The organism is Streptomyces sp. LN549 (assembly GCF_043203805.1).
GTDB lineage: Bacteria > Actinomycetota > Actinomycetes > Streptomycetales > Streptomycetaceae > Streptomyces.
Genome location: NZ_JAZHRI010000002.1, coordinates 1149288 through 1205690 on the forward strand (window position 1 = coordinate 1149288; position 56403 = coordinate 1205690).

Here is a 56403-nt window from a genome sequence, read left to right on the forward strand (position 1 = left end):
AGGCGAGTCCCTGCTGTTCCCGGCCGCGGTCCGTCAGCTCGCCGCCGAGTACGGCACGAGCGCGGCGCGGGAGGCCATGGAGCGGGCCTCGCTCACAGAGCGTGAAGCCGCCGTGCTGCGCCTGATGGCCGGTGGCCTGTCCAATGCCGAGATCGCCGCCCGGCTCGTAGTGGGCGTCGAAACGGTGAAGACCCATGTCAGTGCAGTGCTGGCGAAGTTGGGGGCGCGAGACCGCACCCAGGCGGTCATCGCCGCCTACGAGTCCGGATTCGTCGCTCCGAGCTGATATCGGGTGTTCCCGGGCGGCCTTGCCACCCAAGGTCCGGCGACTTGGCGCCCACGCTCGCCCAGTCCCTGAGCAGCGAGTACGATCCGCCTGACATGCGCACGAGCTGGGAGGACACACCGTGGGCCGGCTGACCGGTGGGGACCCGTCGTTGCTGCGTCGGATCAATTCTGCGGTGGTTCTGCATGCCCTCCGGGGCGCAGAATCCCCGACCCTCACGGACCTGACCCGGATCACGGGTCTGTCCCGGCCCACGGTCGAAGGCGTAGTGGAGGGACTGTTCGAGGCCGGGCTGGTCGTCGAGTCGGCGCCTGACGGTGCCGAGGCGCGACGTCAGGGACGTCCGGCCCGCCGGTTCCGGTTCCGGGCCGAGGCGGGGCACCTGCTGGGCATCGAGATCGGCCCGCACCGGGTCTCGGCGTTGCTGTCGGGGCTGGACGGCCGGATCATCGGCGCCGGCTCCCGTGAGGTTTCGGAGGCCGCCTGCGCGGACGACCGCCTCGACAAGGTGCGGGCCGTGGTCGCCGACGTCCTTCGGCGCACCGGTGTGGCCCGCAGCAGTCTGCGCGCGGTCGGCGTGGGCAGCCCCGGCATCGTGGAGGCCGACGGCACCGTCCGGCTGGGCACCGCTCTTCCGGACTGGACGGGGCTGGCGCTCGGTGAGCGCCTGAGGCGCTCGTTCCGCTGCCCCGTTCTCGTGGAGAACGATGCGAATGCGGCGGCCGTCGCAGAGCACTGGAAGGGCGCGGCCACGGAGTCCGACGACATCGTGTTCGTGCTGGCGGGTCTGAGCCCCGGGGCGGGCTCCCTGATCGGCGGCCGGCTGCACCGCGGTTTCGGCGGGGCGGCCGGCGAGATCGGTGCGCTGCATCTCCTGGGCCGTGACGTCACACCGGAGAGACTGCTGTCGACGACGGACACTCCCCTGGACCCGCTGGACGAGCATGCGGTCGCCGCGGTGTTCGCCAAGGCCCGGCACGGCGACGAGCAGGCGCAGGCCGCCGTCGAGCGGTTCATTCAGCGGCTGGTCCATGACGTGGCGGCGCTGGTCCTGGCGCTCGATCCGGAGCTGGTGGTCATCGGCGGCTGGGCGGCCGGGCTGGACGGGGTGCTGGATCCGCTCCGCAGTGAGCTGGCTCGGTACTGCCTGCGGCCCCCTCGGGTGACGCTTTCGCTGCTCGGCGAGGCCGCCGTGGCCACGGGCGCGCTGCGTCTGGCGCTCGACCATGTCGAGGAGCAGCTCTTCGCTGTGGAGGGAACGGTGACGGCCCGCCGCTGAGTGCGACGGGCCGTACGGTGCACGCCCGGGCGGGCGGCCATTCGGTCAGGATGCCTGGCGGGTCTGATCGTGGTGGCTGATCTCCAGGTCGCCCGAGTCGCCGAAGGTGAGCCGGCAGGTGTCGGCCCGGTACGTGGCGACGGAAACGGCTGCTGTCCCGCCGACCGCGAGGTAGCGGGTCGTCACGACGAGGACGGGAGCGCCGGGGAGCCGGTCGAGTTCCTTGGCGTCGTCCGCACGCGCCGAGCCGAGCTCTACGGAACGGTCCTGTCCGTCAAGGCCGAGCCGGTGCAGTTCACGTACGACACTGCGGGCCCTGGCGGGACCGGACGCGCTGTCTATCGCGGAGAGATCCGGAACGGAGGCCGCCGGTACGTACAGCAGCTCCGCCGCGACCGCCTGGCCGTGGGTGAGCCGGATCCTGCGCACGATGTGGACGGCCTCGTCACCCGCCACGTCGAGCATGCCGGCCACGGCGGCCGGTGCGGCGGCTGTCCGGCAGTCGACCGACTGCCACGCCTCGCCCGCACCGCCTCCGGTCCAGTCGTGCTGAGCGGTGGAGACGGCGACGCCCACGCGCGGCGGGGCGACCGTGGTGCCCACTCCGCGGCGGCGCTGCAGCCTGCCTTCGAGTTCGAGTTGCTCCAGGGCCTGCCGGAGCGTGGCCCGGGCGACGCCGAACCGGGCGGCGAGCTCGCGCTCATTGGGGAGGATCTCCCCCACCGCAAAGTCCGAGTCGAGTGCCTCACTGAGCACGGTCTTGAGGTGCCAGTACTTCGGCTCCTGTACCGATTCCAGCTGCGTGGTCCCCACCCTGTCCTCCGCAATCGCCCAGCGGCTTTTCCGCGACGTTATTTATTAAAGGTTCCTGTCTTAACGTTGAGACCATAGGACGGCGCACCCCCTTGGTCAAGACCAATCCTCGGGCCGGAGGCGTGTGAACCGGCGATCCGCCGTGCAGCGTTCACAGGACGTTCGCGCAAGGACGGCCGTACCCAGCACAAAGCCCCACGTCCGAGCAGGTCCGTGGGGCTTCGGCAGGCGGCCGGGCGGCTTCGCGGTACGAGCAGTCGAGAGGCGCTTCCGAGGAAATGGCCAAACGGCTCCGGTCGCCTACTCTCCGGCGAAAGTGGTGAGTTTGTCAGGATTGCGGATGATATATACGCACTGAATGACTCCGTCCCGCACCTCCACCTGGACCACGGAATCCGGCTTGCCGCCGGAGAGCACCAGGACCGCCGGACCGCCGTTCAGTTCCAGGAAGCGAATCGACAGGTCGGGGATCTGCCCGTGAGCGACGGCGAAGAGGAACCGGCCGACCTTGTCCGCGCTCCGCAGGATCCGCAGGGGCGCCTTCGACTTTCCTCCACTGTCGCCGACGAGCCGCGCGTCCGGTGCGAGCAGTGTGAGCAGCGCGGCGATGTCACCGCCGGCGGCCGCGGCCAGAAAGCGTTCCGTGAGGTCACGGCGTTGAGCGGGATCGACCTCGTAGCGCGGCTTGCGCTCCTCCACGTGCTGACGGGCGCGCCCGGCGAGCTGACGCACGGCCGCTTCGGTCCTGTCGAGCGTCGCGGCGATCTCCGCATAGGGAAAGCCGAAGGCCTCGCGCAGGACGAAGACGGCGCGCTCCAGCGGGGACAGTGACTCGAGGACGACAAGGACGGCGACGGACACGGAGTCGGCGAGCACGGCCTGCTCCGCCGTGTCGGGCACGGTTGGCCCGAAGTCGGTGACCAGGGGTTCCGGCAGCCACGGTCCGACGTACGCCTCGCGACGCGTACCGAGCTGACGCAAGCGGTCGATGGCGAGGCGGGTGACGATCCTGACGAGGAAGGCGCGTGGTTCGCGCACGTCCTCCCGCGAAGCGGCCGACCATCGAAGCCAGGCCTCCTGGACCACGTCCTCGGCGTCGGCGATCCGGGCGAGCATGCGGTAGGCGACCCCGATGAGTACGGGCCGGTGCTCTTCGAAGACGTCGGTCACGGTTTCGGTTGTCACCTGCTCATACCAGCCGACCCGCAGCACCGTGTCCAGTTCCCCGGCCTCGCCCCCTTGAACTACAAGCTACCTGGCGGTAATTGTTGTTGACGGAATGTCTAAGCCGCTTGCGGGCACGGTCTCTCCGTGTCGCCTCACCCGGGAGCACCTTCATGGCCACCACGGTCTCGTTCACCGTCGAGTCACCCCGCGGACGACCACGGACCGTCTCCGTCGCCTACGAACGGTCGGGTTCCGGGGAGCCGCTGCTGTTGCTCCACGGCATCGGCCACCACCGTCAGGCCTGGGACCCGGTGATCCCGGTGCTGGCCGTGGAACGGGATGTCATCGCGATAGACCTGCCGGGTTTCGGTGCCTCCCCCGGGCTGCCCGACGACCTCCCGTACGACCTGACCACCGTGGCACCGCTGCTCGGGACATTCTGCGAGGCGATCGACGTGGACCGCCCCCACGTGGCGGGGAACTCACTCGGCGGCCTGCTGGCGCTGGAGCTCGGGCGCGAGAAGCTCGCACGCTCGGTGACCGCGCTCTCGCCCGCCGGGTTCTGGACGGACCGCGAGCGCCGGTACGCGTTCGGAACGCTCCGCGCCATGCGGCTGGCCGCGGAGTCGATGCCCCTGCCCCTCATCGAGCGGCTGTCCCGCTCCGCGGCCGGCCGCACCGTCCTGACCAGCACCATCTACGCCCGGCCCGGTCGGCGTTCACCGGAGGCCGCCGTGTCCGAGACCCTGGCCCTGCGCCAGGCGACCGGCTTCCACCGGACGCTGGCCGCCGGACGCGACGTCCTGTTCACCGACGACGTGCCGGGCCTGCCGGTGACCATCGCCTGGGGCGGCCACGACCGGCTGCTCCTGCGGCGCCAGGGCATCCGGGCCAAGCGCACCGTCCCCGGCGCCCGCCTGGTCCGGCTGCCCGGCTGCGGCCACGTCCCGATGAACGACGACCCCGCTCTGGTGGCGCGGGTGATTCTCGACACCAGCCGCTGAGTCCACCGCCCACTCACGGCCACGCCGGTGCAGGACGCCTGAGCCGATTGCCACGCCGAGCCCGACCAGGCAGCTGCCCGCGGCCTGGGCGGGACCGTACGAGCCCGCACCGACCAGCGGAGCGGTGAGCGCGGCAGAGACGGGGATCAGACCGGAGAAGAGAGTGGCACGCTCGGCTCCGATGCGCTGCATCCCCCTGTACCAGCAGACGAAGCCGACCACGGTGACCACAGCGGCCTGCCAGAGCAGCGCAGCCGTCTCGCCGGGCGTGGGCAGACGCACGAATCCGGCACCTTCGACCAGCAGACCCAGTACGGCCGACTCCACGGCTGCGATCGCGCACACCGTGGCGGACAACAGCTTGGGACCCAGCGGACGCAGAACCGGTACGGCGAGCAGGGCAAAGCCCACCTCCCCTGCCAGCGCACCGACGGAGCAGATGACGCCGGCCGTGTCCGTACGCCCCCAGCCCTGGACGGTAAAGGCTCCCGCGGCGACCAGCACCGCGGCGCAGAGCACGGCCCGGGCCGGCCGGCGCCCCTCCAGGAGGGGTGCGAGGACGGCCACGAGGATCGGCGCGCACCCGACGAACACCCCCGGAACGGCCGGTTCCGCGGACCGCTCCGCAGCAAGCACTGCCAGGTTGAAGCCGACCATGCCCACAGCGGCGAGCAGGGCGAGCCGCCCCCACTGCCTGCCGGTGAGCCCGCGCAGGGTGACGACCGGCCGAGGCCCTCCGGCTCGCGACAGAAGGGGTACGAGCAGCAGGCCTGCCAGGCCGTAGCGCAGTGCCTGACCACCCGCGTAGGGATAGTCGCCGAGGACGCTGTTGGCGGTGAAGGACGCACCCACGAGGATGCAGGCGAATGCGGCGAGGAGCGCGCCGCGCAGGTAGGTCACGTTCATGGCACCGACGCTAGGCAGCCCGGCGGCCCGGCTTAAGGTCCACATTCATGACGACTTCGGGGACCAGTTCAGTATCCGGCAGTGGCAGTGGTACGCAGGAATCCGTGTCGGCCGCCTGGGAGTTGTTGCTCCCGGCCGCTTCGGCCCCTGCCCGTGGGCGCGGCCGTGCCCTGCAGTCGGCGCTGCGTGAAGCGGTCCGCTCCGGCCGTCTGGTGCCGGGCACCCGACTGCCGTCCAGCCGCGCGCTCGCCGCCGACCTGGGCGTCTCACGCGGCCTGGTCACGGAGGCTTACGAACAGCTCACCGCCGAGAGTTACCTGCGCAGCGGGCGCGGAGCCGGTACGTGGGTGAGCGGATCGGTGCGGGCGGCGGCCGGCGATGCCCGCGATCTCTCGCCCCGCGCCCGGGGGACGCGTGTCGACTTCCGCCCCGGTACCCCGGACCTCTCGCTCTTCCCCCGCAGTGCCTGGGCCGCCGTCTACCGTTCGGTTCTCGGCCGGCTGCCGCACAGCGCCCTGGGATATCCGGATCCCCGCGGGCTTCCCCAACTGCGCGACGCACTGGCCGCTCTGCTCACGAGGCGCCGCGGAGTGGTGGCCGACCCGGAGCGCCTGCTGGTCTGTTCGGGCGTCGCCCAGGCGACGACGCTGCTCGGATCCGTTCTGCGCGGCCGTGGCCTGCGCACCGTCGGTGTCGAGGATCCCGGGAGCCCCGAGCACGCCTCCCTGTTCGCCTCGGCCGGCCTGGCCACGGCGCGATTGCCGCTCGATGAGGAAGGGCTGGAGGTCGACCCGCTCGTGCGCTCCGGCGTACGTGCCGTCGTGACGACGCCGGCCCATCAGTTCCCTACCGGAATCGCGTACTCCGCCGCTCGCCGCAGCCGGCTGCTCGACTGGGCGAGGGAGAGCGACGGGCTGATCGTGGAGGACGACTACGACGGTGATTTCCGCTACGACCGCGCACCCGTCGGCGCCCTGCAGGGGCTCGACCCCGAGCGCGTCGCGTACACCGGCTCGGTGAGCAAGTCGCTGGCGCCCGGACTTCGGCTGGGCTGGCTGCTGGCGCCGGCGTCGATGACGGACGAGTTGACCGACCGCAAGCGGACCATGGACCTCGGCAACCCCGCCGTCGACCAGGCTGTGCTCGCCGACTTCATCGCCGGGGGCGGATACGACCGCCAGCTGCGCCGCTGCCAACGCGCATACCGGGAACGCCGTGACGTCCTGACTGCGGGACTTGCCGAGCACTTCCCCGGCACCGAGGTCAGCGGAATCGCGGCTGGGCTGCACATCATCGCCCGGCTGCCCGAACGGTACGGTCCCGAGGCGGAGTTCGTGGCCCGCGCGGAGGAGGCCCGGATCGCCCTGCGCCCGCTGAGCGACTGCGGCACCACGCGGACCGACGACGGATCCGTCGGCCTGGTGCTCGGTTACGCGCATCTGTCGCCGGCGGACATCGTTCACGGTGTGCAGCGGCTGGCCGCGGCCCGGCAGGGACACGGCTGAACGGACAGCCGAGCCGGCGGGGCCAGCTATTCACCTCACGTTGGTGCGCCCGACTCCGGCGGACGGGAGGGTGGCCCGGTCGCTCATCAGTCCGTGTGTCCGACCCGCTGCCCCGGAGGCTCTTCGATGCCGTCCACTCCGCGCCTTCCGTCCCCCGACCGACGTACAGTGCTGCGCGGTTCACTTGCTGCCTCGGCCGCTCTCGCGCTCCCCGTGGTGGGCGCGGCGGCCCCGGCCTTCGCTCGGTCCGGCCGCCCGGACGCGGCCTGGGGTGTGCAGGTGGGAGACGTCACGTCCTCCTCCGCACTGGTCTGGGTGCGCTCCGACCGGCCGGCCCGGATGGTGGTGGAGACGTCGGCGACCGAGTCGTTCCGGCGCGCCCGCACCTGGCACGGCCCGCTGCTGGGTCCCGGCACGGACTTCACCGGGACGACGCCTCTGTACGGGCTGCCGCCGGGCGAGCAGGTGCACTACCGGGTGACGCTCGCCGCCCCGGACGACCCCCGCCGCACCGGCGAACCGGTGTACGGAACCTTCCGGACCGCGCCCGCACGCCGGCGGGACGGTGTGCGTTTCCTGTGGTCCGGCGACATCGCGGGCCAGGGGTGGGGCATCAACCCGGACATCGGGGGTTACCGGGTGTACGACGAGATGCGCCGCCTCGACCCCGACTTCTTCCTCTGCAGCGGGGACAACATCTACGCGGACGGGGTCATCGAGCCCAGTGTGTCGCTGCCCGACGGGCGTGTCTGGCGCAACGTCACCACCGAGGAGAAGGCGAAGGTCGCCGAGACGCTAGCCGAGTACCGGGGGAACTTCCGCTACAACCTGCTGGACGACAACCTCCGGCAGTTCAACGCTCAGGTGCCCTCGGTGATTCAGTGGGACGACCACGAGGTGCGCAACAACTGGTATCCCGGGCAGATCCTCGACGACCTCCGGTACACCGAGAAGAACGTGGACGTGCTGGCGACGCGCTCGATGCAGGCCTTCCGTGAGTACTTCCCCGTGTCGACGCTGCACGGCGCCACTGGCGGGGACAGGGTCCACCGAGTGGTGCGGCACGGTCCGCTGCTCGATCTGTTCGTCCTGGACATGCGGACCTTCCGCAACGCCAACTCCCCCGGCCGGCAGGCCGATGACACCACCGGAATCCTCGGTACGGAGCAGTTGGCCTGGCTCAAGCGGGAACTGTCGAAGTCCCGGGCGGTGTGGAAGGTGATCGCCGCGGACATGCCGCTCGGGCTGGTCGTCGCCGACGGTGCCACGAACTTCGAAGCAGTGTCCCAAGGTGATCCCGGGGCTCCGCTCGGCCGCGAACTGCAGATCGCCGAACTGCTGCGGTTCATCAAGCACCAACGGATCACCGGCACGGTATGGCTGACGGCAGACGTGCACTACACCTCGGCCCAGCATTACGCCCCCGAGCGGGCGGCATTCAAGGATTTCTCCCCCTTCTGGGAGTTCGTCACGGGGCCGCTGGCGGCCGGCCAGTTCCCTTCCAACGCACTCGACGACACATTCGGACCCGATCGGGTGTTCGTTCAGGCACCCGGTCGGGCGAACGTTTCACCGATGGAGACGCCTCCGCTCTTCGGCGAAGTGGACATCGACGGTGACAGCGGGGAGTTGACCGTGCGCCTACGCGCGCAGGGCGGATCCGTCCTGTTCAGCAAGGTTCTCCAGCCCGGACGAGTGGGGCAGTGAGCCGGCCGGACTGACCGTCCGGCAACGGGCAGGGGTGAGGAGCTCGGGCTCCGCATCCCGGCCGGGCACCACTCGGCCCAGGTCGATTGTCAGTGGTGGGTTCTACGGTTTTTTCATGACCCGATCCGTTCAGGCCCTGGCCTACTCACGTCCGTCCGCTCTGGAGTCCTCGCAGGCAGGGCAGTTGCTCGGCCTGGAGACCGCGGGCGGGCTCACTCCGCGCGGCGCCGAGCCCCACCCCCGTTTCTTCGAGGGGTTCCTGGCCTCGCCGTCCATCGCCGCACGCGGGCTGCTGGCCGTGGCGGACGTGGCGGCCGCGCGCTACTACCAGCGGACTCTGCAGGCCTCGCTGGACCCGGTGGTGACGGGAAACGGCGACCGGCTGCGCTTTGAGTCCTTCTCCGGATGTTGCGGGGTTTACGCACGTCTCGACGTTCTCAGCGAGGGCCTGGAGGGTGCGGAGACGGGTCACGGAACAACCAACGTGGATGTGAACAATCCGCTGCGGGACGCTCTTTCGCGGATGACGGGCGATGATCCGCTCCATCTGCGGGTGGGCCCGCAGGAGATGGCGGTCACCACGCTGCACGGCCCCGTCGTGGAGAAGAAGGTCCCGCTGCCGGACCGGTGGCTTCGGGGCTTCGCCGAGGCTCAGGTGGCATCCGCCGCCTTCGATCTGCGGGCCGACCTCCCGGCGGTGGAGGCGGTCCGGTTCCTGCGGTCGATACCCCGCTCGGCAGGCCGCGCCTCACTCGGCGCGCAATGGGTGGTCCCAGCCGGCCGGACGCTTCGGCCGACGACACGGCCGGCGGCGGGAGCCGTCTGCCTGCCGGGGCCCCAGCGGCTGGGCGCCCTGCAGCGCGTCCTTCGGTACGCCACGGCGCTGCGGGTGTACGGGCCGTTGGCCGACGGCGTCGCCACCGCGAGTGCCTGGGAGGTGGTGCTGCCCGGAATGCGGCTCACCCTGACACTGTCCCCCGACGCCTCGCGCGGCTTCTCCGGGGAGGGCGGCGTCCTGGAGGCACTCGCCACGGACGACGCCGCGGCCGATGCCGAACTGGTGTCCGTGCTGCTGGCCTGGGAGCCCCGGATCGAGCCTGCCGCCCTGGCGGAGCAGTCGGGCCTGCCGGTGGAGCGTGTCCGAGCAGCACTCACCCGGCTGGGTACGGCGGGCCGGGTGGGGTACGACCTCGCGGACGCGGCCTATTTCCACCGTGAACTGCCGTATGACGCGGACCGGGCGGAGCGGCACAACCCGCGACTGGTAGCGGCACGACAGCTGGCTCGGACCGGGGCGGTCGTCCTCGACGGCGACCTCGCCACCGTGAACTCCGGTGACCGGCGCTACCAGGTCCGCGACAAGGCCGGCGCAATGAGCTGTACGTGTCAGTGGTGGGCGGACTACCGCGGCCGGCGAGGCCCGTGCAAGCACGCGCTGGCCGTCCGTATGGTCCGCCGGGGCGCGACCGTCGCAGGAGGTGCTCGATGAAGGAGCTGATCACGGCGGTGCGCGAAGGCCGCCTGGACGACATCCCCGCGCTGCTCACCCCCCTGGACAGGGCCGAACGCCGACTGGCACTGGTCGAGTTGAAGGCCATACGCAAGGAGATGCGGAGCCGGCCCTGGGGCGAGCGCACACGCGTCCGGAAGGCGGTGCTGGTGGCCGGAGCGGGCTGCCACACGGGGGCAGCGGGTTGCGCGACCTGGATCGGCGCACGGGAGCAGCGCGAGTGGGTGCGTTCGCCGTACCCGTGGGTGCTGGAGGTTCTGGCCGGCCGCGATCCGTCCTGGCTCGCCGATCTCGCTCGCCGTCTGACCGCCCGCACCGTCGAGTCCGAGGCGGAGTACCGGCTCGTTCTCGAACTGGTGCGGATGGCGGACTGTCCGCTCCCCGTCTCCGACGGTCTCGTGCGGGGATGGGCCGAGCGCGTCGCCGGAGCGCGGTGGCAGCAGAGGCCGCCGCGGCCGCTCATCGACATCCTGCGCGCCGAGCCGCACCTCGATGCGCTGGCACCTCACCTTCTGGACATGCCCGAGCTGCCCCCGCCGGTCACCTGGGCCGCCACTGAGGACCCCGGCGAGCACTGGCCGACCGCGCTGACCGTCCTGTCCGCGGAGGGTCTGCTGGACCGGGGCGCCCTGCTGGACCACTGCGTCACCCGCCTGGTGCGTGGCGGGAAGACCACGGACATGCGGTTCTGTCTGCAGGTTCTGCGGGGGCTCGAACTCACCGACCGGGAGGAGGCTGCACGGGTCACCGACTGGGCCGCCATGGCCGGGGACGGCCCGTCGCCCGTGGCCGGCCACGCCCAGGAGGCGCTCGCCCGGCTCGACGGACACGGTGAGCTGTCCATCGAGCGGCTGGCCGATGTCTCCGGCTCGGTCCTCTTCCGTACCGAGAAGAAGTTGGTGCGTTCCCAGCTGGTGCTGCTGGGCAGGGTGCTGCGGCGAGTTCCTTCAAGTGCCGGGAAACTGCTGCCGGTGGTCGCCGAGGCCTTCGAGCACCCGGACATCGGTATCCAGGAGCGGGCACTCAAACTCGTAGCCCGCCATCTTCCCGCCACGACGCCGGAAGTCCGCGAGGATCTCGCGAGCATGGCTTCGCAACTGGGCGCCGTGCACCGGTCGACGGCACGCGCAGTGTTCGGCGACTTGCTGGTCGACGGGCCGACCGTCGACTCCTACGAGGAGATGCTGCCGCCGGTTCCGGTTCCCCGACGCCTCGACCCGGCACCCGCCGATACCGCCGAGCTCACCGAGGAGGTAGTTGCCCTGGTGCGCTCCAGGTCGCGGGAAGTCACCGACTTCGAGCGGGCGCTGGACGGACTGATCCGGTGCGCCCACCACGCACGTGCGGACCTGGCCGACGCCTTGCGCACGGCGCTGGCCGGGCAGTGGTGGACCGAGCCGGGCCCGCAGGTCGAGATCGACCGGCGGTTCTCGAGGAACCACGACGGCTTGCAGGTCGTTGCGGCATCACTGCTCGGACGGGTGTCGGAGGAGGCCGTCGGAGACGGCCGTGCCCGCTGGACGGCGACGGGGACCTGCTGCCACGCGGCCCTCGACGGCGTGCTGTACGCAAGGCTGTGGGAGGCCGCCGCCGCGATACGGACAGGTGAACTGCCCTTCCTGCTGGCCACGCCCACCTGGCACACCGGTGCCCTCGACCCGATGGCTCTGGTCGAGCGATTGCTCACCTACCAAAGGCTCGGAGTCACGCCGGGGCCCGCCGACTTCGGCCAGGCTCTGCTGCGGGTTCGGCGCACGGGCGGGGAGGAGGCGGCAGCGCGGGCCGCGTCGATGGGCACAGCGGAGGGCGGCCGGCTGGCCGCCTGGATCCGGGCGGACGAACCGGTCGCGCCGGTACTACGCCGCCGTGTGGAGACCGAAGCGCCCGCACCCCAGGGCTGGTTGCAACGGTCCGCTGTGAAGGCGCGGCAAGTCCTGCCGGCCACCAGGGAGCGTCTGGTCATTCAGAAGGAGTTCCCCCGTTCCTTCCACTGGCTCGGACGCCCGCACTCCCCACGACAGCAACGGTGCTACCACTGGGGCGACACGTCTCCACAATGGATCGCCACGCTGCCCGAGGACGGTGAGACCCTGGCGGCCTGGCTCCTGCCGTCCCTCACGTGCGTCGAGGACCAGCGAGGTGTCGCATGGCCGCTGCCCGCCCTCGTCGAGACGGACGGCCCCGCCGAGGGCGCCATCCATCTCGCGCTGGCGCACGGGCTCGGGGCCCGCTACCCGGAGGACCGGTTGTCGGCGGTGGATGCCCTGCTGATCCTTGCCGCCCGGGGCCGGCTGGACGCGAATCTCCTCGGTGGGGAGCTGAGCGTGCTCATCGACCGGGAGCTGATGAAACCCAGCCGGCTGGCGGCCGCCGCCCGTACCGCTGCCGCCACGGGCGCGTACCGGACGGTGCTGTCCGTGCTGGTCCCGGTGCTGACGGCGCTGCTCGCGCGCGAGCAGGCGCCACGGGGGCTGAGCGATCTGCTCGCGGTGGCTGCGGAGTGCGCGGAGCAGTGCGGGCCGCCGAAGACCGGCCGGATAGCCGGACTCGCCGCAACGGCCGCGCGCGGCGGATCGACCCAGCTGGTCCAGCAGGCAGCTCGGCTGGAAGCCGCTTGCCAGGAGGTGGCCGGGTGACGAGACACCGGTGACGAGACGAGTCCCGCCGGGCGCGGGGGCCGCATCACACGCAACGGCGCTTCGGACCCGACCCCGCCCACGCGGCCGGGCTCGCGGGCCCGGCTCGCGGGCCCGGCTCGCGGGGCCGGCTCCCGGGGCCGACTGCACCGCCCGCCCGGCCGACGCGGGACGGAAACGCCGCACCGCCCGCCCGGCCGACGCGGGACGGAAACGCCGCACCGCCCGCCCGGCCGACGCGGGACGGAAACGCCGCACCGCCTCCCACCCCGGGACGAGAATCGGGCCGCCCTGACCTCGCTCAAAAACGACTTGCCAACTGGCCAAAATTGGACGATAGGCGACTAGATCCATACTTAACCCATCGGTCACAAGGCGTTCGTGATCAGGCAACACCGCTCGGTCACAGTGAGGTCATGACTGATGTGACCTCCGCGAAGAGTGCCCGCCGCCCCCACCACTGGCGGCGGGACCTCATTGAACTCGCCGCCCTGTTCACAGCGGTCGCCGTCGCCGACGCGATCGCCAACCTGATCGGACACCAGCCGGACGGTCCGTATCTGCTCATCGCCTCGGCCGTGGCGCTGACCGCCACCGCCGCTTTCCACACCTGGTGGGCACACCGGCACAGTCACGCACCACCGCCGGATCCCGAGGGCCCGGGAGTCTCGCACGACCCGGCCATTCAGCCGGTCGCGGCGTCCGACGCCCCGTCGCCCGACGCCGCAGCGGCCGAGACGGTGCTGTGGCGGATGCGTACGACGGTCCGGGACGCCCCCGGCAGCCTGGCCGCGCTCTGCATCGTGCTGGCCCGACACCGGATCGACATCCTGACCCTTCAGACCCATCCGTTGGCCGAGGGCACGGTCGACGAGTTCCTGCTGCGTGCGCCCGCCGCGCTTCCGGCCGCGCAACTGACCCGGGCCATCTCCGAAGCCGGCGGAAGCTCCACCTGGATCGAGCGCGCCGACGCCCACGACCTGGTGGACGCACCGACGCGGGTGCTCGGCCTCGCCACCCGCACGGCTCTCGACGCCGCGGAACTCCCCCTGGCCCTGCGCCAGCTGCTCGGCCGGTGCACCATCCACTCGCTCCCCGCCGTGTCGATCACCGGACGCGCCACCGGTGAATCCGCACCAGTCGAGGGGGTGCTGGAGGAGACGGTGATGCGGCTGCGCGATCCGTCGGGCGGCGTCATCACCGTCGAGCGTCCCTATCTCCCCTTCACGCCGACGGAGTTCGCCCGGGCACGCGCCCTGGTCGAGCTCGACGCCCGGCTCGGCCCCCGCGTCCCGCGCAGCGAGCACGTACTCACCTTGCCCGAGGGCAACGCGATCACCGTGCGCCGGGCGGACCGCAGCGACCTCGAGGCGGCCAGGGCCATGCACGACCGCTGCTCGGAACAGACCCTGCGACTGCGCTACCACGGACCGGTCCGGGACGCCGACCGCTACCTCGACCACCTGCTGAGCCCCCGCTTCGGCCGCACCCTCGCCGTGCAGACGGCCTCCGGCCGGACGGTGGCCCTCGGCCATCTCCTCTGGGACGGTGACGAGACCGAGGTCGCCCTGCTCGTCGAGGACGACTGGCAGCGCCGCGGCATCGGCTCCGAGCTGCTGGGCCGCCTGGTGGCGCTCGCCGTCGAGGCGGGCTGCGAGAGCATCTACGCCGTCACCCAGGCATCGAACACCGGGATGGTCGCGGCCATGCGCGCGCTCTCGCTGCCGCTCGACTACCAGATCGAGGAGGGGACGCTCGTGATCACCGCCCGACTGGGTGCGACGCCGGTACGGCCCCTGCCGCCGTACGAGCAGGCGGAGCGCTGACCGCCTGACGTACGGGCTCCTCGCCGCTCAGCGCCTGGCAGAGATCGGCCCAAAGGTCTTCCACGTCCTCCAGCCCGACCGACATGCGCAGCAGCCGGTCGCCGACCCCCGAGGACTGCCGGTCTCCTTCATCCACAATGCGGTGGCTGATGGAGGCCGGGTGCTGGATCAGGGTGTCCACGCTGCCGAGACTGACCGCGGGCGTGATCAGCCGTACCGCGGCGATCACCCCGTGCGGGTTCCCGTACACCTCGAAGGAGACCATCGCGCCGCCCAGTTCCGGGTAGTGCACGCGGGCGATCCTCGGGTCGGCGGAGAGCCGGCGGGCGAGTTCCGCGGCGTTCGCGGACGCGGCCCTGACGCGCACCGGCAGTGTGGCGAGACCACGCAGCAGCAGGTATCCCGCCATCGGGTGCAGCACCCCGCCGGTGGCGAAGCGAACTTGGCGCAGCCGGGCCGCGAACTCCTCGTCGCAGGCGACGACTCCGCCCATCACATCACCGTGGCCCCCCAGGTACTTCGTCGCGCTGTGCAGCACGATCCGTGCCCCGTGTTCGACGGGCCGCTGGAGAACCGGTGTGGCGAAGGTGTTGTCGACCAACAGCGGCACCGAGCCGCAGGAGTGCGCGACCGCCCGGATGTCCACTTCCGCAAGGGTCGGGTTCGCGGGCGTCTCGACGATCACCAGGCCCGTGTCGGGGCGGATCGCCTCGGCGATGCCCGCAGGATCCGTCCAGGTCACCTCCGTGCCGAGGAGCCCGGCACCCAGGAGATGGTCGCTGCAGCCGTAAAGCGGGCGGACGGCCACCACATGGCGCAGCCCCATGCTCGCGCGGGCCAGCAGGACTGCGGTGAGTGCGGCCATCCCGCTGGCGAACGCCACGGCGCTCGCGGTCCCTTCGAGGCGGGCCAGGGCCGTCTCGAAACGGGCAGTGGTCGGATTGTCGAGCCGGGCGTAGACGGGCGGCCCGTCGAGCCGGGCGCCGGTGGCGGCGAAGGAGTCGATCCGTTCCGCCTCGCCCCTGGAGTCGTACGAGGGGTAGGTGGTGGACAGGTCGATCGGCGGGGCGTGCAGGCCGAGTGCTGCGAGGTCTTCGCGTCCGGCGTGCACGGCTTCGGTGGCCGGCGCCCGGTACGGGGGTGTCGTCGAGGGCGCCATCGAGGATTGGGTGTCCATGCACCCACTCTGAACAGTCACCGGGACAGACGCGTATTAGCCCGTGCTACGTTCGGTGAATGACTGATTCCGTCGCTCTCGACACGGTGGATCTGCACATTCTGCGGCTGCTTCAGAACGATGCCCGGACCACGTACCGCGAGCTCGCGGCCGAGGTCGGGGTCGCTCCCTCGACCTGTCTGGACCGGGTCACCAGGCTGCGCCGCACGGGCGTCATCCTCGGCCATCAGCTGCGACTGGACCCGGCCAGGATGGGCCGCGGTCTTGAGGCACTTCTCTCCGTGCAGGTCCGGCCGCACCGCCGGGAGCTCATCGGCCCGTTCGTCGACCGGATCAGGACGCTGCCCGAGTCCCGTGCGCTGTTCCATCTGACCGGCCCCGACGACTATCTGGTCCATGTGGCGGTGACCGACACCGCCGATCTTCAGCGTCTGGTCCTGGACGAGTTCACCTCACGGCGCGAAGTGGCCCGCGTGGAGACGCGGTTGATATTCCAGCAGTGGGAATGCGGTCCGCTGCTGCCGCCCGCCGCCCGGACGGCCGAGGCGGGTCCGGGTCAGGCCCACGGTGCCGATCGGTAGTGACGCGGAGGCCCTCCCCGTACGAGGATGTCCATATGCCAGACACTCCGAACAGCGCGCTGCCCCGCCAGGTCGCCGACGCCTACGTCGACGCGTTTATCGAACTCGATCCGATCTCCGGCACCTATCTGGGTGTCGCGGAAAGCTCGCGCCGCCTTCCCGACTTCTCCCCCGCCGGCCAGGAAGCACTCGCCGAGCTGGCCCGCACCACGCTCGCGCGGCTGGACCGCGCGGAGCAGCTCCCCGGCGCCGCCGATGACGCCGAGCGCCGTTGCGGCCGCCTCCTCCGCGAGCGCCTGACGGCCGAACTCGCCGTCCACGAGGCCGACGAGGCACTGCGGGCCGTTTCCAATCTGCATTCTCCGGCCCACTCGATCCGTGAGGTGTTCACGGTGACGCCCACCGAGACGGACGAGGACTGGGCGGCCGTCGTCGAGCGGCTCAAGGCGGTTCCGGCCGCGCTCTCCGGCTACCGCGAGTCCCTCGCGCTCGGCCTGGAGCGGAAGCTGTACGGCGGTCCGCGCGCCACCACCACCTTCATCGGCCAGCTCGACGAATGGATCGGCGACGGCACGACGGGGTTCTTCCAGGACTTCGCCGCCGCCGGCCCGGACACGCTGCGCACCGGACTGGTCACCGCCGCGGCGCAGGCGACCCGGTCGCTGGAGGAGCTGCGGGACTGGATGCGCGAGGTGTACGCCCCCTCGATCGAGGGCGCGCCGGACACGGTGGGCCGCGAGCGGTACGCCCGCTGGTCGCGCTACTTCAACGGCACCGACCTGGATCTCGACGAGGCCTACGCGTACGGCTGGTCGGAATACCACCGGCTGCTCGCCGAGATGCGGACCGAGGCCGAGAAGGTGCTGCCGGGCGCTGGTCCCTGGGAGGCACTGGCCCATCTCGATGTGCACGGCAAGCACATCGAGGGGGTCGACGAGGTCCAGGCGTGGCTGCAGGGCCTGATGGACGAGGCGATCGAGGCCCTGGACGGTACGCACTTCGAACTCGCCGAACGAGTCCGCAAGGTGGAGTCCCGCATCGCTCCCCCCGGCGGCGCCGCGGCGCCGTACTACACGGGCCCGTCCGAGGACTTCTCGCGCCCCGGACGCACCTGGCTGCCGACGATGGGCGAGACCCGGTTCCCGGTGTACGACCTGGTCTCCACCTGGTACCACGAGGGCGTCCCCGGCCATCACCTCCAACTCGCCCAGTGGGCCCATGTCGCCGAGAGCCTCTCGCGCTACCAGGCGTCCATCGGCATCGTCAGCGCGAACGCCGAGGGCTGGGCGCTGTACGCGGAGCGCCTGATGGACGAGCTGGGCTTCCTGCCCGACGCCGAGCGCCGGCTGGGCTACCTGGACGCCCAGATGATGCGGGCCTGCCGGGTGATCGTGGACATCGGCATGCACGCGGAGCTGGAGATCCCTGCCGACTCGCCGTTCCACCCCGGTGAGCGGTGGACGCCGGAGCTGGCCCAGGAGTTCTTCGGCAACCACAGCGGCCGGCCCGCCGATTTCGTGGAGAGCGAGCTGACCCGCTATCTCTCCATGCCGGGTCAGGCCATCGGCTACAAGCTGGGCGAGCGCGCCTGGCTGCTCGGCCGGGAGAACGCCCGCGCGGCGCACGGTGACGACTTCGACCTCAAGTCCTGGCACATGGCTGCCCTGTCCCAGGGGCCGCTGGGTCTGGACGATCTGGTCGACGAGCTGTCGAAGCTCTGACAGGAGTGCCGGCCGGTTCCCGGACATGCCGTCCGGGAACCGGCCGGACGGTGTCAGCACCCGCAGTCGTCGGATTCGTCCGGTGCCGTGAGCGGGTCCGCTGTGCGCCGCTCAAGCCCCTGCCAGGTCTCGAACTCGAAGCCCTCCCGCGCCCAGTACTCGAAACCGCCGAGCATCTCCTTGACCTGGTAACCGAGTTCGGCGAGGGCGAGCGCGGCACGGGTGGCGCCGTTGCATCCGGGTCCCCAGCAGTAGGTGACCACGGGCACGGCGGGGTCGAGAAGTTGCCGTGCCTGCTCGGCGATGAGCGCCGTCGGCAGATGCAGCGCCCCGGGGACGTGCCCCTGGTCCCAGGACGCGGTGGAGCGGGAGTCGAGGAGTACGAAGCCGGGGTCGCCGTCGGCCGCCAGTGCCGCGGCGACGTCCGAGACATCGGCGTGGAAGGCGAGCGAGGCGCCGAAGTAGGCGGCGGCCACGGCCGGAGCCGCGGGCGGGACGCGAAGCACCGGGTTCGTTGCAGTGCCGGTGGCGGTGGCGGTGAGCTGCGAAGTCATGGTGCGAATCTATGACCGGTGATCGTTCGCCGGAAGAGGAGATCCCCGGCACACCACTTGTTCCGCCGGGGAATTCCCTGTTTCCTTCTCGCATGACCGACTATTCCCCGGACGCCACCGACTGGCGCATTCTCGACGTCCTGCAGCGCGAGGGACGCGCGACGTTCGCCGAGCTCGCGCGGGCGGTCGCCATGTCGTCGAGCGCCGTGACGGAGCGAGTACGCCGGCTGGAAGAGGCCGGGATCATCAGCGGCTACGCGGCGGTGGTCGACCCGGAGCGCCTCGGTCTGCCGATTCTCGCCCTCGTACGGCTGCGGTATCCGCACGGCAACTACAAGCCCTTCCACGACCTCCTCGACACGACACCGGAGGTCGTGGAGGCCCACCACGTCACCGGCGACGACTGCTTCGTGCTGAAGGTGACGGCTCGCTCCATGAAGCACCTGGAGGCGGTCTCGGGGAAGATCGGCGCCCTCGGATCCGTGACCACCAGTGTCGTCTACTCCTCGCCGCTGCCGAGGCGGGCGGTCAGTCGCTGACTCCGTCCGCGGCCCGGTGCCGAACGGCCGATCCGTGCCGTTCCTTCACCACTTCGAGCTGGGCGGGGACACGCCGGCGCAGATCGCCGACATGGCTGACGATGCCGACGCTGCGGTCCCGTTCGCGCAGGGAGTCCAGCACGTCGAGCACCTCGTCGAGGGTCTGCTCGTCGAGGCTGCCGAAGCCCTCGTCGATGAACAGGGTGTCCAGCCGTACGCCGCCCGCCTCGTCGGTGACCACGTCCGCGAGGCCGAGCGCCAGGGCGAGCGAGGCGAAGAACGTCTCGCCGCCGGAGAGGGTGGCCGTGTCACGTTCGCGCCCCGTCCAGGCGTCGATGACGTGCAGACCGAGACCGGCCCGACGGCCTCCCGTCCGGGCGTCGGAGTGGACCAGCTGGTAGCGGCCCGACGACATCCGCCGGAGCCGGGCGGTGGCGGCCGCCGCCACCTGTTCGAGACGGGCGGCGAGCACGTACGACTCCAGCCGCATCTTGCGTTCGTTGTCCGCGGACGTGCCTGCGGTGAGCCCGGCGAGCCGTGCGACCCGTTCGTACTCCTCTCGGACCGGTCCCAGGCCACGCACCTCGTCGGCCGCGCGGCGGGAGAGCCGGCCGAGCTCGGTGCAGCGTTCCCGTGCCGACGCGAGGGCTGCCGACGCGTCCCGCAGCAGGTGTTCGGCCGCGTCGTACGCCGTACGCGCGGCCTCCGGAGCGGCCGGGGCACAGTCGGCGGCCGCCCGGGCGCCGGTTTCGGCAAGCCGGTCGGCCACCGCCGCCGCCTCGGCCTGCCAGGCGTCGATACGGTGCTGCAGCGCGCGTTGTCCGGAGTCGGCGAGCAGGGTGTCGGCCGCGGCCTGCGGCGTCTCGAAGCCGGCCCGGAACGCGGCGTCCGCGAGCCGGTCGTCGGCCTCCTTCAGCCGCGCTGCCGCGCTCTCTTCCTCGCGCACCGTCGTGGCCGCCTCGACGAGCAGAGTGACCCGGTTCTGCAGGAGGGCGGCGTGTTCGGTGACGCTGCCCGACTCGCCGCGTGCCTGCGTCAGCATCTCTTCCAGGGCGGCCTGTTCACCGTCGAGGCCCTCGCGCCGGGAGGTGCGGGCCGAGGCCCGGCGTTCGGCCTGCTGCCGGTCCTCGGCCCGCTGCGCCTGCTCTCGTTCGGCGGCCGCGAGCGCCTCGCGTGCGGCGTGCATCCCGGCGGCGGTCCGGTACGCCCGCGCGTGCTCACGGGTCAGCGTGTCCACGAGCTCGGCAAGTGCGCCGACCGTCGGGTCTGCCGCCGTGCCGGCGTCCGACGCGTTGCCGGCGCCGGCCGCTTCCACGCCCTCCACGGCCTCGGCACGCGCTGCCGCATACCGTTCGCGTACGGCTCCGAGCGCGTGCTCCGCCTCGGTGCGCGCCTGCTCGGCACGCCGGTGGGCAGCCTCCGCGGCCTCCTCCGTCGCCTGGTCGACATGCCCGTCCCCGGCGCGGGCCGGCTTCGGATGGTCGGCGGAGCCGCAGACGGTGCAGGCCTCGCCCTCGACGAGTTCACGGGCGAGTTCGGCCGCGATGTCGCGCAGCCGTCGCTCGCGCAGGTCGAGCCAGTCCTCACGGGTACCGAGGGCGCGCTCGCGGGCCCCGGCGAGCTGGTTCTCGGCGGCGGACGACTCGGCCGCCAGCGCGTCCCGGCGGCGGGCCGCGTCCAGACGTCGCCGGGCCGGATCCAGCCGGCCGGCCAGCAGTTCGGCACGGGTCGCGGCCTCCTGCGCGGCTTCGATACGGGCGTGCAGCCCGCTGCGGGTGGCCTCCCAGCCGGCCAGCCAGCCCTCGGCGTCACGGATCAGTTCGTCATCGGCCCGCGCCTGCCGCTCCAGCGCGGTGCGTTCGCTGTCGATCTCCGCGCTGCGCCGCTCGGCGCGGCGCGCGGCGTCCAGTCCGCCGAGTTCCTCGCGCAGTCTGCGTTCCAGGGCCGCCAGTTGCTCGGCGCCGGCGTCGGCCAGGCTGGCCGGCAGCCGGGACCGCGAGTGGTCGCGGGCCGCGCTCGCGCGTCGGTACGCCCGCTCGGCTTCGTCGCGCAGTTCCAGTGCCGGGGCGACGCGGTCCGCCTTGCGGGCACGGCTCAGCTGTTCCTGGGCGTCGTCGTGTCCGGACCGGCCCGCCTCCGATGCGGCGGCGCGACGCCTGGTCTCGGCGTACCGCTGCTGAAGTGCGGCCAGTTCCCGTTCGGCGTCGAGAGCGGACCCGGCGGCCGCATGGCGGCTGTCGGCCGCGGACAGCACCTCGGCGGCGATGTCCAGCCGCTCCCGGGCGCTGCTGCGGGCCGTCGCGGCCCAGGCCAGTACGGCGTCCGCGAGTCCCGGTTCGCCCGGCTGGACGTCCGGCATCGGGCATTCGCGCCCGGCCGGTCCTGCGGCCTGGGCGATCCGCTGGGCGAGGGCGAGGGTCTGTTCGTCCCCGGCCCTGACCTGGTTCTCGGCGGCCCGGCGGAGATCGGCGAGGCGCTCCTCGACGGCCGCGAAGCGGCGGGTGTCGAAGAGCCTGCCGAGCAGCTTGCCGCGGGCCTCCGCGTCGGCCCGCAGGAAGCGGGCGAAGTCGCCCTGCGGCAGGAGCACCACCTGGCAGAACTGTTCCCGGCTCATCCCGATGAGCTGCGTGATCTCCTCACCGATCTCCTGGTGCGAGCGGCTCAGCGCCCGCCAGCCGTGCTCGGCGTCGTACGCACGCAGCCAGCTCTGCGCCTTCTCCGTGGTGTGGCCGCCGCCCCGCTTCTTGGGGCGGGGCTGGGCGGGGCGCCGGGTGATCTCCAGGCGGCGCCCGCCGACGGTGAGTTCGAGCCGGACCTCGGTGGGCAGGTCCGCCGGGGCGTGGTCGCTGCGGAGCGAGGTGCCGGGGCTCTGCCGGGCACCGGGTACCGCCCCGTACAGGGCGTAGCAGACGGCGTCGAGGACCGAGGTCTTGCCGGCGCCGGTCGGTCCGTGCAGCAGAAAGAGCCCGGCCGCGGAGAGCGTGTCGAAGTCGATCTCCTGAGTGGTGCCGAACGGGCCGAAGGCCGTGATGTCGAGCCGGTGGAGCCTCATCGGTTCACCTCACGCACTCCGTCGTCGACCCGTACGTGGTCGAAGGCGCTGCGCAGCACGGTCCGCTCGTGCTCGTCGATGCCGTATCCGCCGCGGACATGGGCCACGAAGTCCTCCGCGATGCTCTGGTCGTCGCGTCCCCGCAGCCGCTGGGCGTAGGAGGTGTCCGGGTCGTCGGGTGCCCGGTCCGGTTCGAGGACGAGGCTCAGCGTGTACGGGAAGCGCTCGACGAGCCGGGCCATCGGCTCGGCCGGGCGGACGGGGTCGGTGAGGGTGGCCTCGACCCAGGAGTGTTCGTGCCGGTCGAGTGCGGGGTCGTCCAGGAGGGTGTCGAGCCGGCCCCGGAGCCGGGCGAGCGGACGGGGCACCGGGCAGTCGATCCGCTCTGCGGCGATCGTGCCGGTGGCGTCGAGGTCGATCAGCCACATCGTCTTGCGGTGGGTGGCCTCCGAGAAGGAGTACGCGAGCGGGGAGCCGGAGTACCGGACGCGCTCGGCGACCGTCTGGCAGCCGTGCAGATGCCCGAGCGCCACGTAGTCGACCCCGTCGAAGACGCCGGCGGGGACGGCCGCCACTCCGCCGACCGTGATGTCGCGTTCGCTGTCGCTCGGCTCGCCGCCCGCGACGAAGGCGTGGGCGAGGACCACGGACCGGGTGGTGTCCGGCCGCTCGGCAAGATCGGCGCGGACCCGGTCCATGGCGGCCGTCAGCACGGCCTCGTGCCCGGCCCGCTCCGCCTTGAACACGTCCTTGACGAGGGCGGGTTCGAGATAGGGGAGACCGTAGAACGCCACGTCGCCGTGCGCGTCCGGGATGACGACGGGGGTGGCGCAGTGGGCGGGGTCGGTCCGTAGATGGATGCCGGCCCGCCCGATGAGTCCCGCGCCGACGCCGAGCCGCCGGGCGGAGTCGTGGTTCCCCGAGATCATCACGGTGGCCACCCCGGCAGCGGCGAGCCGGTGCAGCGCGTCGTCGAAGAGCTCCACGGCGGAGAGCGGGGGCACGGCCCTGTCGTACACGTCACCCGCCACGAGCACGACGTCCACCTCCCGCTCACGCACGGTGGCCACCAGGTGGTCGAGGTAGGCGGCCTGTGCCTCGTGCAACGAGACGCGGTGGAACGACCGGCCCAGGTGCCAGTCCGATGTGTGCAAAATCCTCAAGAGCCGGCTCCGACCTGCATGTTTCGTTTCCTCGTCCCCCGGGTCCGGCCCGGCCGCGCACCGCGCCGGCTCAGGGCCCCGGTGCCGGCGCCCACCACACTCCGCGCCCCTGCCCCTGTTCCCTCACGCACCACAGTCTCCCACCACCAGGGACGTCGCCGGGGCGGCTGCGGGGAAGTCGGCTCCGGGCAGCTCCGCCCCGCGGCCGGGGCGCGGCACGGGTCCTGGTGAGAACGAGCGGCCACTCAGGCGTCCCCGTACGCCTCTTCGCCCAGCTCCAGTTCCGCCTCACCCGCCGTGGCATCGGCCAGCCAGCGGCGGAACTCCTCGACCTCGGCGTCCGGCAGCCCGATCTCGATGGTCACGGCGTCCGCGTACCGGACCTCGCGCACGGTGCGCCCGGTGGCCCGCAGTTCGTTCTCCAGTCTCCCGGCGCGCTGATGGCCGACGGTGACCGTCGCGACCCGGAACCGCCTGCGGGTGAGCGTGCCGATGGCGTCCAGGGCTTCGCCGACCACTCCCCCGTACGCCCGGATCAGTCCGCCTGCGCCGAGCTTCACCCCGCCGTAGTAGCGGGTGACGACGGCGACGACGTACCGCATCTCGCGGCGGTTGAGCATCTGCAGCATGGGGACGCCGGCGGTACCCCCCGGCTCGCCGTCGTCACTGGCCTTCTGCACGGAGGCGTCGGCGCCGATCACGTACGCGAAGCAGTTGTGCGTGGCGGTCGGGTTTTCCCGGCGGACGCGCGCGACGAAGTCCTGCGCGTCCTGCTCGGTGGCGGCGGGGGCGAGCGCGCAGATGAAGCGCGATCGGTTGATCTCGGTCTCGTGCACACCCGCGCGGGCGACTGTCCGGTACTGCTCCTGCATCCGGCCACCCTATGCGCAGCTGCGGGAATGGTCCGGAGCGGCCGTCCGTTGTGCGGATCATGTACGCAGACACGGAGACGATCCGCAGGATACTCATGGACACCGGCGACACCTGGGCAGTGGTGGGGCTGTCCAACAACCGCTCACGCGCGGCCTACGGGGTGGCCGAGGTGCTCCAGCGCTTCGGCAAGCGGGTGGTACCCGTCCACCCCAAGGCGGAGCCGGTGCACGGCGAGGAGGGGTACGCCTCGCTGGCGGACATCCCCTTCCCGGTCGATGTGGTGGACGTCTTCGTCAACAGTGAGCTCGCCGGTGCGGTGGCTGACGAGGCGGTGGCGATCGGAGCCTCGGCGGTCTGGTTCCAGCTCGGCGTGATCGACGAGGGTGCGTACGAGCGCACGAGGACGGCCGGGCTCGACATGGTCATGGACCGCTGCCCCGCCATCGAAATACCCGCGCTGAACCGCTAGGACCGCCGCAGGCGCTCCGGACCACGCGTCCCGCCTCATGCACCCGGTCACATGTGCGGGGTGTCACAGTCCGCTCCGGACTGGGACACTGACCTGCTGTGAGTGCCGCCTACACCCCGAGGGTGCCGACCGTTCCGCACAGCAGGGCCCGCCTGGCCGGACAGCTGTCCTCGCTCGGCGTCGAGCGGGGCGGCGTGCTGATGGTGCACGCGTCTCTGCGCGCGGTGGGAGTGGTGGACGCCGGCGCGGCCACCGTGGCGGCCGCCCTGCGGGATGCGCTGGGTCCCGAGGGCACGCTGGTGGTCCCGGCCTTCACCCCGGAGAACTCCGACACCTCCCCGCAGTACCGCGCGCGGGTCCGCGGCCTCGGCGAGCGGGACCGGGAAGCGGTACGGGCGGCGATGCCCGCGTTCGATCCGTCCACCACGGCGGCACCGTCGATGGGCCGGCTCTCCGAAGCGGTGCGCCGGACCCCCGGCTCCGCCCGCAGCGCGCACCCCCAGACCTCCTTCGCCGCGCTGGGCCCACTGGCCGGCCACGTGGTGGCGGACCATCACCCCGACTGCCACCTGGGCGAGGACTCCCCGCTGGCCCGTCTGCACGAACTGCGGGCCCAGATTCTGCTGCTCGGCACCGGTTTCGACTCCTGCACGGCGTTCCACCTCGCCGAGTACCGCGTTCCGTCCCCGCCCCGCCGCACCTACCGGTGCGTGGTACGGGACGGCGAAGGGCGCCGGTGGTGGGAGTACGAGGACGTGGCGCTGGACGACAGCGACTTCGCGGCGCTCGGCGCGGACTTCGAGCGATCGGACGACGGCACGGCCGTCCGTACCGCCCGGGTGGGCTCCACCACGGGCCGTCTGTTCCGGTTCCCGGCGGCGGTCGCGTTCGCCATGCGATGGCTGACGGCGCAGCGAACGGTGCCGCCGCAAGCGGGAGCGAACCGCGCAGCTCAACCGCTGTGACCCGGCGGTCGGCAGCCTCAGCCGACGATCCCCAGGCCTTCGACCACCACAGAGCCCGGCAGCGCCGCCAGCGCCTTGCCCGGCATGATCAGCTTGCCCCGGCGGGTGCCGCTGCCGATGAGGACCCACTCCTCGTCCACCACGGCGGAGTCGATCAACAGGGGCCAGCCGTCCGGGAGTCCGACGGGCGTGATGCCGCCGTACTCCATCCCCGTCTCGCCGACCGCCGTGTCCATCGGGGCGAACGAGGCCTTCCGGGCGCCGAGGTGCTTGCGGACGGCGCCGTTCACGTCGACGCGGGAGTGGGACAGGACGAGGCAGGCGGCCAGAGTGACCTCGCCACCACGCTTTCCCGCCACCACGACGCAGTTGGCCGACCGGTTCAGCAGGTCGGCTCCGTGGTGCTCGACGAAGGCCGCCGTGTCGGCGATCTCCGGGTCCGTGTCGACGTGGATGATCTGCTCGGCGGGAACGTCGCCCCAGCCTTCGCGTACCGCTCGGGCCACCGGGGCGGTGAGGACTTCGAGGCGGTCGGCAGCGGGTTGGGCATCCTCGAAGGAGCCGATGGGGGCGCGCATGCACGCAACGCTAACAACCCCTCGCTCCTTTCCGGTTGGATGTCTCACCTGACGGGCGGGATGGACACGGCCATGGTGATGCCGACGGGCTCGGAGCCCTCGTTGCGGTAGGCGTGCGGGTGGTGCGCCTCGAAGGTGGCGGAGCTGCCGGCGGGCACGGCGTACGCGGTGTCGTCGACGACCAGGGTGAGGGTGCCGGCGGTGACGTGGAGGAGTTCCACGGTTCCTTCGGGGTGCGGGTCGGACGCGCTGCCGTCGCCGGGCATCAGCTGCCAGGACCAGAGCTCCAGCGGGCCCCGGGCCTCGGTTCCGACCAGCAGGGTGGTGGAACTGCCCGCCTCCGTGGACCACATGCGGACGGCCTGGCTCTCGGAGACCAGCCTCACCGGTGTGCCCTGTTCGTAGTCGAGCAGCACGGTGATGCTGATCCCGAGTGCGTCGGCGAGCTTGACCGTGGTGCCGACGCTGGGGTTGGTGCGGGCCTGTTCGATCTGGATGATCATTCCGCGGCTCACCCCGGCACGCGCGGCGAGTGCGTCCAGGGTGAAGCCCCGCTCACCGCGCCAGCGCTTGAGGTTTCGCGCGAGGGACTGGGTCAGCTGGTCGAGATCAGTCACATTCGGTCCAATATTCTGGATGACAGGGTCGAAAATATTGCACTACGGTGTGGTGCACCCAACCGTTCATCGCACTGTACTGCGAGGCCCGCCCATGACAGCACTGTTCGCCCTGGCCACCAGCCTGCTGTGGGGGCTGGCCGACTTCGGCGGCGGGGTGCTGACCCGGCGTACGCCCGCGCTCACCGTGGTGGTCGTCTCGCAGGCGCTCGCCGCGGCCGTGCTCGGCGTGATCGTGATCGCGACCGGTGCCTGGAGCGAGGCGGGCGGTCGACTCTGGTTCGCCGTCGCGGCAGGAGCGGTGGGTCCTGTCGTGATTCTGAGCTTCTACAAGGCCCTGGCGCTGGGCCCGATGGGCGTGGTGTCGCCGCTCGGTTCAGTGGGGGTCGCCGTGCCGGTGAGCATCGGGCTGGTCCTCGGTGAGCGTCCGGGGCTGCTGCAGTGCGCCGGGGTGGCCGTCGCCGTGGCCGGCATCGTGATGGCGGGCGGGCCACAGCTGCGCGGCGCCCCGGTGCAGCGGCAGGCGGTCCTGCTGACCCTCTTCGCGGCATTCGGCTTCGGGACCGTGATGTGCCTCATCGCCGAGTCGTCCACCACGGTGACCGGACTGTTCCTGGCGCTCTTCGTCCAGCGGATCACCAACGTCGCGGTGGGTGGCACGGCGCTGTACGTCTCCGTGCGGCGCGGGGCCCGCGCGCTCCCCGAGGAGGGGGGCGCCGCCGTGGTGCTCGCCGCCCTGCCGGCGCTGACGTTCGTGGGTCTCGCGGATGTCGCGGCCAACGGCAGCTACTCGGTCGCCGCACAGCACGGACCGGTGACCGTCGCCGCCGTGCTTGCCTCGCTCTACCCGGTGGTGACGGCCATGGCCGCCCGGGGATTCCTCGGGGAACGGTTGCGCGGGGTGCAGGCCGCGGGAGCCGGGCTCGCACTGCTGGGCACGGTCCTGCTCGCGACCGGATGACGGCCGCCGGTTCCCGCCCGGGGCCGGCGAGATCGTGCGGGCCTCAGCTCTCGTCGAGCTCCGCCACGGCCAGAAGCTGCTCCGGGGTCACGCCTTCGGGGATCGGTACCGGGGCCGGCGTCCGAAGGGGCGGCTGCCACCCCTTCTCGGCGTCCCAGCGCCGTACGACACGGGCCGGGGCCCCGGCCACCACCGCGTGGTCGGGCACCTCGCCGCGTACCACCGCGCCCGCGGCCACCACCACGTTGCGGCCGAGCCTCGCGCCCGGAAGGATCACCGCTCCGGTGCCGATCCAGCAGCCGGGACCGATGGCCACCGGCTCCATCCGCGGCCACTGCTTGCCGACCGGCTCCTGCGGATCGTCGTAGCTGTGGTTGGTCGAGGTGATGTAGACGTACGGTCCGCAGTACGTGTCCGAGCCGATGGTCACCGTGGTGTCGGCGACGACATGGCTCCCGCGGCCCAGCACCACGCCGTCCCCGAGCGTCAGGATCGGATCGGATCCGAGATCCAGATCGGGCATGAGCCCCGCCGTCAGGGTGACCTGCTCGCCGATGACACAGTGGGCTCCCAGCTCGATCCACGGCTCGCCGAACACCGTGCCCTGCGGGAAGGCCAGCCGGGTGCCCTCCCCGATCCGGCCGAACCGCAGCCCGCCGGGGTGTGATGCCGTGACCGCGCCCGTCTTCTGCACCCAGCGCCAGCAGCGGTGGACGGCCCCGGACAGGGCGCGCCGCCGCCAGACGGTCAGGGAGGAGAACGTGTTTCTGTTCTTCGGCACTCGCACACGGTAGTCGGCGGGCCCGCGGGCGGCCGCCAGGTCGGCCTGTGATCTTCACCCCACCGGACCTCGGAGCGGCGCGCGCGTCGCTTACCGTTTCCCGGGCGGGACCGCCCGGCGGCGGTCGGACGGCCGCGACCCACACCACCGGAGCACGGAAGGACGCGCGATGGCAGAGCAGGCGTTGATCACGGCCATGGGCGGCAAGGAGCCGGTCATCCACGCGGATGCCTTCACCGCACCGATGTCGGTCGCGATCGGCGAGATCACGATGGCCGCGGGTTCCAGCCTCTGGTACCACGCGGTGCTGCGGGCCGACTGCGGTCCGATCGTCATCGGCGCCGAGTCGAACATCCAGGACAACTGCAGTGTCCACGTCGACCCCGGTTTCCCCGTCACGGTCGGCGAGCGCGTCTCGGTCGGACACAACGCCGTACTCCACGGCTGCACCATCGAGGACGACGTCCTGGTCGGCATGGGCGCCACGGTGCTCAACGGCGCCCACATCGGTGCCGGTTCACTGATCGCCGCCCAGGCCCTCGTCCCGCAGGGGATGCGCGTACCCCCGGGCTCGCTCGTCGCGGGCGTGCCGGCCAAGGTCAAGCGGCAGCTGACCGATGAGGAGCTCGAAGGCATCAAGTTCAACGCAGTCGGTTACGTGGAGCTGGCCAAGGCCCACCGACAGGCGTACGAGGACTGAGCGCGAAGGCCCCGGCCGGTCCCGGCTCCCGTCAGTCGGCGACCGGTACGGACGCCGGCGCGGACTCGGCGGTGGACTGCGCAGCCGCCTTCTTGGCCCGGTTCTTGAGGATCAGCATCGAGGCGAGCCCGATCAGGACCGCGAGCGCCAGTCCCAGGTACGAGAACCGCTTGAGCCAGGCCTCGGCGACGACGCCCACGGAGTAGATGACTGCCGTGGTGCCGCCCGCCCAGGCGATCCCGCCGAGCACGTTGGCGGTCAGGAACTTCCAGTACGGCATGTGCAGGACGCCCGCGAGCGGTCCGGCGAAGATGCGCAGCAGTGCGACGAAGCGGCCGAAGAAGACCGCCCACATGCCCCACTTCTGGAACGACCGCTCCGCCATCGCGATCTGGCTCTCGCCGAAGTGCCGGGGGAACCTCCCCCCGAGCCAGGCGAGCAGCGGCCGCCCGCCCTTGCGGCCGATGGCGTAGCCGATCGAGTCACCGATCACCGCCCCGGCCGTGGCGCAGGCGCCCAGGATCCACGGGTTGATCCCGTCGTGTCCGGCGGCCAGTAGCGCCGCGCTGATCAGGACGATCTCGCCGGGGAGCGGAATGCCCAGGCTCTCCAGTCCGATGACGACGCCCACCAGGACGTAGACGCTGATCGCGGGGACGGTCTCCAGCCATTCCTGGATGTGCAACGCCGGTTCCTCCGTAGTGATGTCCTCATCGCCCGCCGGACAACTCCTCGGCGCACGGCGGGAAGCCTACCCGTCGCCCCGTCGCCCAGGACAGCGCGAAGGGCCGCCCGCTCCCTCCCGGGTGCGTGGCGGCCCCGGAAGGGACGGCCGGAATCAGGAGTTCGGGCGCAGCGTCCAGAGCACGGTCATCTCACCGGTCACGCCGCCGTCGGCGCGCTGGATCCGGATGGCCACCGGGAACTCGGGGCGCTTGCCCGCGTCGAGCTCGGCGACGACGTCGGCCACGGGACGGCCGAGCGTGGCGGTCGCGGTGACCTCACCCATGGCCAGTTTCCTGTAGGCGATCTCGGCGTTCACCGCGAGCGGGACGGCCCGCGTCAGCTGGTCGGCGAACGCGGCCATGACGATGGCCCCGCTCGCCGACTCCGCCAGCGTGAACATGGCGCCGGCGTGCGGTCCGCCGAGGTGGTTGTGGTAGTCGGCCTGGTCCGGCATGCGGACCACCGCGCGTTCGGCGGTGGACTCCAGGAATTCGAGGTTGAGGGTCCGGACCATCGGAACCGACGCGGCGACCATCTCGCCCGCGGTCATCTGTTCAGCGCTCATGAGCTAGATGTTACTCATGAGTAGTGATGTTTGGCCATGTCCCCGCAGCCGCGCGCCTGCGACCCGGCCGCATCCTTCACCGTCCGCTCACGGGGGCGGCCGTAGCCGCCGGGGCGGCACACCTCTATCGTTACTCGCCATGTGGCCAGGACAGCAGCCGCCCGGGGGCGAGCAAAACCCGCAGGACCAGAACCAGAACCCGTACCAGCAGCCGGGGTACCAGCAGCCGAACCCCTATCAGCAGCCGGGGTACCAGCAGCCTGGTCCCGAGCAGCAGCCCGGGTACGGCTACCCGCAGCAGGGCCAGCCGGGGCAGCAGCCCGGCTACCCGCAGCAGGGCCAGCCGGGATACCCGCAGCCCAATCCATACCAGCAGCCGACCGTCCCGCAGTACGCGGTGCCCGGTCCGCCCGGCGGGCCCCAGCCCGGCAACGACAAGAAGAAGACGACCGTCGTCGCCATCGTCGCGGCGACCGCCGTCGTGGTGGCCGCGGCGGTCACCGGTGTCGTCGTGCTGAACAAGGACGACGACAAGGACGGCAAGAACGTCGCCGACGACAAGAAGTCGTCCGCGCCCGCCAAGCCGTCCGACGACGCGTCCTCGCCCGTGGCGAACCCGCGCGGCGCCGACGGGGACGCCAAGCCGCTCATCGCGGGCTGGAAGGTCGTGACCAACCCCAAGTGGGGCACCCAGTTCGACGTGCCCGGTGACTGGGAGGTCGCGGCCCCCGGCATCTTCTCGTACTTCGAGGACGAGTCGAAGGAGGACAAGCCGCCGCTCATCGGCTTCACCGCGCCGGCGGACTACAAGAAGAAGTGGTGTGTCGACGACGAGGACAAGGACGGCACCAAGGAGAACTACAGCCTGGCCGGCACCGGCACCCGCGGTGCAGAGGGCGCCACGGACGCCGCTCTGAACGCCCGGAACGAGGCGGGCACCTGGGCGTGGGGCGCGTACGCGCAGCACATGCCGAAGAAGACCATCAAGATCAGCAAAGCCAAGCAGTACACCACCAAGTCGGGGCTGACGGGCAGCATGGTCACCGCCACCGCTCCGAACGTCACCAAGAAGACGAAGTGTGACAGCGACGGCAAGACCATCGCCTTCACCTTCAAGAACACCAGCGGTGCGTTCTCCTCCTGGGTGCTGTACGCGGCCGACAACGTCGAGGGCGAGCTGCCGGACGCGACGATCCAGAAGATCCTGAGCACGGTGCGTCTGGTGAAGATCACCGAGTCCTGACCCCGGCGGGAATGCATTTGGCACAACGGGGTCACTGCCGCGATAGTCCCTGAGTGACTGACGCAGCCGACCCCGCACCCCGCTCGGACCGCCCCACCCCGGCGGGCCGCAACTACCGGCTGCTGACCGCCGCCGCGATCATCACGGGCCTGGGCACCCATGGCGCGCTGATCGCGGCGGCGTTCGCGGTGCTGCAGGCGGGCGGCGACGGCGGGGACGTCGGTCTGGTGGCCGCCGCCAGGACCGCGCCGCTGGTGCTCTTCCTGCTGATCGGCGGGGCGATAGCGGACCGCCTGCCGCGCCACCGCGTGATGGTCGCGGCCAACGCCCTCAACTTCGCCTCGCAGGGTGTCTTCGCCTGGCTGGTCCTGGCGGGTGACCCCCAGCTGTGGCAGATGATGCTGCTGACCGCTCTGTGCGGCACCGGGCAGGCGTTCTTCAACCCCGCCGCCGAGGGCATGCTGATGTCCAGCGTGAGCGGCGAACAGGCGAGCCGTGCCTTCGCCCTCTTCAGGATGTCGATGCAGGGCGCGGCCATCGGCGGCGCGGCGCTCGGCGGCGCCATGATCGCGGCGATGGACCCGGGCTGGGTGCTGGCCGTCGACGCCGCCGCCTTCGCGGTGGCGGGACTGCTGCGGGCCTTCCTCGACGTGAGTCACATCCCGTCGCGGGAACCCGGCGGCGGTCTCCTCGCCGATCTGCGGGACGGCTGGCAGGAGTTCATCGGCCGTCCCTGGCTCTGGGCCGTCGTGGCGCAGTTCTCCGTGGTCGTCGCCGCGGTCGGGGCCGCGGAGGCGGTCTACGGGCCGCTGGTCGCCCGGGACGAACTCGGCGGCGCCCGCCCCTGGGGTTTCGCGCTCGCCGCGTTCGGCGTCGGCACACTGGCGGGGGCGTTGCTCATGATGCGGTGGAAGCCGCGGCGGCTCCTGCTCGCCGGAACGCTCTGCGTCTTCCCGCTCGCCCTGCCGTCGGCGGGGCTCGCCGTGCCGCTGCCGGTGGCGGGACTGTGCGCGGTGATGTTCGTCAGCGGGGCGGCCATCGAGGTGTTCGGCGTCTCCTGGATGACGGCCATGCACCAGGAGATCCCGGAGGAGAAGCTCTCAAGGGTCTCGGCGTACGACTGGTTCGGCTCGGTGGCCATGGTGCCCCTCGCCACGGCGCTCGCCGGCCCGGTGGAGTCGCTGGTCGGACGCAGTCAGGCGCTGTGGGGCTGTGCGGGTCTGGTCGTGCTGGTCACCGGAGCGGTGCTGTTCGTGCCGGACGTACGGAATCTGACCCGCAGGACCGCGTCCACCGAGGTACTGGTCAAGGTCCCGCCGGCGTCAGCCGATACTGAAGGCGCCGTCGGGCGGCTCGGGTGAGGCGACCGCCTCGTCGTCGCCCACAGGCCGGGCACCCTTGATGAACGCGGCCACCGCGTCGCCGTACTCGACCCTGGCCGGGAACGCGTCGGCCGCACAGCGACGGATCAGGGCGGCCGTGTCGATGGGAGACCGCGAGGCGACGAGGACCACGTTGCCGAAGCGCCTCCCGCGCAGCACGGCGGGCTCGGCGATCAGTGCCAGCTCCGCGAATACGGTCGCGAAGGTGGCCAGTTGCGAGCGCAGGAAGCCGAAGGGCGCCCCGTCCGCCAGGTTGGCCGCGTAGACGCCGTCCGCGCGCAGAGCCCGCGCCGCGGCCTGCGCGTAGGGCACGGACGTGAGGTGGGCGGGCACCCGCGAGCCGCCGAAGACATCCGCGATCACCACGTCAAGCGAGCCGGGAGCGGTCTCCTCCAGCTGCTTGCGCGCGTCCGCTGCATGCACGGTGATCCCGCTGCGGTCCGGCAGCGGCAGGTGTTCCGTGACGAGGTCCAGGAGACCTCTGTCCGCCTCGGCGACCTCCTGTCGGGAGCCCGGCCGGGTCGCGGCGACGTAGCGGGGCAGGGTGAGAGCGCCGCCGCCGAGGTGCAGGACGTTCAGCGGTGCACCCGCTCCGGCCGCGCAGTCCACGACGTGGGCCAGCCGTTGCGCGTACTCGAATTCGAGGTGCTCCGGCGCGTCCAGATCGACGTACGACTGGGGTGAGCCGTCGACCGTGAGCAGCCAGGCCCGCTCCCGGTCCACATCGGGGAGCAGTCTGGCGGTGCCGTGGTCCACGTCGCGGATGACGGGTATCGACTCGTTCACTCCCCCATTGTGGGGCGTGGGATCAGCCGTTCCTGACCGCGGCGACGGCTTCGGTGTGTGCCGCCGACTGGGCGAGTCCGGCACGGGCGGCCGCGGCCCGGCTGCCGGGGTCGAGGGGGTTGCGGCCGAAGGCCTTCCTCGCCGCGGCGTCCGGGGTGATGACGACGGTCCGGGCCCTCTGAGCAGCAAGTGCGTCCGCCTGGGAGCGGGGCGACGCGATGACCTTGTTGCCGGAGGCCGTCGGCGCGATGACGATGACGCGCTCGTACCCGGCGGCAAGGTGGGCGTTGGCCGGGGAGTGCACCCCGCCGTCGATCCAGGACCGTCCTCCGAAGGAGGCGACGGGCCAGACGGCCGGGACGGCGCAGCTCGCGGTGACGGCGTCCGCCAGGGACACCCCGCTGTCCCGGTCGAACGTGTGCAGCTCACCGGTGCGCGCGTCGACCGCGGTGACCCGCAACGGACGCTCCGGCCACTCGGGCGACAGCAGCCTGCTCGCGATGACCGCCCGCCGCTCCTCCGGCGAGAGGTCGATGCGGGCTTCCCGGGCGATGCGGGCCAGCTTCTGCCCGTACGCCTGCGGGGTGCGCGAGGTGAGCACAGCCCGTGCGTAGCGCAGGACGGTGACCGCGCCGAGTCTGCCGCCCCGCTCGCCGCCGGCCTCGGCCAGCTGCAGTTCGTACAACTGCGGCAGGCCGAGCAGTCCGGAGGCCAGCTGTGCCCCGACGACCGCACCGGCCGAGCTGCCGATGATCACATCAGCGGTGGACAGATCCAGTCCCGCTTTCGCGAGGCCGTGCAGGATTCCGGTCTCCCAGGCGCTCCCGGTGATGCCGCCGGCACCGAGCACCAGTGCTGTTTCCGCCATGCCGTCAGTCTGGCGCACGGCACCGGATCCGCCTCCCCGGGGGGGTACGGAAGGCGGATCCGGAAACGGCCGTACGCCTCAGAGCAGTCCGGTGACGGTGCCCGCGCCGACGGTGCGGCCGCCCTCACGGATGGCGAACCCGAGGCCGGACTCCAGCGGTACGTCCCGGCCCAGTTCGACGGTCATGGCGACCGTCTCGCCCGGCCGCGCGACCGCAGCGGCGCCGAGGTCGACGTCGCCGACGACGTCGGCGGTGCGGATGTAGAACTGCGGCCGGTAGCCGGTGGCGACCGGAGTGGTGCGGCCGCCCTCGCGCCCCGACAGGACGTACACCTGCGCGGTGAAGCGCCGGCTCGGGGTGACGCTGCCGGGCGCCGCGACGACGTGCCCGCGGCGTACCCGGTCGCGCTCGACCCCGCGCAGGAGCAGCGCGACGTTGTCGCCGGCCTCGGCGGACTCCATCGGCTTGCCGAAGGTCTCCAGACCGGTGACGACCGTCTCGATGTCCGCGCCGAGTACGGACACCCGGTCGCCGACACGCACGGTGCCGCGCTCCACGGCGCCGGTGACGACCGTGCCCCGGCCGGTGATGGTCAGGACGTTCTCCACCGGCAGCAGGAACGGCGCGTCGGTGTAGCGCACCGGCATCGGCACGTAGGTGTCGACGGCGTCGAGCAACGCCTCGACCGCCGCGGTCCAGCGTGGGTCGCCCTCCAGCGCCCGCAGTCCCGACACCCGCACGACGGGCACGGTGTCGCCGCCGTAGCCGTGCGCGGACAGCAGCTCACGTACTTCCAGCTCGACCAGGTCGGTCAGCTCGGGGTCACCCGCGTCCGCCTTGTTGAGGGCGACGACGATGTGGTCGACACCCACCTGACGGGCGAGCAGCACATGCTCCGCGGTCTGCGGCATGATCCCGTCGAGCGCGGAGACGACGAGGATCGCCCCGTCGAGCTGGGCTGCGCCGGTGACCATGTTCTTGATGTAGTCGGCGTGTCCGGGCATGTCGACGTGCGCGTAGTGCCGGGTGCCGGTCTCGTACTCGACGTGCGCGATGTTGATGGTGATGCCGCGCTGCGCCTCCTCGGGCGCCCGGTCGATGCGGTCGAAGGGGACGAACGTGCCGGTACCGCGGTCGCTGAGGACCTTGGTGATGGCGGCGGTGAGGGTGGTCTTGCCGTGGTCGACGTGGCCCATGGTGCCGATGTTGAGGTGCGGCTTGGTGCGCACGTATGCCGTCTTGGGCATGGTTCATTCCTTGGGATGCGAAGCTGGAAAAGAAGACCCCGGGGCCCGGCCGACCCTCCCCTTGCGGGGTCCGCCGGACAGTCGGAGGAGGGTCAGCTTCGGGCGCCGCCGATGGGCGCTGCGGCAACGGTGAACGCTGCTGCGACAACAGCTGCGAGGGGGCTCACGGCAGCCTTCGGCGTGTCCGCGACTGCGGACTGCGCTGCGAGGAAGGCGTACCGGAACATGGCTCGATCATGTCCGACGGCTGTCGGGCCGTCGAGCGAATTTCTGCAGGCGGTACGGGGGGTGAGCCCCGGCGCTCCTCAGAGGTGCTTGGTGGCCTCTCGCACGGACAGCGGCGCCAGCCGGTCCCGGGCGCCCTCGACGAAGTCCCGTACGGCCTGCGGGTCCGTCTTGGAGTACTCGCGCAGGCACCAGCCGATCGCCTTGCGGATGAAGAAGTCGGGGTGCTCCGCCCGGCGCAGGCAGTAGGCGAAGAGCCGCCGGGTGTCGGTGGCCTCCTTGAAGCGGAGCTGGTGCAGCAGCGCGGTGCGAGCGATCCAGAGGTCGTCGTCCTCGATCCACTCGTCCATGGTCCGCCCGAGCTCCGGGTCGGCGGCCACCAGCGGTCCCGCGACATGGGCGGCCAGGATGTCGACGGTGTCCCACCAGGAAACGGTGGTGACCAGGTGGCGCAGTACCGGTAGGAATCCGGACGAGCATCGTGCGACGTGGCGGCGCAGGTAGTCGGCGGCGAAGTAGTGGTATTCGCGCTCGGGCAGCGCCCAGCAGCGCAGCGCGATCGCCGCGCAGTCCGTCTCCGCGGGGCGTTCGGTGCCTTCGAGGACGGTGCGGGACAGCGCCCGGCGACGGGGGGTGGGAATGCCGAGGAACGGTGCGACGTGCTTCATGTACGCGGCGGCGGAGCGGGCGCGCACGGGGTCGGCTGCCGCGGGGTAGAGCTCGGTCAGCCGCTCCAGCACCGTATCGGCGAGGACGCTGCGGGGCAGGCCGGGGCCTGGTGCGGCGCTCTCCTTCACGGGTTCGGCTCCCTGGCTCATAACGGTCACATTACGGCGATCACGCGTGGGCGTCGGTTACTCTCCCCGAATGCTCGACCCCGTCCCCGCCACCCGGCCCGCAGGTAGCCTCGCCGTGCGCTGCACGCGGGTGCTCCTGTCGCCCTGGTCCCGGTTCTCCCTGCTCGTAGCGGTGCTGCTGGCTGCCGCGACGACGATGCTGCTCCTGGAACCCCAGCGGCTGCTGGCCTCCGGCTGGCCCGCCCAGCTGAGCGGCGGGGCCGCCGCGGTCGTGCTCTTCGGCCTCGCGTACGGCGTCTGCACGGTGGCCTTCGTACCGAGACCCCTGCTCAATCTCGCCGCCGGCGCGCTGTTCGGCTCGCAGGCGGGGCTGGCGGCGGCCCTGGCGGGCACGGTGCTGGGCGCGGGCATCTCGTTCATGCTCGGCCGGGTCCTCGGGCAGGAGGCGCTGCGCACGCTGCTGCGCGGGCGCTGGATGCGGGCGGCGGACGGGCAGCTGAGCAGGCACGGTTTCCGCTCGATGCTGGCGCTGCGGCTCTTCCCCGGGGTGCCGTTCGCCGCCGCCAACTACTGCGCCGCCGTCTCGCGCATGGGGTATCCGCCGTTCCTCGTCGCGACCGGCCTCGGGTCCATCCCGAACACCGCCGCGTACGTCGTGGCGGGGAGCGAGGCCGCCTCCCCCACCTCGCCGGCCTTCCTGGCCGCGATGGGCTTCATCGTGCTGACGGGTGCCGGCGGGGCCGTGGTCGCCTGGCGCCGCCGCCACCGGCTCGGCGCGGAGTGAGGCGGCGGTCTGCGCGGGGGTAGTCGTCACTGTGTTCATCCGGGGGCGATACGCTGCCCGCGACCGACTGACGATCTCCGGGCCCGGTGCGGCCCTGTCATCACACGACCGCAATCCGCACGCCGCCGACGGCTCGAAGCCGTCGGCCGATGCATGATCACTCCGGGATGGCCCAAGCCCCATGAGCTGGTTCGAATCGTTCGTCCTCGGCCTCGTTCAAGGACTGACCGAGTTCCTGCCGATCTCCTCCAGCGCGCATCTGCGGCTCACCGCGGCGTTCGCCGGCTGGCACGATCCTGGCGCGGCATTCACCGCGATCACCCAGATCGGCACGGAGGCCGCGGTCCTCATCTACTTCCGCAAGGACATCGTCCGCATCGTCTCGGCGTGGTTCAAGTCGCTGACGGACCGTTCGATGCGCAGCGACCACGACGCGCAGATGGGCTGGCTGGTCATCGTCGGCTCGATTCCCATCGGCGTGCTCGGTGTGACGTTCAAGGACCAGATCGAGGGCCCGTTCCGCGATCTGCGCCTGATCGCCACCACGCTGATCGTGATGGGCATCGTCCTCGGCATCGCCGACCGCCTGGCCGCGCGCGACGAGACGGGCGGCAAGCACCGGGCCATCAAGGAGCGCAAGTCGCTCAAGGAGCTCGGCGTCAAGGACGGCCTGATCTTCGGCTTCTGCCAGGCGATGGCCCTGATCCCGGGCGTCTCCCGGTCGGGCGCGACGATCAGCGGTGGTCTGCTGATGGGCTACACCCGTGAGGCGGCGGCGCGTTACTCGTTCCTGCTCGCCATCCCGGCGGTGCTCGCCTCCGGCGTCTTCGAGCTGAAGGACGCGGGCGAGGGCCATGTGTCGTGGGGCCCGACGATCTTCGCGACGTTCATCGCGTTCGGCGTGGGTTACGTGGTCATCGCCTGGTTCATGAAGTTCATCACGACCAAGAGCTTCATGCCGTTCGTGATCTACCGGATCATTCTGGGCATCGTGCTGTTCATCCTGGTCGGCGCGGGGTCCCTGAGCCCGCACGCGGGCGAATCCGCAGGCTAGCCAGTTGCGCCATCCGGCGCTGCCCCCGCTGGGCAAGCGCCTCCTCCGGGCTGATCGCGGCCAGAGCCGACGCGACGGCCACGATGGCATCTCCCAGCCTGCCACCACCACGCCCACGTCTGGCCTCGCCTCACTACGGGTGGCCCACGCCCGGACAGCATCGTTGAGCCGGCGCAGCGCGCCCGGCGCGGCATTGGCGAGGTCGGTGTTGAGGGCGGAGCTCTTCCCGGCCATGCCCGGACTCCCGTGCGACGCGCGGGCGCCGACCCGAGAACAGCGGCGTCCCAGCAGGCTACTGATCTTGATCGGGTGATGTCGGCGCCGATCCGGCGGACGAAGCGCAGCTCGTCACCGAAGGCGGCGAGTGCCCTGTTACCTTCTCCCGCCGGCATTCGTCATAGGTGTGGCGGCCGGATACGAACGGTCGTCGCGCCGACGAGCGAATCGAGAACCGGAACCTCGCGCCACTGCCACGTCCGAACCGGATGCGGGGACGTGCGCCTGGGGCCACGCTGGATGTATGGCTACTCCCCCGATTGTGATCCACCGACCGACACCGTCCGGTGCGCGGCTCGTCACCGTGCACATCGCGGGCCGCGAGGAAAAGCTCGGGCTCGCCCACAGCGATCACGATGTCATCGTGTTCCTCGCCGACGCGGGCATGGCGGACCCGGCGCGGGCCCTCGACACCCCGTCCCTCGTCGAGTGGCAAGGCGCTGCCGCCCACGACTTCGCAGCGGCCTGAACAGCACCCGCCCCGGCAGACAGTCCGGTCGGACAGGCGACGGTCTCGGCGCGTTCCGCTCGCACGGCCGCGCGCACGGCGGGCGCGGTTCGCCGGACGCCGCGCTGCCCCCGTCCCCGCCGGAGCGGGTACGGGGGCAGCGCGTGCCTCGACGCGGGTGGTGTCACTCGGTCTCGACGAAGGGCGGAAGATCGGGTTCGACGAACAGCCCCTGGTAGCGCGGTGTCGGCATGGCCTCGACACGGCCCGGGGCCTCGGACGCCGAGCCCGCCACGCTCTCGTCCGTGCGCCGCTGAACCTGGCGGGGCGGGGTATCAGCCATCGGGTCTCCTGTTGATTTCGCAGTTGCTTCTGAGTGCCCCGAGACGCCACCCGGTCCTCGGACCGCGGTGGCGACGGGGTGTGGCACCGTCCCGGTCCCACACCCACCAGGGCACCGGTATCCGACGAGGCATGCTGAGAGTATCCGTTGTCCCAGCTCCGGCAGTCGGCACCGTCGCCCGGTCCGCTCGTCATTCGCCTGCACAGCCGCGTCAGCGGGCCGAGCGGTCCTCCTGCCAGCGGGTGTACGGGACGCGCGAGATCTCCCGTACACCCCCGAAAGTGCCCCACTCGTCCTTGCCGAGCCGGGTCAGCGGGCGCAGCGCGGTGACTTCCGGGTGGCCGTCCTTCATGACGTCCTCGTCGACCGCGGCGTGCACCACGCGGCCGAACACGACGGTGGAGTCGCCGAGCAGGACCGTGCTGTGCAGCTCGCATTCCAGCGCGACGGGCGAGCCCGCAACGCGGGGCGGCCTCACACGCAGGCTGGGTTCCTGCTCGACGCCCACGGCCTCGAACTCGCTGATGCCGCGCGGGAAGTCGGTCGCCGTGGCGTTGATCTTCTCGAAGAGGGACTCCGGGGCGAAGTTCACCACGAAGGAGCCCGTCGCCTCGATGTTGAGCAGCGTGTCCTTGCGCCCCACCGAGGTGAACTGCACGACGGGCGGGCTGACGCAGGCGATCGTGAAGAAGGAGTGGGGGGCCAGGTTGGCCGTCTCGCCGTCCGGGGTCACCGTGGAGACCCATGCGATGGGCCGGGGGACGACCACGGCGGTGAGCAGTCGGTAGAACGTGCCGGTGTCGGTGGCCCCGGGGTCGAAGTCGATGCGCATGACGCCGAGTATGGCGTCCGGCCCTCCCGCCTTCCTACGCTTCAGTGTCCCCCGGGCCTCCCGGTCCCTCGGAACCGAACTGTTCGGCCCGCAGGGCGAGGTCCTGGAGCACGTCGGCGGACGACACGTCCGTCTGCCCGGAGTCGTGCACCTGCGCCAGCATCGCGAACGCCAGGGTGAACGCACCGACGAGTTGCTCCACGGCGCCGCCGACCTCCCGGCCGACCAGGGCCACCACGTCCTCGATCGTGGCGTCCTCGGGAATCGCGATCCGTGGCATCGTCTCGTTGAGAAGCGCGGTCACCACGGTCGAATCGGTGCTGGGGTCGTCACGGCCCGGGTTCTCCTCCAAGAGGCGGCGCATCTCGCCCGCCTCGGTGAGGATGCCGATCACACGTTTCACGACTTCGCTCTGCTCCATCCCGCGAGCATAGGTGCAGGCGCACCGGCCGACGAGGACAACGGGCGTCGGTCGTCCGCCGTGCCGGGCCCCGCGCGACGGCTCACGCCCTGCTCCCCTGCAGCGGGCGCCGACCGGCCGTAGCGTACAAGTCAGGGCCCGACAGGCCGGCGGTCGCCGCCGCGCGCCACGCGGACGTACCGGCCCGGGGCACGCACCACCGCACTCAGGAGGCATGCATGACCAGTACCGAGCTTCCCGTGATCGCCGCGGTCGACGGGTCCACGCACAGCTATGACGCGCTGGACTGGGCGGCCCGTGAGGCTGCTGGGCGGGGGCTTCCCCTGATGATCGTGCACGTCCGCCTCCTGACCCGGCGTACCGGCCAGGACGCGCAGCAGCGCGAGGCGGAGGAACTCCTCGCGCAGTCCGTGCGTCGCGTGAACGAGACCGTTGCCGGGCTGAGCCCCACGACGCTGGCACCGCTCGACTTCCCCTCGGCCGCGCTGGTCTCGCTCAGCCGTGACGCGTCGCTGGTGGTGGTCGGTTCACGCGGACTGGGCGGATTCCGCTCCCTGATGCTGGGCTCCAACAGTCTGGCGACCGCCTCGATGGCCAAGTGCCCCGTGGTCGTCATCCACAGCGGGCAGCCGGACGAGGAGCCGGGCGAGAGCGCCCAGGAGGTCTTCCGGGACGTCGTCGCCGGGGTGGCCGCCGACGAGAGCAGCGAGGCGGTGCTGGAGTTCGCCTTCGAGACAGCGGCGGCCCGCCCCGGGGCGCGGCTGCGGATCGTGCACGGCTGGACCATGTTCTCGTCGATGCTCTCCGGCGGTCCCGTCTTCGACCGGGATGCGGCGGCCGACGCGGCCGAGCGGTCGCTCGCCGAGCTGACAGCGGGCTGGCGCGAGAAGTACCCGCAGGTCGAGGTCATGAAGGAGCCGGTCAACGGCTCCGCGTCGCGCACCCTGGTCACCGCGTCGGCGACCGCGGCGCTGACGGTGATCGGGCGGCGCAAGGGCGGCGAATCCCTCGGACTGGGTCTCTCCCCGGTGGCACAGACGACGCTCACGCACGCGCTCGGGCCTGTGGCCGTGGTGCCCTGCTGATCCCTTCGCGATTGCCGCCGCCGTCGGACCTTTCGGCGGCAGCCGCCCGGCCGGTTCCCGCCGTTCGCAGCCCTCCGCGCATGCACGGCACTTGGCCCCTGACGCCCGTGGGCCCACACTGACCCGATGACGCAGCGTGTGGATCTCTCGACCGTGATGGACCGGCTCTCCATCGATGCAGTGATCACCGGCTACGCGGTGGCGGTGGACGACGGTGCGTGGACGGACTACCGGGCCCTGTTCACCGCGGACGGCCGCGCCGACTACCGCACCGCAGGCGGCATCGAGGGTGCCGCCGCCGAGGTCGCGGAGTGGCTCTCCGAGACCATGCTGCTCTTTCCCGTACGGCAGCATCTGATCGTCAACCGCCGCCTGGACCTTCAGGACCTCGGCGGCTATCCGGGCGACCGGGCCCGGGTGCAGGCCGACTACATGAATCCGATGCGGCTCGTGAGCGGACCGGACGGGGAGGCAGGCTCCGCGGACCGTCCGACCGCACCGAACTTCGTCTCCGGCGGGCGGTACGCCTTCGAACTGCTCCGTACCGACGCCGGCTGGCGGATCCAGGGCGTGACGGTCCACGAGAAGTGGCGGAGCCTGTCGGACATCCTCACCGCCAAGTGATCAGCCCCGTCTCGCTTCCGCTGCCCCACACTGGGGGACAACAGGGGAATCGGATTTGAGGATGATGCCTGCCACGTGGCAGGACGAGGAGGCGCGGCATGCCGAGCGGGGCCGTGGGACGCGAGCGGGGCGAACGGATACTCGGCTCGACCCTGGGGCGCGGAGGCGCCGCGCTCCTGGCCGGCGCGCTGCCCGCACTCGCGTTCCCCGCGCCGGGACTGTGGTGGTTCGCGTACGTCGCCCTGGTCCCGTTGCTGCTACTGATCCGTTCCGCCGGTACGGGGCGCAGGGCGGCGCTCGACGGCTGGCTCGGCGGGACGGGCTACATGCTGGCGGTGCACCACTGGCTGATGCCCAGCCTGCATGTGTTCATCGTGGTGCTGGCGGCCCTGCTCGGTCTGCTGTGGGCTCCCTGGGGGCTGCTGGTCAACCGGCTCCTGCGCGGATCCGTTTCCGGCAGCGGGGTCGTGGTGGCCGTGGTCGTGGTTCCGTGCGGCTGGCTGATGATCGAGACGGTCCGCTCCTGGGAGGGGCTCGGCGGCCCCTGGGGGCTCCTCGGCGCGAGCCAGTGGCAGGTGTCGCCGGCGCTCCGGCTGGCGTCGGTGGGCGGGGTCTGGCTGGTGAGCCTGCTGGTCGTCGCGGTGAACACGGCGCTCGCCCTGCTGCTCACGGGCCGTACCGCCCGCACGGTGGCTGTCGTCACGCTCCTGGCGGCGGCAGTCGCCGTGGGATCGGTGTGGGTGTGGGCACCGCAGCCCGAGCAGAGCGGGACGGCCCGGATCGCCGTCGTGCAGCCGGGTGTCGTCGAGGGGCCCGGCAGCGTGCAGCGCCGCTTCGCGCGCAGCGAGGAGCTGACGCGCTCGCTGGCGGGCCAGGACGTCGATCTGGTCGTGTGGGGTGAGAGCAGCGTCGGCGTCGATCCGGCCCGGCGGCCCGATGTCGCCGCCCGGATCGCCGCGCTGTCGCGGCTGGTGGGCGCGGATGTGCTGGTGAACGTGGACGCCAGACAGACGGATGCGTCGGGCCGGACCGGGATCTTCAAGAGCGCCGTGCTCGTGGGGCCGCAGGGGCTGACCGGGGAGCGCTACGACAAGATGCGTCTGGTCCCCTTCGGCGAGTACATCCCGGCCCGCTCGGCGCTCGGATGGGCCACCTCGATGGGCAAGGCGGCGGGCGAGGACCGCCTGCGCGGCACGGGGCCGGTGACCATGAAACTGCCCGGCGCGCACGGCCTGCGCATCGGTCCGCTCGTCTGCTTCGAGTCCGCGTTTCCCGACATGAGCCGGCGGCTGACCCGTGACGGCGCCCGGCTCCTGATCGCCCAGTCGTCCACTTCCTCCTTCCAGCACGGCTGGGCGCCCGGCCAGCACGCCTCGCTGGGCGCGCTGCGGGCCGCCGAGAACGGCCGCCCGATGGTGCACGCCACGCTGACGGGTGTCAGCGCGGTGTACGGCCCGCAGGGGCAGCCCGTCGGGGCTCCGCTCGGCACGGACACGAGCGGGGCGGCGGTGTACGGCGTGCCGCTGGCCCGGGGCACGACGCTGTACGTGCGGCTGGGCGACTGGCCGGTGTACGGCGCGCTGGGCGTGCTGGCCGCCTTCTGTGCCTTCGAAGGCGTGCGGTACGTGCGCAGGCGGGACCGGGCGGAGCCGGTGGGGGCGGTCGCCGCGGTGGTGCCGGCCGGCGGCGGGGGGTCGCTGGGCTCAGCCCGTTGGACCGAGGAGACCCCGGCAGAGTCCGCGCCACAGTGAGTCCGGGTCTCAGGCGACGGAGGCCGGTTCGTGCAGCGAGCCCGCGTCTCAGGCGTCTCAGGCAGTGCCGCCCGGTCCGTTCACCGTGACGATGTCGCCCATGGCGTCGACGGTGAGCGCGACCCGTTCGACCTTGCTGGTCACGCCGAGGACCAGCCACACCGGGCCCCAGAGGAAGCAGGTGAAGGCCGTCACGACGGCGTGCAGCACATGGTTCGGCCGCCGGCCCCGGACCATGACGACCTGGGTCTCGGAGCGGGACTCCACACGCCAGCCGCCCGCGATCCGCTGGTTGACCGCCCAGTCCAGGATCAGGGCACGATGCATGGCGTCGGGCGGACGGCCGTCGGCCCGGTAGTAGCCGGGAGGGGGCTGGAGCGCTCCCCAGCCCGGTGGCTCGCGGTGGCGCTTCACCAGGTCACCTCCACGGGCGTGCGGGTGGTCCGTCCACCCAGCCTGCATCGGGCCCGGTCCGCACGCATCCGGAGCCGTCAGAGGCGTTGGCGGCGGGCGCTACGCGCAGTCGAGGTCCCGCAGGACGCGCTCGCACAGCTCGTGCGTCTCCAGGGCGTCCCGGGCGCTCAGCAGCTTTCCGGCCCGGACCGCGTCCAGGAACGACAGGACGCTCTGCTCGATGCCGCGCTGACGGGCCACCGGCACCCAGTCGCCGCGCCGTCGCAGGCTCGGCTGGCCCTTGTGGTCGATCACCTCGGCGAGGTTGAGCACTTCACGCTTGGAGTCCTGGCCCGAGACCTCCAGCCGCTCCTCGGTCGAGCCGCTGAGCCGGTTCATCGCCCCGACGGCGGTGAAGCCGTCCCCGGCCAGCTGGAGCACGACGTGATGCATCAGGCCGTCACGGATCCTGGCCCGGACGACGGTGTGCTCGACGGGTCCGGGCACCAGGAAGCGCAGCGTGTCGACCACGTGGATGAAGTCGTCGAGGACCATGGTCCGCGGATTCTCGGGCAGCCCGACGCGGTTCTTCTGCATGAGGATCAGCTCGCGCGGGTGCTCGACGCACTGCGCGTAGCCGGGTGCCAACCGTCGGTTGAAGCCGACCGCCAGGGTGACACCGCGTGCCTCCGCGAGCTCCACCAGGCGTTCCGACTCGGCGAGTTCGTAGGCCAGCGGCTTGTCGACATAGGTGGGGACGCCCGCTTCGAGCAGCCGGCCGGTGATCTCCGGGTGCACGGCGGTCGGGGCGTGCACGAACGCCGCGTCCAGGCCCTGGGCGAGCAGCGAGTCGAGGTCGGTGTGGCACTGCCCGGCCGGGATGCGGTGGGCGGCGGCGACCGAGGCCAGGGTGGCGGGGGTGCGGGTCTGCAGATGCAGTTCGACCCCCGGCAGGGTGGTGAGCACCGGCAGGTACGCCTTCTGCGCGATGTCGCCGAGCCCGATGCAGCCGACCTTCACAGGGTCTCCTTCTCGCTGTTCAGCGCCGCACGTCGCGGTCCTCCTCCGTGGGGGTCGACCGCGGCCGGTCCGGCGCGTCCTTCGTCCGGGCAGCATACGTGTGCTGCGGCGGCCGCCAGTCGGCGATGCCGTCGAACGTGCGCAGGACGAGGCCTGGCCCGAGCCGGGAGACCGTGGACATCGCGAAGCCCCGTACGGCGACGGCCGGGGCGGAGGTCAGCCGCATCACCGGGTGGCCTGTGCGGCCTCGCGGACGATGGCGTGGTCCGCGGCAGCCGGTCGGCGGTGTACCCGGCCAACCCCGCGCCCGGATCCCCTCCGGGTGCCACGTGGTGGGCGAGCACGATCCCGTCCTCGATCGCCTGGTTGCCGCCCTGGCCCAGGGGGGGCGCCATCGCGTGGGCGGAGTCCCCCACGAGGACGGCGCGGCCGTCGCGGCGGGCGCCTGCCACCGCTCCGTCCCGACCGAGGCGGAGCTGCGCCCGGTTTCGGCGAGCTGTTGCGCGGGATGCCGGGCAGCAGCTGACGCACACCGCCGTACGGGCCGCCACCGATCGGCTGCACACGGAACGCCACGCTGACCGGGTCACTCGTGCGGGCCAATCCGGGCTTGCCGACTCACCCGACGACCGGGTCGGACCCCAGAGTTGATCAGGTGCATCGAATCAGAACCACCGTGAAACTCCTGGTCGGCGTGGCCGTCGCGGCCCTCTCCGGGTGTGTGTCCGTACAACCGCAGCCGAGCGCACCGACACGCCCGGAGAGCAGCCGGCCGGCGCAGGACCTGGCTCCGCAGGTCGTCCGGCCCCCGGTACACGACACGCTGGAAGCGCTGCCGGACCTGAAGCCCTCACCTTCGGTCTCGCGCCGGGCAGCCCCGGCGCCGCCCCCGCCGGCCCGGCGCGACGGCCCGCGGCCCCCGCAGCAGAACCGCCCCGGCCAGGCCGCCCGTCCGGAGCCACGCCGGGCCGCTCCGCCCGCCCCCGTGCCCGCATTGCCCGCACCCGCCACCGGGACGGACGTCTGTGCGCTCGGCCGGGGGTACGGGCACTGGCCCGCGGGCAGCCCGCAGTCACGCATCTGCGACAGCACCTACGGCCGCTGATACGGCGGACCGGCACCGGCACGAGGAGTCCGGTGGCCCGCCCGGGCGGGCCACCGGACCGCGCCCTCCCTCACGGCTCAGGCAACGAGTCCCGGACGGCCGGCGTCAGAACTCCCGCAGCCGCCGCTCCAGACGGCCGATGGCCGCCCGGACGCCTCCCCCGTACCCGTCGTCCATACCGTCGTCCGCGAGGACGCCCGAGGCCTCCCGGGCCCGGTCCAGATGGATCCGGGCGGCGGCGGGGCGCCGGAGCTTCACATAGTCCGCGGCGAGGTTGAGGTGAAGCGAGGGATAGAAGGCGCGCACCGCGAGCGCGTCCCGGTGCTGCGCCACGCGCTTCCCCGTCAGCGTCTGTGCGGCGGAGAGAGCCCGCAGGTCCCAGGCCAGTTCGTCACCGGGGTCGTCCTGGGTGTCGGCCATGTAGTGCGCGAGGGTGCACCGGTGCAACGCGTCACCCCTCTCACCGATCTCTGCCCAGAGCGCGCCGAAGCGGTTGCGGGCCTCCTCCCGGTCACCACCGTGGAGCAACATGATCGCCTGGCCGATTCTGGTCATGACGACGTCCTGCGACGCCTCCTGCTGCTCCGTCACCGCGGTCTCCCTCGCACCTGTCCGCCCACGCCCGGCCGATCATTTTCGACCCGCTCCGACCGATACCTGACGAATCCTTGCCGTTCCTATCGGATTCGTCCGGTTACAGCCGGTTCGACGCTAGTCGCGATGGCGGACATTCGCACTCAGGCTCGGGCGCGCCCTCAGCCCAGGTCGGGGATGCGCCAGTCGATGGGCCGGTGCCCCTGCGCCGCGACGGCCTCGTTGATCTGGGTGAACGGGCGAGAGCCGAAGAACTTCTTCGCCGAGAGCGGCGAGGGGTGCGCACCCTTCACCACCACGTGGCGCTCCTCGTCGATCAGCGGGAGCTTCTTCTGCGCGTAGTTGCCCCAGAGCACGAAGACCGCCGGGTCGGGCCGTGCGGCGACGGCGCGGATCACGGCGTCGGTGACCTTCTCCCAGCCCTTGCCCTTGTGGGAGTTGGCCTCACCCGCGCGCACCGTCAGCACAGCGTTGAGAAGGAGGACTCCCTGCTCGGCCCACGGCATCAGATACCCGTTGTCCGGGACCGGAAGGCCGAGCTCCTCCTTCATCTCCTTGTAGATGTTGCGCAGGGAGGGCGGCGTCTTCACGCCCGGCCGCACGGAGAAGCACAGGCCGTGCCCCTGGCCCTCGCCGTGGTACGGGTCCTGGCCGAGGACCAGGACCTTCACCTTGTCGTACGGAGTCGCTTCCAGAGCCGCGAACACCTGCTCCCGGGGCGGATAGACCGGACCGTCGGCCCGCTCCTTCTCGACGAATTCGGTGAGCTCCCTGAAGTAGGGGCTCTCGAGCTCCTCGCCGAGGACGCCGCGCCAGGACTCGGGCAGCGGGTAGGTGTCGGTCACGTCAACAACCTCCGGTAAGCAATTGGTTCTTGACCTCAGAACCTACCGGGAGCCACTGACAACGGACTCCGGGGAGCCTTCCGGGGGCCGGGAGGCACGGCCGCCGGGCCCCCGCGGGCCCGCTACCAGTTGGCCTTGCGGTACAGCTCCCACATCTGCATGACCGTCTGCGGGTCCAGTGCACGCTCGCCGCCGCCGATGTCCTCGCCCGCCGCGACATAGAGCTTGCCCTGCCACAGCGGCAGCACCCGGACGTCGTCGACCAGGATCTCCTGGGCCCGTTCGAACTGCTTGCTGACCGCACCGCGGTCGCTCTCCTTGCGGGACTGGGGCAGCAGCTCCTTCGTGATCTCGTTCTTCACGTAGGGCATGCCGGTGACGCTGTCCTTGCCCACGAAGGGGGCGATGAAGTTGTCCGGGTCCGGGAAGTCCGGGAACCAGCCTCGGCCGAAGACGGGGAACTCACCCTTGGTGAAGCCCTCCTGGAAGGTCTTCCAGGGCTTGCTCTTCAGAGTGATCCTGAACAGCCCGGAAGCCTCCAGCTGGCGCTTGAGCTCGGCGAACTCGGGGGCCGTCGACGATCCGTAGCGGTCGGTCGTGAACCAGAACGTCAGCGCGACCGGCTTGGTGATGCCCGCGTCCGTGAGGATCTTCTTCGCCTTCTTCCTGTCCGGGTCACCGAACCTGTCGAAGAAGCTGGTCGTGTGCGCCGCGATGCCCTTGGGCACCATGGAGTAGAGCGGCTCCGCCGTGCCCCGGTAGACCTTGGCCACCAGGGCATCACGGTCCACGAGCTGCGCTATCGCGCGACGGACGGCCGGGTTCCCGGCGGCCGGGTCCTCCGGGTTGAAGACCAGGAAGCGGATGTCGGCGCCGACGTTCTCGACGATCTGGAGGTCGCTGTCCTTGTCCGTGTTGTCCTCGAGGGCGACGACCTCCTCGGCGGACAGCCCGCGGTAGGTGGCGTCGATCTCGCCCTTCTTGAGGGCCGGCACCAGGTCGGCGGACTCCTTGAAGTACCGGATGGTCACCGCGTCGTTCTTGCGGTCGGCGAAGCCCTTGTAGTCGGGGTTCCTCACCAGCACGGAGCGGTCCCCCGGCTTGTACGCGTCCAGCAGGTAGGGACCGGACCCGGTCACCTTGCCGTCGTCGCGGATCTTGTGCTTCGAGTACGCGCTGGGCGCGACCAGCGACATGGCGGGGGTGGCCAGCACGAACGGGAAGGTGGCGTCGGGCTTCGTCAGATGGAAGATGACGACATCGTCGCCCTTGGTCTCCACCCGGTCGAGCGAGCCGAGCATTCCGACCGGGCCGCCCTTGACCGCGATGGACCTGATCCGGTCGATGGAGTACTTCACGGCCTCGGCGTCGAGCGTGTCCCCGTTGGAGAACTTCAGCCCCTTGCGGAGTTCACAGCGATAGGCGGTGCTGGTGGTGTCGGTGAACCTGCAGTTGTCCGCGGCGTCGGGCTCGGGGCTCGTACTGCCGGTGGGGAAACTCACCAGGGTCTGGAACACGTTGCGCATCAGCTCCCAGGAGCTGTCCCATGCCGCTGCTGGGTCGAGCGTGGACGGTGAGCTGGTGGTCCCGACCGCCAGCTTCTGTTCCACGTCCGAACCACCGCCGGGAAGCAGACCGCAGCCGGCCAGCAAAGACAGGGAAGCAAGGGCTGCAGCAGCCTGCAGACTGGCCCGGTAGAACACGTGCACGCTCCTCGATCAGCCATGGGTCGGCAGACCATACCGCAGTGCCCCGCCGGGTCAATCCGCTGGTCCGACGGGGCACTTGAGTCAATCAGGGCCAAACCGGCCCAGGCCGATCTCAGCCGACGCCGGCATTCAGGAAAATCCCGCCGTCGACGACCAGAGTCTGCCCGGTGATCCAGTCGGACTGGCTCGATGTGAGGAAGGCAGCGGCCCCGCCGATGTCCTCCGGCACGCCGAGCCGGCCCAGCGGGTAGGCGGCGGCCGCCTCCGCCTCACGGCCCTCGTACAGCGCCTGCGCGAACTTCGTCTTCACGACCGCGGGTGCGATCGAATTGACCCGGACGACCGGCGCGAACTCGTGCGCGAGCTGCAGGGTCAGATTGACCATGGCCGCCTTGCTCATGCCGTACGCGCCGATGAAGGGCGAGGCGGAGACACCCGCGACGGAGGCGATGTTGACGATCGCCCCGCCGTTCTCCTTCTGCCAGGCCTTCCAGGTCTGCTGGGCGAAGCCGAGCGCCGAGATCACGTTCGTCTCGAAGACCTTGCGGGCCACATTGAGGTCGAGCTCGGCGATCGGCCCGAAGACCGGGTTCGTGCCGGCGTTGTTGACCAAGAAGTCGACCCGGCCGAACGCTTCCATGGTGCGCTCGACGGCCGCCGCCTGGTGCGCCTCGTCGTGCGCCTTGCCCGCGACGGCGATGACCCGGTCGGAACCGAGCGCCTCGACGGCCTCCTTCAGAGCGTCCTCACCACGTCCGGTGATGCACACCCGGTCACCGCGGGCGACGAGCGCCTCGGCGATGCCGTAGCCGATCCCCCGGCTCGCGCCGGTGATCAGCGCGACCTTGCCACTGTCCTGCACAGTCATGATGTCCGTAGCCCTTCGGGTCAGTTGAGCGGTCCGCCGGCGACGTACATGACCTGGCCGGAGACGAAGCCGGCGTCGTCGCCCGAGAAGAAGGCGATGGCGTTGGCGATGTCCTCGGGGAAGCCGACGCGCTGCACCGGGATCTGGGTGGCGGCGGCGGCCTGGAACTCCTCGAAGCCCATGCCGACGCGCTCCGCGGTCTGCGCGGTCATCTCGGTGACGATGAAGCCGGGCGCGACGGCGTTGGCGGTGATGCCGAACTTGCCGAGCTCCTTGGCGAGGGTCTTGGTGAAGCCCTGCAGACCCGCCTTGACCGCGGCGTAGTTGGCCTGGCCGCGGTTACCGAGGGCCGAGGAGGAGGACAACGAGACGATCCGGCCGAACTTGGCGTCCACCATGTGCTTCTGGACGGCCTTGGCCATCAGGAACGCACCCTTGAGGTGCACGTTCATCACGATGTCCCAGTCGGACTCGCTCATCTTGAAGAGCAGGTTGTCGCGGAGCACGCCCGCATTGTTGACGAGGATCGTCGGGGCACCGAGCTCGGCGGCGACCCGCGCGACGGCGGCCTCCACCTGGGCGCTGTCCGACACGTCACAGCCGACGGCGAGGGCCCGGCCGCCGTTGGCGGTGATCTTCTCGACGGTGTCCTTGCAGGCCGCCTCGTCGAGGTCGAGTACGGCGACGGCGCGGCCCTCGGCCGCCAGACGTACCGCGGTGGCGGCACCAATGCCCCGTGCGGCTCCCGTCACGATGGCTACGCGCTGCTCGGTGGTGGACATGCTTGGCTCTCCTCGCCCTTGGATCGCGGCTCAGCGGACGTCAGGCGCATTCCCGCGAGAACGCTCCCGATAACTGAGCAACCGCTTAGTACCTTCAGCAGACGAGACGCTAGAAGCCCTGGCACCCGGTGTCAACGGCCCACGGACGCAGCGGCGCATGTCACACCGGACGGCGCCGCCTCCGCACGGTGCGGGGCGGCGCCCAGGGCCATGCGATCAGCGCACCAACAGGTCGAGCAGCCTTTCGACCTCTGCGGCGGGGTCGGTGGTGAGGCCGCTGTGCACCGGGCTCGGCTGGATGACGGTCGAGCGCGGCGCGATCAGCCAGCGGAAGCGCCGCCCCGCATCGTCACCGGCCGCCTGGCCCGCGTCCGTACCTCCGCGGCAGACGCCCTCGACGGCGTACAGGGCGGCCCGCACCCCGGTCACATCCGCGCCGGGGTCCAGGGCCCGGAGCTTGCCCTCGTCGAGCTCGGTACGGGCGGCGACGAACCCCTTGGCCCGGCAGTAGACCACCACCCCGGCATTGAAGAACTCGCCGCGCTGGACCCGTGGCACCACGCGCAGGAGGGCGTACTCGAAGACATCGCGCTTGCTCACGGCCGGCCGCCCTTGTCGCTGTTCTGGTTGTCATGCCGCGGGGCGAGGCGTTCGGTGAGCCAGCCCGGGGCCTGTGAGGGCTTGGACGCGGTCGGCGCGTCCAGGGTGATCCGCTCGTGAATGGTGGCGGCGCGCGGCAGCAGCGCCTCCACATAGGCGCGGCGCAACTGATCCGTCGACTCGAAGCCCGGCTCGTCCACCAGCCACTCGTCGGGGACGTCGGCGGCGACCTCGGTGAGCAGTTCCTCGGTGACCAGCGGGGCGAGCTCGGCGGCGGCTGCCGCGATGTCGGGCCCGAACGGCGCCAGCGCGTGGTCGGACGCGTTGTACGGCTTGGCGGCGGACGCCTGGACACCCGGCCAGTTGTGGTGCCAGATCATGGTGGCGCCGTGGTCGATGAGCCACAGGTCGCCGTGCCAGATCAGCATGTTCGGATTGCGCCAGGACCGGTCGACGTTGTTGATCAGCGCGTCGAACCAGACGACGCGTCCGGCCTCGCGCGGGTCCACCTGATAGGCCAGCGAGTCGAACCCGAGTGAGCCGGGAAGGAAGTCCATCCCGAGGTTCAGCCCACCGCTGGCCTTGAGCAGCTCCTGCACCTCCTGGTCGGGCTCGGCAAGACCGATCACCGGGTCCAGCTGGATCTGTACGAGATCGGGGACGCGCAGTCCGAGCCGGCGCCCGAGCTGCCCGCAGATCACCTCCGCGACGAGCGTCTTGCGGCCCTGTCCAGCGCCGGTGAATTTCATGACGTACGTACCCAGGTCGTCGGCCTCGACGATCCCGGGGAGCGAACCGCCCTCACGCAGGGGCGTGACATAGCGGGTCGCAGTGACCTCATTCAGCATTTTCCCAGGCAACCCATCTATTTTGCCTTGCAATTCACGTTTCATTGATCAGGAGGGGCGGCCACGGTGAATCGCGTCCACGAACCTGGGGAGATCCGGGGAGTTTCGACCGCCACGTGCGCCTTCCCGTTCCCCAGGGCGGTCCGTCGATGGCGGTGCACCGTTGCCTCCGGCCTCCGGCATGAAGCGAGCATAGTAACCGAGGGTGATCACCGGCGAGCAATGCCCGAGCCGCCGCGCCAGAGCGTCGTTCGGGGCACGGTGCAGTCGCCCTTCCGCCGGACGCCGATGCTCTCGTGCGCAGCGCCGGCCGGGTGGGCATCGTTCCGTTGAGTGGGACCCGGCCGGAACCCGGCGATCCGGACGGCTTCCCGCCCACCGGGACGGAGCCTGCGCGAGCCGGGGCGGGGCGAATTGGATGAACTCCTCCCTTCCGTCCCGTCCCGGTCTGTCCAAGAGAGGTGCCCATGCGGCTCGGCATCGACAGTCCCGTCGCCACGGCTGTCCCCGGCGCCCATTCCCCCTGGAACGCACGGGCGACGGTTGATCACCACCCCGTGCCGCGGCGCGTCAGGAGGCGCCGTACACCGGCTGCGGGGTCTCGGCCGCAGCCAGCAGACCGGTGACCGCCGCTCCGGCCTCGGCCGGGGTCCAGCGGGCGCCCTTGTCGGCGGTGGGGCCGGGCCGCCAGCCCTCCATCACGGTGATCCGTCCGGCCTCGGACTCGAAGACCCGGCCGCTCACCCCGGCGGACGCGGCGGAACCCAGCCAGACGACGAGCGGCGACACGTTCTCCGGGGCCATCGCATCGAAGGCCCCCTCGCCGGGGGCCGCCATCGTCTCGGCGAAAGTCGCCTCGGTCATCCGGGTCCGGGCGGCCGGGGCGATCGCGTTGACCTGGACTCCGTAACGGCCCATCTCGGCGGCGGCCACCAGGGTCAGGCCGACGATGCCGGCCTTGGCGGCTGCGTAGTTGCCCTGGCCGACACTGCCCAGCAGCCCGGCCCCGGAGCTGGTGTTGACGACCCGGGCCACGGGCGTCCGGCCGGCCTTCGCCTCGGCACGCCAGTGCGCCGCCGCGTGCTTCAGCGGCAGGAAGTGCCCCTTGAGGTGGACGCGCATCACGGCGTCCCAGTCGTCCTCGTCCAGGTTGACGAGCATCCTGTCGCGGAGGAATCCGGCGTTGTTGACGAGCGTGTCGAGCCGGCCGAACGAGTCGAGTGCGGTGGCGACGAGTGAGGCCGCGCCCTCGGAGGTGGCGATGTCACCGTTGTGGGCGACGGCCTCGCCCCCGGCCGCGCGGATCTCCTTCACGACCTGCTGGGCCGGCCCGGTGCCCGAGCCGGAGCCGTCGAGCCCCACGCCCAGGTCGTTGACGACGACTTTCGCCCCCTCGGCGGCGAGAGCCAGGGCATGTGCGCGGCCGAGTCCACGGCCGGCGCCGGTGACGACGGCGACGCGTCCGGCACACAGGGCGGTGGGTGAGGTCATGACGAGTGTCCTTTCGACGGGCGACAGGCGACGTGCGACATGCGGCGTGCGACATGCGGCGTGCGACATGCGGCGCGCGACGGGCGGGGAAGAGGGCGCCGGTACCGCTGAGTGGCATGACACCCTCCCGCGGCGTCCGTATCGCTGCTACCTTTTGGGCCTAACAAACGTTTGGTGGAAAGGTAGCTGATCTGCTCATGGGTGTCTCCACCGCCGTCCCACACGAAGGCATCGCGGTCGTCACCGTGGACTACCCCCCGGTCAACGCCCTGCCCGTACAGGGCTGGTACGACCTGGCCGCAGCGGTACGCGCCGCCGGGGCCGATCCGGACGTCCGCTGTGTGGTGCTCACCGCCGAGGGGCGCGGCTTCAACGCCGGCGTGGACATCAAGGAGATGCAGCGCGCCGACGGACCCGAGGCGCTGATCGGCGCCAACCGGGGCTGCTTCGAGGCGTTCGCCGCGGTCTACGAGTGCGAGGTCCCGGTCATCGCCGCCGTGCACGGCTTCTGTCTGGGCGGCGGCATCGGCCTGGTGGGCAACGCGGACGTGATCGTGGCAGCCGACGACGCCTCCTTCGGCCTGCCGGAGCTCGACCGCGGCGCGCTCGGCGCGGCCACACACCTGGCCCGGCTCGTCCCGCAGCACCTGATGCGGACCCTGTACTACACCTCGCGCACCGTGTCGGCCGGGGAACTGCACCGGCACGGCTCGGTGTTCAGCGTCGTGCCGCGCGAGCAGCTCGCCGGGGCCGCCCTGGAGCTCGCCGGGGAGATCGCCGCCAAGGACGGCTACCTCATCCGGCTGGCCAAGGCCGCCATCAACGGCATCGACCCCGTCGACGTACGCCGCAGCTACCGCTTCGAGCAGGGCTTCACCTTCGAGGCCAACCTCAGCGGCGTCGCCGACCGTGTGCGCGACACCTTCGGCACGGACAAGGAGCAGCAGACGTGACACAGGACAAGACGATGACGGCCGACGGCGTCGTCGGCCGGCTGGAGAGCGGTATGACGGTCGGCATCGGCGGCTGGGGTTCGCGCCGCAAGCCGATGGCCCTGGTGCGGGCGTTGCTTCGCTCGGACATCACCGACCTGACCGTGGTGTCGTACGGCGGCCCCGACGTGGGCCTGCTGGCGGCAGCGGGGAAGATCCGCAAGCTGGTCGCCGCCTTCGGAACGCTCGACTCGATACCGCTGGAGCCGCACTTCACGGCGGCACGGCAGCGCGGCGCCTTCGAGATGGTCGAGATGGACGAGGCGATGATGATGTGGGGCCTGACTGCGGGGGCGCAGCGGCTGCCGTTCATGCCGGTGCGCGCCGG

56 protein-coding genes and 2 pseudogenes (2 of these 58 running past the window's edge) are annotated in these 56403 nt (G+C 71.5%); 26 read left to right on the plus strand and 32 right to left on the minus strand.

Annotation, left to right across the window (positions count from 1 at the left end; translation table 11 throughout):
- Nucleotides 1–286: the 3' portion of a response regulator gene (locus SH922_RS05085; RefSeq protein WP_393055116.1), read on the plus strand. The gene continues 365 nt to the left of window position 1, outside the view; the window shows 286 of its 651 coding nt (coding positions 366–651); its start codon lies beyond the left edge, outside the window; it ends in the stop codon at nt 284–286.
- Nucleotides 287–407: 121 nt separating this feature from the next.
- Nucleotides 408–1565, plus strand: coding sequence for an ROK family transcriptional regulator (locus SH922_RS05090; RefSeq protein ID WP_393055118.1), 1158 nt, complete (start codon nt 408–410; stop codon nt 1563–1565).
- 45 nt (nt 1566–1610) lie between these two features.
- On the opposite strand, the gene SH922_RS05095 is transcribed toward SH922_RS05090, so the two are convergent.
- Nucleotides 1611–2378: a GntR family transcriptional regulator gene (locus SH922_RS05095; protein ID WP_393055120.1), complete on the minus strand. Its 768-nt coding sequence runs from the start codon at nt 2376–2378 to the stop codon at nt 1611–1613.
- A 300-nt stretch (nt 2379–2678) separates the two neighbouring features.
- Nucleotides 2679–3563 (minus strand): RNA polymerase sigma-70 factor, encoded by an 885-nt coding sequence (locus SH922_RS05100; protein ID WP_393055122.1) that lies wholly within the window; start codon nt 3561–3563, stop codon nt 2679–2681.
- A gap of 152 nt (nt 3564–3715) precedes the next feature.
- Between SH922_RS05100 and SH922_RS05105 the strand changes: the two genes are divergently transcribed.
- Entirely contained in the window at nt 3716–4549 is an 834-nt protein-coding gene (locus SH922_RS05105; RefSeq protein ID WP_393055124.1) for an alpha/beta fold hydrolase, read from the plus strand.
- A gap of 57 nt (nt 4550–4606) precedes the next feature.
- Here SH922_RS05105 and SH922_RS05110 read toward each other — a convergent pair.
- Nucleotides 4607–5500: pseudogene (locus tag SH922_RS05110) on the minus strand (DMT family transporter); the annotation flags it as partial.
- Between the two features lie 2 nt (nt 5501–5502).
- Between SH922_RS05110 and SH922_RS05115 the strand changes: the two are divergent.
- From SH922_RS05115 to SH922_RS05135, 5 genes are all read left to right on the plus strand, one after another.
- Nucleotides 5503–6960: a PLP-dependent aminotransferase family protein gene (locus tag SH922_RS05115; protein WP_393055126.1), complete on the plus strand. Its 1458-nt coding sequence runs from the start codon at nt 5503–5505 to the stop codon at nt 6958–6960.
- A gap of 126 nt (nt 6961–7086) precedes the next feature.
- Entirely contained in the window at nt 7087–8667 is a 1581-nt protein-coding gene (locus tag SH922_RS05120) for an alkaline phosphatase D family protein (RefSeq protein ID WP_393055128.1), read from the plus strand.
- 115 nt (nt 8668–8782) lie between these two features.
- The gene (locus tag SH922_RS05125) at nt 8783–10156 is read left to right on the plus strand and encodes an SWIM zinc finger family protein (protein WP_393055129.1); all 1374 of its coding nucleotides are present in this window, start codon (nt 8783–8785) and stop codon (nt 10154–10156) included.
- Entirely contained in the window at nt 10153–12813 is a 2661-nt protein-coding gene (locus tag SH922_RS05130) for a DUF6493 family protein (RefSeq protein ID WP_393055131.1), read from the plus strand. Before SH922_RS05125 ends, SH922_RS05130 begins: the two co-directional genes overlap by 4 nt.
- 425 nt (nt 12814–13238) lie before the next feature.
- Entirely contained in the window at nt 13239–14639 is a 1401-nt protein-coding gene (locus SH922_RS05135; RefSeq protein ID WP_393063469.1) for a GNAT family N-acetyltransferase, read from the plus strand.
- Here SH922_RS05135 and SH922_RS05140 read toward each other — a convergent pair.
- A complete protein-coding gene (locus SH922_RS05140; RefSeq protein ID WP_393055133.1) occupies nt 14575–15816 on the minus strand; it encodes a trans-sulfuration enzyme family protein in 1242 nt (413 codons plus the stop codon). The genes SH922_RS05135 and SH922_RS05140 overlap by 65 nt on opposite strands.
- Before the next feature lie 59 nt (nt 15817–15875).
- On the opposite strand from SH922_RS05140, the gene SH922_RS05145 reads away from it, so the two are divergent.
- On the plus strand, nt 15876–16397 hold the full coding sequence (locus SH922_RS05145; protein ID WP_393055135.1) for an Lrp/AsnC family transcriptional regulator: 522 nt from the start codon (nt 15876–15878) through the stop codon (nt 16395–16397).
- 35 nt (nt 16398–16432) lie between these two features.
- Nucleotides 16433–18118 (plus strand): DUF885 domain-containing protein, encoded by a 1686-nt coding sequence (locus SH922_RS05150; protein WP_393055137.1) that lies wholly within the window; start codon nt 16433–16435, stop codon nt 18116–18118.
- Nucleotides 18119–18171: 53 nt separating this feature from the next.
- Here the strand turns inward: SH922_RS05150 and SH922_RS05155 are convergent, their stop codons facing one another.
- A complete protein-coding gene (locus SH922_RS05155; RefSeq protein WP_393055139.1) occupies nt 18172–18672 on the minus strand; it encodes a rhodanese-like domain-containing protein in 501 nt (166 codons plus the stop codon).
- A 92-nt stretch (nt 18673–18764) separates the two neighbouring features.
- Here SH922_RS05155 and SH922_RS05160 point away from each other — a divergent pair, with 92 nt between their 5' ends.
- Nucleotides 18765–19211 (plus strand): Lrp/AsnC family transcriptional regulator, encoded by a 447-nt coding sequence (locus tag SH922_RS05160; RefSeq protein ID WP_393055141.1) that lies wholly within the window; start codon nt 18765–18767, stop codon nt 19209–19211.
- Here SH922_RS05160 and SH922_RS05165 read toward each other — a convergent pair.
- The 3 genes from SH922_RS05165 to SH922_RS05175 form a co-directional block, all read right to left on the minus strand.
- Complete coding sequence (locus tag SH922_RS05165; protein ID WP_393055143.1) at nt 19201–22263, minus strand: AAA family ATPase; 3063 nt, start codon at nt 22261–22263, stop codon at nt 19201–19203. The genes SH922_RS05160 and SH922_RS05165 overlap by 11 nt on opposite strands.
- Nucleotides 22260–23426 (minus strand): exonuclease SbcCD subunit D, encoded by a 1167-nt coding sequence (locus tag SH922_RS05170; RefSeq protein WP_393055145.1) that lies wholly within the window; start codon nt 23424–23426, stop codon nt 22260–22262. The genes SH922_RS05165 and SH922_RS05170 overlap by 4 nt, the downstream gene beginning before the upstream one ends.
- Nucleotides 23427–23671: 245 nt before the next feature.
- Nucleotides 23672–24298: a YigZ family protein gene (locus tag SH922_RS05175; protein WP_393055147.1), complete on the minus strand. Its 627-nt coding sequence runs from the start codon at nt 24296–24298 to the stop codon at nt 23672–23674.
- Between the two features lie 59 nt (nt 24299–24357).
- Here SH922_RS05175 and SH922_RS05180 point away from each other — a divergent pair, with 59 nt between their 5' ends.
- Both SH922_RS05180 and SH922_RS05185 read left to right on the plus strand, forming a co-directional pair.
- Nucleotides 24358–24768 (plus strand): CoA-binding protein, encoded by a 411-nt coding sequence (locus SH922_RS05180; RefSeq protein WP_393055149.1) that lies wholly within the window; start codon nt 24358–24360, stop codon nt 24766–24768.
- 98 nt (nt 24769–24866) lie between these two features.
- A complete protein-coding gene (locus SH922_RS05185; protein ID WP_393055151.1) occupies nt 24867–25733 on the plus strand; it encodes an aminoglycoside N(3)-acetyltransferase in 867 nt (288 codons plus the stop codon).
- 17 nt (nt 25734–25750) lie between these two features.
- Here the strand turns inward: SH922_RS05185 and SH922_RS05190 are convergent, their stop codons facing one another.
- Nucleotides 25751–26311, minus strand: a complete 561-nt coding sequence (locus SH922_RS05190; RefSeq protein ID WP_393055153.1) for a YbaK/EbsC family protein — start codon at nt 26309–26311, stop codon at nt 25751–25753.
- Nucleotides 26312–26355: 44 nt separating this feature from the next.
- Complete coding sequence (locus SH922_RS05195) at nt 26356–26928, minus strand: helix-turn-helix domain-containing protein (protein ID WP_393055155.1); 573 nt, start codon at nt 26926–26928, stop codon at nt 26356–26358.
- 94 nt (nt 26929–27022) lie between these two features.
- Between SH922_RS05195 and SH922_RS05200 the strand changes: the two genes are divergently transcribed.
- The gene (locus SH922_RS05200; protein ID WP_393055157.1) at nt 27023–27889 is read left to right on the plus strand and encodes an EamA family transporter; all 867 of its coding nucleotides are present in this window, start codon (nt 27023–27025) and stop codon (nt 27887–27889) included.
- Between the two features lie 43 nt (nt 27890–27932).
- On the opposite strand, the gene SH922_RS05205 is transcribed toward SH922_RS05200, so the two are convergent.
- Complete coding sequence (locus tag SH922_RS05205; RefSeq protein ID WP_393055159.1) at nt 27933–28670, minus strand: acyltransferase; 738 nt, start codon at nt 28668–28670, stop codon at nt 27933–27935.
- A gap of 169 nt (nt 28671–28839) precedes the next feature.
- On the opposite strand from SH922_RS05205, the gene SH922_RS05210 reads away from it, so the two are divergent.
- On the plus strand, nt 28840–29370 hold the full coding sequence (locus SH922_RS05210; protein ID WP_393055161.1) for a gamma carbonic anhydrase family protein: 531 nt from the start codon (nt 28840–28842) through the stop codon (nt 29368–29370).
- Nucleotides 29371–29401: 31 nt separating this feature from the next.
- On the opposite strand, the gene SH922_RS05215 is transcribed toward SH922_RS05210, so the two are convergent.
- Together SH922_RS05215 and SH922_RS05220 are read right to left on the minus strand one after the other, a co-directional pair.
- A complete protein-coding gene (locus tag SH922_RS05215; protein WP_393055163.1) occupies nt 29402–30055 on the minus strand; it encodes a DedA family protein in 654 nt (217 codons plus the stop codon).
- A gap of 153 nt (nt 30056–30208) precedes the next feature.
- On the minus strand, nt 30209–30646 hold the full coding sequence (locus tag SH922_RS05220) for a DUF4442 domain-containing protein (protein WP_393063470.1): 438 nt from the start codon (nt 30644–30646) through the stop codon (nt 30209–30211).
- Between the two features lie 154 nt (nt 30647–30800).
- Between SH922_RS05220 and SH922_RS05225 the strand changes: the two genes are divergently transcribed.
- Together SH922_RS05225 and SH922_RS05230 are read left to right on the plus strand one after the other, a co-directional pair.
- The gene (locus tag SH922_RS05225; RefSeq protein ID WP_393055165.1) at nt 30801–31904 is read left to right on the plus strand and encodes a hypothetical protein; all 1104 of its coding nucleotides are present in this window, start codon (nt 30801–30803) and stop codon (nt 31902–31904) included.
- 53 nt (nt 31905–31957) lie between these two features.
- Nucleotides 31958–33265 (plus strand): MFS transporter, encoded by a 1308-nt coding sequence (locus SH922_RS05230; protein WP_393055167.1) that lies wholly within the window; start codon nt 31958–31960, stop codon nt 33263–33265.
- Here the strand turns inward: SH922_RS05230 and SH922_RS05235 are convergent.
- From SH922_RS05235 to SH922_RS05250, 4 genes are all read right to left on the minus strand, one after another.
- Entirely contained in the window at nt 33227–34072 is an 846-nt protein-coding gene (locus tag SH922_RS05235) for a spermidine synthase (RefSeq protein WP_393055169.1), read from the minus strand. The two genes, SH922_RS05230 and SH922_RS05235, sit on opposite strands and share 39 nt — an antisense overlap.
- A 22-nt stretch (nt 34073–34094) precedes the next feature.
- On the minus strand, nt 34095–34940 hold the full coding sequence (locus tag SH922_RS05240) for a patatin-like phospholipase family protein (RefSeq protein WP_393055171.1): 846 nt from the start codon (nt 34938–34940) through the stop codon (nt 34095–34097).
- Between the two features lie 78 nt (nt 34941–35018).
- The gene (tuf, locus tag SH922_RS05245; RefSeq protein WP_393055173.1) at nt 35019–36188 is read right to left on the minus strand and encodes an elongation factor Tu; all 1170 of its coding nucleotides are present in this window, start codon (nt 36186–36188) and stop codon (nt 35019–35021) included.
- A gap of 305 nt (nt 36189–36493) precedes the next feature.
- The gene (locus SH922_RS05250) at nt 36494–37231 is read right to left on the minus strand and encodes a DNA alkylation repair protein (protein ID WP_393055175.1); all 738 of its coding nucleotides are present in this window, start codon (nt 37229–37231) and stop codon (nt 36494–36496) included.
- A 49-nt stretch (nt 37232–37280) separates the two neighbouring features.
- Here SH922_RS05250 and SH922_RS05255 point away from each other — a divergent pair, with 49 nt between their 5' ends.
- From SH922_RS05255 to SH922_RS05265, 3 genes are all read left to right on the plus strand, one after another.
- The gene (locus tag SH922_RS05255) at nt 37281–37994 is read left to right on the plus strand and encodes a TVP38/TMEM64 family protein (protein ID WP_393055177.1); all 714 of its coding nucleotides are present in this window, start codon (nt 37281–37283) and stop codon (nt 37992–37994) included.
- Nucleotides 37995–38175: 181 nt separating this feature from the next.
- Entirely contained in the window at nt 38176–39048 is an 873-nt protein-coding gene (locus tag SH922_RS05260; RefSeq protein ID WP_393055179.1) for an undecaprenyl-diphosphate phosphatase, read from the plus strand.
- Nucleotides 39049–39568: 520 nt separating this feature from the next.
- Nucleotides 39569–39793, plus strand: a complete 225-nt coding sequence (locus SH922_RS05265) for a hypothetical protein (protein ID WP_393055181.1) — start codon at nt 39569–39571, stop codon at nt 39791–39793.
- Nucleotides 39794–39956: 163 nt separating this feature from the next.
- Here the strand turns inward: SH922_RS05265 and SH922_RS05270 are convergent, their stop codons facing one another.
- The 3 genes from SH922_RS05270 to SH922_RS05280 all read right to left on the minus strand — a co-directional run bounded on the left by SH922_RS05270 (nt 39957) and on the right by SH922_RS05280 (nt 41368).
- Complete coding sequence (locus tag SH922_RS05270; protein WP_393055183.1) at nt 39957–40115, minus strand: hypothetical protein; 159 nt, start codon at nt 40113–40115, stop codon at nt 39957–39959.
- Nucleotides 40116–40326: 211 nt separating this feature from the next.
- On the minus strand, nt 40327–40947 hold the full coding sequence (locus SH922_RS05275; RefSeq protein WP_393055185.1) for a flavin reductase family protein: 621 nt from the start codon (nt 40945–40947) through the stop codon (nt 40327–40329).
- A gap of 34 nt (nt 40948–40981) precedes the next feature.
- Nucleotides 40982–41368, minus strand: coding sequence for a hypothetical protein (locus tag SH922_RS05280; protein ID WP_393055187.1), 387 nt, complete (start codon nt 41366–41368; stop codon nt 40982–40984).
- A gap of 218 nt (nt 41369–41586) precedes the next feature.
- On the opposite strand from SH922_RS05280, the gene SH922_RS05285 reads away from it, so the two are divergent.
- From SH922_RS05285 to lnt, 3 genes are all read left to right on the plus strand, one after another.
- The gene (locus SH922_RS05285) at nt 41587–42453 is read left to right on the plus strand and encodes a universal stress protein (protein WP_393055189.1); all 867 of its coding nucleotides are present in this window, start codon (nt 41587–41589) and stop codon (nt 42451–42453) included.
- A 126-nt stretch (nt 42454–42579) separates the two neighbouring features.
- Nucleotides 42580–43077, plus strand: a complete 498-nt coding sequence (locus SH922_RS05290) for a nuclear transport factor 2 family protein (protein WP_393055191.1) — start codon at nt 42580–42582, stop codon at nt 43075–43077.
- Nucleotides 43078–43175: 98 nt separating this feature from the next.
- Nucleotides 43176–44828 (plus strand): apolipoprotein N-acyltransferase, encoded by a 1653-nt coding sequence (gene lnt / locus SH922_RS05295; RefSeq protein WP_393055193.1) that lies wholly within the window; start codon nt 43176–43178, stop codon nt 44826–44828.
- A gap of 57 nt (nt 44829–44885) precedes the next feature.
- Here lnt and SH922_RS05300 read toward each other — a convergent pair whose 3' ends face one another.
- From SH922_RS05300 to SH922_RS05315, 4 genes and pseudogenes are all read right to left on the minus strand, one after another.
- Nucleotides 44886–45242, minus strand: coding sequence for a hypothetical protein (locus tag SH922_RS05300; RefSeq protein ID WP_393055195.1), 357 nt, complete (start codon nt 45240–45242; stop codon nt 44886–44888).
- 99 nt (nt 45243–45341) lie between these two features.
- Entirely contained in the window at nt 45342–46241 is a 900-nt protein-coding gene (locus SH922_RS05305; protein ID WP_393055197.1) for a Gfo/Idh/MocA family protein, read from the minus strand.
- A 19-nt stretch (nt 46242–46260) separates the two neighbouring features.
- Nucleotides 46261–46467: a hypothetical protein gene (locus SH922_RS05310; protein WP_393063834.1), complete on the minus strand. Its 207-nt coding sequence runs from the start codon at nt 46465–46467 to the stop codon at nt 46261–46263.
- Nucleotides 46468–46567: 100 nt separating this feature from the next.
- Nucleotides 46568–46831 (minus strand): annotated as a pseudogene (locus SH922_RS05315) (FAD-dependent monooxygenase); the annotation flags it as partial.
- Between the two features lie 65 nt (nt 46832–46896).
- On the opposite strand from SH922_RS05315, the gene SH922_RS05320 reads away from it, so the two are divergent.
- Nucleotides 46897–47346 carry a hypothetical protein gene (locus SH922_RS05320; protein WP_393055199.1) on the plus strand — a complete coding sequence of 150 codons (450 nt, stop codon included), beginning with the start codon at nt 46897–46899 and terminating at the stop codon, nt 47344–47346.
- Nucleotides 47347–47451: 105 nt separating this feature from the next.
- Here SH922_RS05320 and SH922_RS05325 read toward each other — a convergent pair whose 3' ends face one another.
- The 8 genes from SH922_RS05325 to SH922_RS05360 all read right to left on the minus strand — a co-directional run bounded on the left by SH922_RS05325 (nt 47452) and on the right by SH922_RS05360 (nt 55083).
- The gene (locus SH922_RS05325) at nt 47452–47937 is read right to left on the minus strand and encodes a hypothetical protein (RefSeq protein WP_393055201.1); all 486 of its coding nucleotides are present in this window, start codon (nt 47935–47937) and stop codon (nt 47452–47454) included.
- 164 nt (nt 47938–48101) lie between these two features.
- The gene (locus SH922_RS05330) at nt 48102–48785 is read right to left on the minus strand and encodes a uracil-DNA glycosylase (RefSeq protein WP_385276954.1); all 684 of its coding nucleotides are present in this window, start codon (nt 48783–48785) and stop codon (nt 48102–48104) included.
- A gap of 122 nt (nt 48786–48907) precedes the next feature.
- A complete protein-coding gene (locus tag SH922_RS05335; RefSeq protein WP_393055203.1) occupies nt 48908–50488 on the minus strand; it encodes an ABC transporter substrate-binding protein in 1581 nt (526 codons plus the stop codon).
- 118 nt (nt 50489–50606) lie between these two features.
- Nucleotides 50607–51362, minus strand: a complete 756-nt coding sequence (locus tag SH922_RS05340; RefSeq protein ID WP_393055205.1) for an SDR family oxidoreductase — start codon at nt 51360–51362, stop codon at nt 50607–50609.
- Between the two features lie 20 nt (nt 51363–51382).
- Complete coding sequence (gene fabG / locus SH922_RS05345) at nt 51383–52144, minus strand: 3-oxoacyl-ACP reductase FabG (RefSeq protein ID WP_393055207.1); 762 nt, start codon at nt 52142–52144, stop codon at nt 51383–51385.
- Between the two features lie 216 nt (nt 52145–52360).
- The gene (locus tag SH922_RS05350) at nt 52361–52744 is read right to left on the minus strand and encodes a DUF3037 domain-containing protein (RefSeq protein WP_362547699.1); all 384 of its coding nucleotides are present in this window, start codon (nt 52742–52744) and stop codon (nt 52361–52363) included.
- On the minus strand, nt 52741–53592 hold the full coding sequence (locus SH922_RS05355; protein ID WP_393055209.1) for a HipA family kinase: 852 nt from the start codon (nt 53590–53592) through the stop codon (nt 52741–52743). The genes SH922_RS05350 and SH922_RS05355 overlap by 4 nt, the downstream gene beginning before the upstream one ends.
- Nucleotides 53593–54162: 570 nt before the next feature.
- Entirely contained in the window at nt 54163–55083 is a 921-nt protein-coding gene (locus SH922_RS05360) for an SDR family oxidoreductase (protein ID WP_393055211.1), read from the minus strand.
- Between the two features lie 197 nt (nt 55084–55280).
- Between SH922_RS05360 and SH922_RS05365 the strand changes: the two genes are divergently transcribed.
- Together SH922_RS05365 and SH922_RS05370 are read left to right on the plus strand one after the other, a co-directional pair.
- A complete protein-coding gene (locus SH922_RS05365; protein WP_393055213.1) occupies nt 55281–56036 on the plus strand; it encodes an enoyl-CoA hydratase family protein in 756 nt (251 codons plus the stop codon).
- Nucleotides 56037–56050: 14 nt separating this feature from the next.
- Nucleotides 56051–56403: the start of a CoA transferase subunit A gene (locus tag SH922_RS05370; RefSeq protein WP_393063471.1), read on the plus strand. 496 nt of this gene lie beyond the right edge of the window; only the first 353 of its 849 coding nucleotides appear in the window; the start codon lies at nt 56051–56053; its stop codon lies off the right edge, out of view.

Coding starts and splice junctions, on each gene's coding strand:
- SH922_RS05130 (WP_393055131.1), top strand. CDS start 10,153: ATGAAGGAGCTGATCACGGCGGTGCGCGAAGGCCGCCTGGACGACATC.
- SH922_RS05225 (WP_393055165.1), top strand. CDS start 30,801: ATGTGGCCAGGACAGCAGCCGCCCGGGGGCGAGCAAAACCCGCAGGAC.
- SH922_RS05180 (WP_393055149.1), top strand. CDS start 24,358: ATGTACGCAGACACGGAGACGATCCGCAGGATACTCATGGACACCGGC.
- SH922_RS05210 (WP_393055161.1), top strand. CDS start 28,840: ATGGCAGAGCAGGCGTTGATCACGGCCATGGGCGGCAAGGAGCCGGTC.
- SH922_RS05175 (WP_393055147.1), bottom strand. CDS start 24,298: ATGCAGGAGCAGTACCGGACAGTCGCCCGCGCGGGTGTGCACGAGACC.
- SH922_RS05365 (WP_393055213.1), top strand. CDS start 55,281: ATGGGTGTCTCCACCGCCGTCCCACACGAAGGCATCGCGGTCGTCACC.
- SH922_RS05280 (WP_393055187.1), bottom strand. CDS start 41,368: ATGGAGCAGAGCGAAGTCGTGAAACGTGTGATCGGCATCCTCACCGAG.
- SH922_RS05360 (WP_393055211.1), bottom strand. CDS start 55,083: ATGACCTCACCCACCGCCCTGTGTGCCGGACGCGTCGCCGTCGTCACC.
- SH922_RS05125 (WP_393055129.1), top strand. CDS start 8,783: ATGACCCGATCCGTTCAGGCCCTGGCCTACTCACGTCCGTCCGCTCTG.
- SH922_RS05160 (WP_393055141.1), top strand. CDS start 18,765: ATGACCGACTATTCCCCGGACGCCACCGACTGGCGCATTCTCGACGTC.
- SH922_RS05290 (WP_393055191.1), top strand. CDS start 42,580: ATGACGCAGCGTGTGGATCTCTCGACCGTGATGGACCGGCTCTCCATC.
- SH922_RS05200 (WP_393055157.1), top strand. CDS start 27,023: ATGACAGCACTGTTCGCCCTGGCCACCAGCCTGCTGTGGGGGCTGGCC.
- SH922_RS05120 (WP_393055128.1), top strand. CDS start 7,087: ATGCCGTCCACTCCGCGCCTTCCGTCCCCCGACCGACGTACAGTGCTG.
- SH922_RS05270 (WP_393055183.1), bottom strand. CDS start 40,115: ATGGCTGATACCCCGCCCCGCCAGGTTCAGCGGCGCACGGACGAGAGC.
- SH922_RS05250 (WP_393055175.1), bottom strand. CDS start 37,231: ATGAGCCAGGGAGCCGAACCCGTGAAGGAGAGCGCCGCACCAGGCCCC.
- SH922_RS05275 (WP_393055185.1), bottom strand. CDS start 40,947: ATGCGCATCGACTTCGACCCCGGGGCCACCGACACCGGCACGTTCTAC.
- SH922_RS05145 (WP_393055135.1), top strand. CDS start 15,876: ATGACTGATTCCGTCGCTCTCGACACGGTGGATCTGCACATTCTGCGG.
- SH922_RS05165 (WP_393055143.1), bottom strand. CDS start 22,263: ATGAGGCTCCACCGGCTCGACATCACGGCCTTCGGCCCGTTCGGCACC.
- SH922_RS05105 (WP_393055124.1), top strand. CDS start 3,716: ATGGCCACCACGGTCTCGTTCACCGTCGAGTCACCCCGCGGACGACCA.
- SH922_RS05220 (WP_393063470.1), bottom strand. CDS start 30,646: ATGACCGCGGGCGAGATGGTCGCCGCGTCGGTTCCGATGGTCCGGACC.
- SH922_RS05260 (WP_393055179.1), top strand. CDS start 38,176: ATGAGCTGGTTCGAATCGTTCGTCCTCGGCCTCGTTCAAGGACTGACC.
- SH922_RS05115 (WP_393055126.1), top strand. CDS start 5,503: ATGACGACTTCGGGGACCAGTTCAGTATCCGGCAGTGGCAGTGGTACG.
- SH922_RS05155 (WP_393055139.1), bottom strand. CDS start 18,672: ATGACTTCGCAGCTCACCGCCACCGCCACCGGCACTGCAACGAACCCG.
- SH922_RS05285 (WP_393055189.1), top strand. CDS start 41,587: ATGACCAGTACCGAGCTTCCCGTGATCGCCGCGGTCGACGGGTCCACG.
- SH922_RS05340 (WP_393055205.1), bottom strand. CDS start 51,362: ATGACTGTGCAGGACAGTGGCAAGGTCGCGCTGATCACCGGCGCGAGC.
- SH922_RS05140 (WP_393055133.1), bottom strand. CDS start 15,816: ATGGACACCCAATCCTCGATGGCGCCCTCGACGACACCCCCGTACCGG.
- lnt (WP_393055193.1), top strand. CDS start 43,176: ATGCCGAGCGGGGCCGTGGGACGCGAGCGGGGCGAACGGATACTCGGC.
- SH922_RS05255 (WP_393055177.1), top strand. CDS start 37,281: ATGCTCGACCCCGTCCCCGCCACCCGGCCCGCAGGTAGCCTCGCCGTG.
- SH922_RS05190 (WP_393055153.1), bottom strand. CDS start 26,311: ATGCGCGCCCCCATCGGCTCCTTCGAGGATGCCCAACCCGCTGCCGAC.
- SH922_RS05150 (WP_393055137.1), top strand. CDS start 16,433: ATGCCAGACACTCCGAACAGCGCGCTGCCCCGCCAGGTCGCCGACGCC.
- tuf (WP_393055173.1), bottom strand. CDS start 36,188: ATGCCCAAGACGGCATACGTGCGCACCAAGCCGCACCTCAACATCGGC.
- SH922_RS05310 (WP_393063834.1), bottom strand. CDS start 46,467: ATGCGGCTGACCTCCGCCCCGGCCGTCGCCGTACGGGGCTTCGCGATG.
- SH922_RS05265 (WP_393055181.1), top strand. CDS start 39,569: ATGGCTACTCCCCCGATTGTGATCCACCGACCGACACCGTCCGGTGCG.
- SH922_RS05355 (WP_393055209.1), bottom strand. CDS start 53,592: ATGCTGAATGAGGTCACTGCGACCCGCTATGTCACGCCCCTGCGTGAG.
- SH922_RS05240 (WP_393055171.1), bottom strand. CDS start 34,940: ATGGCGGAAACAGCACTGGTGCTCGGTGCCGGCGGCATCACCGGGAGC.
- fabG (WP_393055207.1), bottom strand. CDS start 52,144: ATGTCCACCACCGAGCAGCGCGTAGCCATCGTGACGGGAGCCGCACGG.